57 protein-coding genes and 1 pseudogene are annotated in these 56402 nt (G+C 56.4%); 30 read left to right on the top strand and 28 right to left on the bottom strand.

All coding sequences use genetic code 11. The annotated features are described in order from the left end of the window. Nucleotides 1-390 precede the first annotated feature (390 nt). On the top strand, nucleotides 391-606 hold the full coding sequence (locus tag AACR14_RS12330; RefSeq protein ID WP_080764885.1) for a YodC family protein: 216 nt from the start codon (nucleotides 391-393) through the stop codon (nucleotides 604-606). Nucleotides 607-720: 114 nt separating this feature from the next. Here the strand turns inward: AACR14_RS12330 and AACR14_RS12325 are convergent, their stop codons facing one another. Then, complete coding sequence (locus AACR14_RS12325) at nucleotides 721-906, bottom strand: helix-turn-helix domain-containing transcriptional regulator (protein ID WP_019446394.1); 186 nt, start codon at nucleotides 904-906, stop codon at nucleotides 721-723. 115 nt (nucleotides 907-1021) lie between these two features. Between AACR14_RS12325 and AACR14_RS12320 the strand changes: the two genes are divergently transcribed. Next, nucleotides 1022-1372 carry a DUF3653 domain-containing protein gene (locus tag AACR14_RS12320; RefSeq protein ID WP_019446393.1) on the top strand — a complete coding sequence of 117 codons (351 nt, stop codon included), beginning with the start codon at nucleotides 1022-1024 and terminating at the stop codon, nucleotides 1370-1372. A gap of 22 nt (nucleotides 1373-1394) precedes the next feature. On the opposite strand, the gene AACR14_RS12315 is transcribed toward AACR14_RS12320, so the two are convergent. The 9 genes from AACR14_RS12315 to AACR14_RS12275 all read right to left on the bottom strand — a co-directional run bounded on the left by AACR14_RS12315 (nucleotide 1395) and on the right by AACR14_RS12275 (nucleotide 8599). Continuing rightward, on the bottom strand, nucleotides 1395-1727 hold the full coding sequence (locus tag AACR14_RS12315; RefSeq protein WP_156808826.1) for a hypothetical protein: 333 nt from the start codon (nucleotides 1725-1727) through the stop codon (nucleotides 1395-1397). 619 nt (nucleotides 1728-2346) lie between these two features. Then, nucleotides 2347-2745: a DUF6979 family protein gene (locus AACR14_RS12310; protein ID WP_156808825.1), complete on the bottom strand. Its 399-nt coding sequence runs from the start codon at nucleotides 2743-2745 to the stop codon at nucleotides 2347-2349. 124 nt (nucleotides 2746-2869) lie between these two features. Beyond that, nucleotides 2870-4072 (bottom strand): zonular occludens toxin family protein, encoded by a 1203-nt coding sequence (locus tag AACR14_RS12305; RefSeq protein WP_019446391.1) that lies wholly within the window; start codon nucleotides 4070-4072, stop codon nucleotides 2870-2872. After that, nucleotides 4073-4387 (bottom strand): DUF2523 family protein, encoded by a 315-nt coding sequence (locus tag AACR14_RS12300; RefSeq protein ID WP_019446390.1) that lies wholly within the window; start codon nucleotides 4385-4387, stop codon nucleotides 4073-4075. Nucleotides 4388-4393: 6 nt separating this feature from the next. Beyond that, the gene (locus AACR14_RS12295; protein WP_156808824.1) at nucleotides 4394-5839 is read right to left on the bottom strand and encodes a hypothetical protein; all 1446 of its coding nucleotides are present in this window, start codon (nucleotides 5837-5839) and stop codon (nucleotides 4394-4396) included. Nucleotides 5840-5950: 111 nt separating this feature from the next. Next, on the bottom strand, nucleotides 5951-6175 hold the full coding sequence (locus AACR14_RS12290; protein WP_019446388.1) for a hypothetical protein: 225 nt from the start codon (nucleotides 6173-6175) through the stop codon (nucleotides 5951-5953). Nucleotides 6176-6473: 298 nt separating this feature from the next. Continuing rightward, nucleotides 6474-6794, bottom strand: coding sequence for a hypothetical protein (locus AACR14_RS12285; RefSeq protein WP_023583768.1), 321 nt, complete (start codon nucleotides 6792-6794; stop codon nucleotides 6474-6476). A 34-nt stretch (nucleotides 6795-6828) separates the two neighbouring features. Next, entirely contained in the window at nucleotides 6829-8361 is a 1533-nt protein-coding gene (locus AACR14_RS12280) for a replication initiation factor domain-containing protein (RefSeq protein WP_026035069.1), read from the bottom strand. Next, complete coding sequence (locus AACR14_RS12275; protein ID WP_019446385.1) at nucleotides 8348-8599, bottom strand: hypothetical protein; 252 nt, start codon at nucleotides 8597-8599, stop codon at nucleotides 8348-8350. The genes AACR14_RS12280 and AACR14_RS12275 overlap by 14 nt, the downstream gene beginning before the upstream one ends. A gap of 124 nt (nucleotides 8600-8723) precedes the next feature. Between AACR14_RS12275 and AACR14_RS12270 the strand changes: the two genes are divergently transcribed. The 3 genes from AACR14_RS12270 (at nucleotide 8724) to fabA (ending at nucleotide 11780) form a co-directional block, all read left to right on the top strand. Beyond that, nucleotides 8724-9116: a helix-turn-helix domain-containing protein gene (locus tag AACR14_RS12270; RefSeq protein WP_026035068.1), complete on the top strand. Its 393-nt coding sequence runs from the start codon at nucleotides 8724-8726 to the stop codon at nucleotides 9114-9116. 49 nt (nucleotides 9117-9165) lie between these two features. After that, complete coding sequence (locus tag AACR14_RS12265; protein ID WP_019446384.1) at nucleotides 9166-11142, top strand: Lon protease family protein; 1977 nt, start codon at nucleotides 9166-9168, stop codon at nucleotides 11140-11142. Nucleotides 11143-11219: 77 nt separating this feature from the next. Next, on the top strand, nucleotides 11220-11780 hold the full coding sequence (fabA, locus tag AACR14_RS12260; RefSeq protein WP_005336586.1) for a 3-hydroxyacyl-[acyl-carrier-protein] dehydratase FabA: 561 nt from the start codon (nucleotides 11220-11222) through the stop codon (nucleotides 11778-11780). Nucleotides 11781-11864: 84 nt separating this feature from the next. Here the strand turns inward: fabA and rmf are convergent, their stop codons facing one another. The 6 genes from rmf to AACR14_RS12230 form a co-directional block, all read right to left on the bottom strand. Further along, on the bottom strand, nucleotides 11865-12044 hold the full coding sequence (gene rmf, locus AACR14_RS12255) for a ribosome modulation factor (RefSeq protein ID WP_005315693.1): 180 nt from the start codon (nucleotides 12042-12044) through the stop codon (nucleotides 11865-11867). A 158-nt stretch (nucleotides 12045-12202) separates the two neighbouring features. Then, nucleotides 12203-14116, bottom strand: a complete 1914-nt coding sequence (gene uup, locus AACR14_RS12250; RefSeq protein WP_019446383.1) for an ATP-binding cassette ATPase Uup — start codon at nucleotides 14114-14116, stop codon at nucleotides 12203-12205. Between the two features lie 74 nt (nucleotides 14117-14190). After that, entirely contained in the window at nucleotides 14191-14421 is a 231-nt protein-coding gene (locus AACR14_RS12245; protein WP_019446382.1) for a glutaredoxin family protein, read from the bottom strand. Then, nucleotides 14421-16616: a bifunctional 23S rRNA (guanine(2069)-N(7))-methyltransferase RlmK/23S rRNA (guanine(2445)-N(2))-methyltransferase RlmL gene (gene rlmKL / locus AACR14_RS12240; RefSeq protein ID WP_026035067.1), complete on the bottom strand. Its 2196-nt coding sequence runs from the start codon at nucleotides 16614-16616 to the stop codon at nucleotides 14421-14423. Before rlmKL ends, AACR14_RS12245 begins: the two co-directional genes overlap by 1 nt. Nucleotides 16617-16755: 139 nt before the next feature. Next, nucleotides 16756-16881: a type B 50S ribosomal protein L36 gene (ykgO, locus tag AACR14_RS12235; protein ID WP_005336596.1), complete on the bottom strand. Its 126-nt coding sequence runs from the start codon at nucleotides 16879-16881 to the stop codon at nucleotides 16756-16758. Further along, the gene (locus tag AACR14_RS12230; protein ID WP_005336598.1) at nucleotides 16882-17145 is read right to left on the bottom strand and encodes a type B 50S ribosomal protein L31; all 264 of its coding nucleotides are present in this window, start codon (nucleotides 17143-17145) and stop codon (nucleotides 16882-16884) included. It lies immediately after the preceding gene. A 72-nt stretch (nucleotides 17146-17217) separates the two neighbouring features. On the opposite strand from AACR14_RS12230, the gene AACR14_RS12225 reads away from it, so the two are divergent. Continuing rightward, nucleotides 17218-17538: a hypothetical protein gene (locus AACR14_RS12225; protein WP_019446380.1), complete on the top strand. Its 321-nt coding sequence runs from the start codon at nucleotides 17218-17220 to the stop codon at nucleotides 17536-17538. Here AACR14_RS12225 and AACR14_RS12220 read toward each other — a convergent pair. The 9 genes from AACR14_RS12220 to AACR14_RS12180 all read right to left on the bottom strand — a co-directional run bounded on the left by AACR14_RS12220 (nucleotide 17526) and on the right by AACR14_RS12180 (nucleotide 31198). Next, the gene (locus AACR14_RS12220) at nucleotides 17526-18062 is read right to left on the bottom strand and encodes a cell division protein ZapC (RefSeq protein ID WP_005351916.1); all 537 of its coding nucleotides are present in this window, start codon (nucleotides 18060-18062) and stop codon (nucleotides 17526-17528) included. The genes AACR14_RS12225 and AACR14_RS12220 overlap by 13 nt on opposite strands. 90 nt (nucleotides 18063-18152) lie before the next feature. Then, complete coding sequence (pyrD, locus tag AACR14_RS12215; protein WP_005351917.1) at nucleotides 18153-19163, bottom strand: quinone-dependent dihydroorotate dehydrogenase; 1011 nt, start codon at nucleotides 19161-19163, stop codon at nucleotides 18153-18155. 77 nt (nucleotides 19164-19240) lie between these two features. Then, on the bottom strand, nucleotides 19241-24079 hold the full coding sequence (locus AACR14_RS12210; RefSeq protein WP_019446379.1) for an NAD-glutamate dehydrogenase: 4839 nt from the start codon (nucleotides 24077-24079) through the stop codon (nucleotides 19241-19243). Nucleotides 24080-24357: 278 nt separating this feature from the next. Beyond that, nucleotides 24358-24579: a DUF2835 family protein gene (locus AACR14_RS12205; protein WP_005351919.1), complete on the bottom strand. Its 222-nt coding sequence runs from the start codon at nucleotides 24577-24579 to the stop codon at nucleotides 24358-24360. A 70-nt stretch (nucleotides 24580-24649) separates the two neighbouring features. Beyond that, nucleotides 24650-27274: an aminopeptidase N gene (gene pepN, locus AACR14_RS12200; RefSeq protein WP_019446378.1), complete on the bottom strand. Its 2625-nt coding sequence runs from the start codon at nucleotides 27272-27274 to the stop codon at nucleotides 24650-24652. Nucleotides 27275-27419: 145 nt separating this feature from the next. Beyond that, the gene (gene prc / locus AACR14_RS12195; protein WP_005351922.1) at nucleotides 27420-29435 is read right to left on the bottom strand and encodes a carboxy terminal-processing peptidase; all 2016 of its coding nucleotides are present in this window, start codon (nucleotides 29433-29435) and stop codon (nucleotides 27420-27422) included. A gap of 8 nt (nucleotides 29436-29443) precedes the next feature. Beyond that, the gene (gene proQ / locus AACR14_RS12190; protein WP_005351923.1) at nucleotides 29444-30082 is read right to left on the bottom strand and encodes an RNA chaperone ProQ; all 639 of its coding nucleotides are present in this window, start codon (nucleotides 30080-30082) and stop codon (nucleotides 29444-29446) included. Between the two features lie 102 nt (nucleotides 30083-30184). Beyond that, nucleotides 30185-30643 carry a GAF domain-containing protein gene (locus AACR14_RS12185; RefSeq protein ID WP_005336610.1) on the bottom strand — a complete coding sequence of 153 codons (459 nt, stop codon included), beginning with the start codon at nucleotides 30641-30643 and terminating at the stop codon, nucleotides 30185-30187. Nucleotides 30644-30736: 93 nt separating this feature from the next. After that, nucleotides 30737-31198 (bottom strand): hypothetical protein, encoded by a 462-nt coding sequence (locus AACR14_RS12180; RefSeq protein WP_005351925.1) that lies wholly within the window; start codon nucleotides 31196-31198, stop codon nucleotides 30737-30739. A gap of 281 nt (nucleotides 31199-31479) precedes the next feature. On the opposite strand from AACR14_RS12180, the gene ccoN reads away from it, so the two are divergent. The 11 genes from ccoN to ttcA all read left to right on the top strand — a co-directional run bounded on the left by ccoN (nucleotide 31480) and on the right by ttcA (nucleotide 41723). Continuing rightward, on the top strand, nucleotides 31480-32904 hold the full coding sequence (gene ccoN / locus AACR14_RS12175) for a cytochrome-c oxidase, cbb3-type subunit I (RefSeq protein WP_005336616.1): 1425 nt from the start codon (nucleotides 31480-31482) through the stop codon (nucleotides 32902-32904). A 16-nt stretch (nucleotides 32905-32920) separates the two neighbouring features. Further along, a complete protein-coding gene (gene ccoO, locus AACR14_RS12170; RefSeq protein WP_005336618.1) occupies nucleotides 32921-33535 on the top strand; it encodes a cytochrome-c oxidase, cbb3-type subunit II in 615 nt (204 codons plus the stop codon). Nucleotides 33536-33545: 10 nt separating this feature from the next. Beyond that, a complete protein-coding gene (locus tag AACR14_RS12165) occupies nucleotides 33546-33725 on the top strand; it encodes a CcoQ/FixQ family Cbb3-type cytochrome c oxidase assembly chaperone (RefSeq protein WP_005336620.1) in 180 nt (59 codons plus the stop codon). Next, the gene (ccoP, locus tag AACR14_RS12160) at nucleotides 33725-34708 is read left to right on the top strand and encodes a cytochrome-c oxidase, cbb3-type subunit III (RefSeq protein WP_019446377.1); all 984 of its coding nucleotides are present in this window, start codon (nucleotides 33725-33727) and stop codon (nucleotides 34706-34708) included. Before AACR14_RS12165 ends, ccoP begins: the two co-directional genes overlap by 1 nt. 140 nt (nucleotides 34709-34848) lie before the next feature. Beyond that, entirely contained in the window at nucleotides 34849-35349 is a 501-nt protein-coding gene (locus AACR14_RS12155; protein WP_005345427.1) for a FixH family protein, read from the top strand. An 86-nt stretch (nucleotides 35350-35435) separates the two neighbouring features. Beyond that, nucleotides 35436-37820, top strand: coding sequence for a heavy metal translocating P-type ATPase (locus AACR14_RS12150; protein ID WP_019446376.1), 2385 nt, complete (start codon nucleotides 35436-35438; stop codon nucleotides 37818-37820). A 138-nt stretch (nucleotides 37821-37958) separates the two neighbouring features. After that, nucleotides 37959-38147 carry a cbb3-type cytochrome oxidase assembly protein CcoS gene (ccoS, locus tag AACR14_RS12145; protein ID WP_005336630.1) on the top strand — a complete coding sequence of 63 codons (189 nt, stop codon included), beginning with the start codon at nucleotides 37959-37961 and terminating at the stop codon, nucleotides 38145-38147. After that, nucleotides 38131-38817, top strand: a complete 687-nt coding sequence (locus AACR14_RS12140) for a sulfite exporter TauE/SafE family protein (RefSeq protein WP_019446375.1) — start codon at nucleotides 38131-38133, stop codon at nucleotides 38815-38817. Before ccoS ends, AACR14_RS12140 begins: the two co-directional genes overlap by 17 nt. Before the next feature lie 68 nt (nucleotides 38818-38885). After that, the gene (locus AACR14_RS12135) at nucleotides 38886-39641 is read left to right on the top strand and encodes an FNR family transcription factor (RefSeq protein WP_005336632.1); all 756 of its coding nucleotides are present in this window, start codon (nucleotides 38886-38888) and stop codon (nucleotides 39639-39641) included. Nucleotides 39642-39792: 151 nt separating this feature from the next. Beyond that, complete coding sequence (gene uspE, locus AACR14_RS12130) at nucleotides 39793-40740, top strand: universal stress protein UspE (protein ID WP_019446374.1); 948 nt, start codon at nucleotides 39793-39795, stop codon at nucleotides 40738-40740. 74 nt (nucleotides 40741-40814) lie between these two features. Continuing rightward, nucleotides 40815-41723 carry a tRNA 2-thiocytidine(32) synthetase TtcA gene (gene ttcA, locus AACR14_RS12125; RefSeq protein WP_005336634.1) on the top strand — a complete coding sequence of 303 codons (909 nt, stop codon included), beginning with the start codon at nucleotides 40815-40817 and terminating at the stop codon, nucleotides 41721-41723. Nucleotides 41724-41825: 102 nt separating this feature from the next. On the opposite strand, the gene AACR14_RS12120 is transcribed toward ttcA, so the two are convergent. After that, entirely contained in the window at nucleotides 41826-42512 is a 687-nt protein-coding gene (locus AACR14_RS12120) for a DUF2987 domain-containing protein (RefSeq protein WP_019446373.1), read from the bottom strand. A 16-nt stretch (nucleotides 42513-42528) separates the two neighbouring features. Next, nucleotides 42529-43266, bottom strand: a complete 738-nt coding sequence (locus AACR14_RS12115) for a hypothetical protein (RefSeq protein WP_005351939.1) — start codon at nucleotides 43264-43266, stop codon at nucleotides 42529-42531. Between the two features lie 201 nt (nucleotides 43267-43467). On the opposite strand from AACR14_RS12115, the gene potA reads away from it, so the two are divergent. The 13 genes from potA to AACR14_RS12050 all read left to right on the top strand — a co-directional run bounded on the left by potA (nucleotide 43468) and on the right by AACR14_RS12050 (nucleotide 55791). Further along, nucleotides 43468-44571: a spermidine/putrescine ABC transporter ATP-binding protein PotA gene (gene potA / locus AACR14_RS12110; RefSeq protein WP_019446372.1), complete on the top strand. Its 1104-nt coding sequence runs from the start codon at nucleotides 43468-43470 to the stop codon at nucleotides 44569-44571. Then, nucleotides 44558-45445, top strand: a complete 888-nt coding sequence (gene potB / locus AACR14_RS12105; protein ID WP_019446371.1) for a spermidine/putrescine ABC transporter permease PotB — start codon at nucleotides 44558-44560, stop codon at nucleotides 45443-45445. Before potA ends, potB begins: the two co-directional genes overlap by 14 nt. Further along, nucleotides 45442-46212 (top strand): spermidine/putrescine ABC transporter permease PotC, encoded by a 771-nt coding sequence (potC, locus tag AACR14_RS12100; protein ID WP_005336644.1) that lies wholly within the window; start codon nucleotides 45442-45444, stop codon nucleotides 46210-46212. The genes potB and potC overlap by 4 nt, the downstream gene beginning before the upstream one ends. A gap of 81 nt (nucleotides 46213-46293) precedes the next feature. Further along, nucleotides 46294-47361 carry an extracellular solute-binding protein gene (locus AACR14_RS12095; protein ID WP_019446370.1) on the top strand — a complete coding sequence of 356 codons (1068 nt, stop codon included), beginning with the start codon at nucleotides 46294-46296 and terminating at the stop codon, nucleotides 47359-47361. Nucleotides 47362-47682: 321 nt separating this feature from the next. Then, entirely contained in the window at nucleotides 47683-48039 is a 357-nt protein-coding gene (locus tag AACR14_RS12090; protein WP_019446369.1) for a hypothetical protein, read from the top strand. A gap of 97 nt (nucleotides 48040-48136) precedes the next feature. Further along, nucleotides 48137-48865, top strand: a complete 729-nt coding sequence (locus AACR14_RS12085) for a hypothetical protein (RefSeq protein ID WP_026035065.1) — start codon at nucleotides 48137-48139, stop codon at nucleotides 48863-48865. A gap of 173 nt (nucleotides 48866-49038) precedes the next feature. Continuing rightward, nucleotides 49039-49656, top strand: a complete 618-nt coding sequence (locus tag AACR14_RS12080; protein WP_019446367.1) for a glutathione S-transferase family protein — start codon at nucleotides 49039-49041, stop codon at nucleotides 49654-49656. A gap of 233 nt (nucleotides 49657-49889) precedes the next feature. Next, nucleotides 49890-50309: a D-ribose pyranase gene (rbsD, locus tag AACR14_RS12075; RefSeq protein ID WP_019446366.1), complete on the top strand. Its 420-nt coding sequence runs from the start codon at nucleotides 49890-49892 to the stop codon at nucleotides 50307-50309. A gap of 36 nt (nucleotides 50310-50345) precedes the next feature. Then, nucleotides 50346-51875 (top strand): ribose ABC transporter ATP-binding protein RbsA, encoded by a 1530-nt coding sequence (gene rbsA / locus AACR14_RS12070; RefSeq protein ID WP_019446365.1) that lies wholly within the window; start codon nucleotides 50346-50348, stop codon nucleotides 51873-51875. Continuing rightward, complete coding sequence (gene rbsC / locus AACR14_RS12065; protein WP_005336670.1) at nucleotides 51872-52840, top strand: ribose ABC transporter permease; 969 nt, start codon at nucleotides 51872-51874, stop codon at nucleotides 52838-52840. Before rbsA ends, rbsC begins: the two co-directional genes overlap by 4 nt. 30 nt (nucleotides 52841-52870) lie before the next feature. After that, on the top strand, nucleotides 52871-53746 hold the full coding sequence (gene rbsB, locus AACR14_RS12060) for a ribose ABC transporter substrate-binding protein RbsB (RefSeq protein WP_005360585.1): 876 nt from the start codon (nucleotides 52871-52873) through the stop codon (nucleotides 53744-53746). 108 nt (nucleotides 53747-53854) lie between these two features. Then, entirely contained in the window at nucleotides 53855-54787 is a 933-nt protein-coding gene (rbsK, locus tag AACR14_RS12055; protein WP_019446364.1) for a ribokinase, read from the top strand. Next, nucleotides 54787-55791: a substrate-binding domain-containing protein gene (locus AACR14_RS12050; RefSeq protein WP_019446363.1), complete on the top strand. Its 1005-nt coding sequence runs from the start codon at nucleotides 54787-54789 to the stop codon at nucleotides 55789-55791. Before rbsK ends, AACR14_RS12050 begins: the two co-directional genes overlap by 1 nt. A gap of 86 nt (nucleotides 55792-55877) precedes the next feature. Here AACR14_RS12050 and AACR14_RS12045 read toward each other — a convergent pair. Next, nucleotides 55878-56402: pseudogene (locus AACR14_RS12045) on the bottom strand (GGDEF domain-containing protein); the annotation flags it as partial.

The raw sequence follows: 56402 nt of genomic DNA, 5'->3' as shown, positions 1-56402 counted from the left end.
TCTCAAAATGGGACATTTGTGGTTTCAGAATATCGACTAAGGGGAGGGGACATAGTTCCAAGAGATGTTAGGGTACAGCTAAATGAGCAGTTGGTTGAACTCGCCAATTCCTATTGCCAACACTATGGCTCCAAGCACGATGCATTGTCTGCTTTAGGTGAGGATCTTCTTCGTTTGGCAGATCAAGGTGTCCATGATGGTTCTTCGTCATGGATCGCATTAATACAGGAGTTGTGTCGCCGTAGTGGTTAAATCCACTCAACGTTATCTCTCACATAGATGCCGATAAATGGGGTTATCGGCATCTCCATGCTATTGATCACTTGAATCATTTTTTTTCCAGCTCCATCTTAACTTGGCCTATTTACTTCTTCATGGAGAAACTTCGAAATGACATACAGCATTGGCGATGTAGTTTATTTGAACAGTGGTGGCCCTTACATGACAGTCACCTATGTAGATGCTTTGGATAATGAACTGCGTTGTAAGTGGTTCTTTAATGGTCAAGAGAATCAGGGCATTTATCCATCTGCAGCAGTTAGCCTGCGACCTGAACCCAAGAACGAGCCGGCAAACGAAGCAGGTTCAGTCAAATTGTGGGATTGACCCACAAACGTATCGCCGAATACTGAAAAGATATTCTCAAATTTCCTTTCCGTAATCTGGACCCCAATCCATTTCACTAAGTGACGTGGCATTGGGGTCACACTGTGCCAGCAGTTATTCCAGTGTGTAGCGCGGTTGGCCACGCAGTTTGGCGCGAGCACGCTCCACATCATCAAACGCCGCAGTCAGCAGCGCCGGATCACCATCTTCAAGAGCTGCCTGCAGATAAGCAACCATATCGGCCTCGGTGGCCAGGCAGTCAACCGCATCAAAGCGGCTCCATTGTTCGGTTCTCTTCATTCCGTCCTCCCGCACCCTTCATTGCGCATAATGCGACGTTTTGTTAAATGCCCATCCGAAACCCGCCGATAAGCCAATCCACGCAATTTTGCTGGTTTATCAGGTATTTACTTGGATGGAACGAGAGTTGACCAAAAACTTCATTTTTCGATGGTTTGAGTGCGGTTTATCAATTGAAGAAACGGCCAATCTTTGTTTTGTTTCTGTGAGGCAGGTCACATATTGGGATAAAGGCAAAGAGATCCCACCTGTCTATAAACGGCTAATGCGTATGGCTTCAGGGAGAGAACTGCCCACAATTTGGAAAGACTGGGAAGGTTGGCGAATGATGAATGATTGCCTTGTATCACCAACAGGTGTGAGATTCGACAGACGCAGGATAGAGGCGATTGCCATCATCCAGGTGGAGCGATCCGAACGGCAAATGGCTGCTTTCTATTGGAGAAAGAAACTTGGCGTAATGTGAGCTTGGGGGCTACGGCCCCCATTTATTTATCATCCGCCGAAGCGCAATAAGCAATGCACTTCGTTGCTGCGTGACAGTGACGACATTGAATGAACCAAGACCCGCCCGATGCTCCATAAGCCTCCAAAAGATCTTCACCCTCTAACACCTTCGAACACTGATGCGCACCATCCACATCTTCATAACCAGAACACTTAACGGATAGAAAGGGTTTAAGAATCAATTTCTGCTCTACAGATAGACTATCAAAGCCAAACCGAATTGAACGATGAGCCAAGGCAACAACCATCGGGCTAGCATTCTTGAGAAGGTCAAAACTAAACAAATGACATAGTATTTTTAAGGTTGTATCCATAAGAATCCCTCTTGTTATCAATGGCTTTACCACAACCAGAAACTATACTGTCAACTGTGTCAATTATAATCAACAACTATCATTAAGATGGGTTGATAGAAAAAACATATGTCGGCGCGTAGCGCCGCAAAAGCTGGAGGCTGCGCCCCCCGCGCTTTAGTAAGAACGCCCCTGCACTAAACACTCGCCCGAGTAAGCCTTAGCCGAGTGGTTGCCCGTATGGCCCCACCATCGAGTGGTCAAGGGCAGAACGGGAAGGGGCGGGGGGTAGACGGTAGGGGTAGAGGGAAGGGGTAGTATTCCCCCCGTATTACTACACGGGGGGCCCAACCAAAGAGACAAAGACGGCGAAAGACCTTGAGAGCGGCTTGTCTACGACAGGAGGATAAGGCTGTCACCACCCGCGCCCTACAGCCTACAGGGTCTCGTCCTCGCTGCGCTCCTTCCTCAACCCTTACGACTGGTCGCTCTGACTGGGGCATTAAAGATCGGTTTGGCAGGGAAGGGGGTGATCCAGTCTCTCGGGTAGATGGGCGTGTTCCGCCGCGAGGCTTTTGGAGGTCAAATGGACAGCAGAGGGCGGCTTGTAGGGGCTACCGCCCCTATTCTCTGTTTACAATCACACTCTGCTAAAATCAATCAGCCGAGCATCCATAAGCGCCATCACAACATGCATCTGGCCATTATGTTTTTTTTCAGGATTATCAGTTTTTTGTACAACGGTATGCCAAAGCTTGTTTGCTTTATAATTAAAATTTGTATTCTTTAAAATACGAACGGCCTCTACTGCATAGCGGGCATTCTTTCCCAGCCCATCAGCGTCAAAAACAACCGGTTTAGATTTGCAAACATAACCCATATCACATAAACCAATAAATGCATTCCTTGGACAACCCTTGTCACGAGATGATGCACTTAGATCCTTAACTGCTGCATCCCAAGCCTCTCGCGGCATAGTACCACAACTCACCAAGCCAGCGGCCTCGACTGCAGCAATACCATATACTGTCTTATTCATTCCCATAACCCTCAGAGTTAGTAAATCTCAAAATTTTATAGTGCCCATATTGGCAAACCCATTCAAGATAAACCCAGCTGGAAACTTATTTAACATAAAAAATGCAGTGACGCAGTTATGTAATTTATGTCCGGTCATCACTTGGTTTGTTTTTGGTATCACCGCCAGCAAAGAGGGCAGCATTGTATTTACGGCGCAGGGCGTCACCTTCTGGATCACAATAAACGTCAACAGGCTTACCCTGATACTTCACCACAGCATGGCAAGCGCTCATAGCGTCCACGCTGGCCAGTTGATCCGGCCAGTCGTCACTGTAAACGGGTTGCACATCGTCACCCTTGCGCAGGGCAAAGCAATACTCGACCCGATATGATCCCCGTTCATCCTTTACCAACACATGGCAACTGATGATCAGCTTATGCCCTGCAAACGGCCCTACAGAAAGAACCCCGCTATCAGACGCAACAGGAGCGCCGCTAGGACGTACCCCAGCAGTGGGCGAAGCACCCACCGCCCCAGTAGTCGCAGCAGCGGTAGGAGAGGGCGCAGAGGCCTTACTAGGCTTATCAATAAATTCCGGCTTGATGAGGCCAAAATAGAGACAGAATCCAATAACACCCAGAAAAAACAGAATTTTAGGATCTCGCAGAATCGAGCTACCCGCGATTGTATCCGTGACTTGGCCTGTTGTAGTTGAGTCGTAGAGCTTGAAAACATAGTTGGGCACCTTGTTGAATGGCTTGGCCTGCAGAACATCGGACATGGATGCGCCGCTGTTGTCCGCCAGATGCAAGACCGTTTTATAGCGCTTCCCAAAGCCCAATATCTTCATGTTGGTGTGTCTGATCGCCGTCTCTGACGCGGCCCTGATCACGGCGTGAACCTTCTTGATGTTCGGGGTAGTAAAAACGAAATCCCAGTTGTGGTGACGGTGCATATCAAAGGCAACGTCTATGGTTTCCGGTCGCCCGTCAGCCTTGGCGACTTCTGGCCCACCCGGATAATCGAGTCGGTCTAAGTCGCTCTGACGCCATGCAGGCGGAAAGATCCGCTGCACTTCATCGACCAGAAAGAACACCCCCTTCGGTGCCCAGTGGTAGAAGCGGGCCAAGTGGTCGCGGCCCTCTTGGGCTTCCGTGTCGATGTAAGTCACCTTGAACTCATCGGGCACAGCCTTACCCAGTACCTCTTTGCAGCGTTCGGCGGTGAACCCGCGAACGTTGGTGATGATGTGGCGGCCTGCCTTGATGGCGGGGATCACATCGGTGTGGATAGCCCCTGATGATTTGTAAGAGCCTGGCGCGCCGTGGTGGATCTTGATGGACATTTACCACCCCATGATGTTCAGCAGGAAGCGGGTAACGAAGGCTTGCGTCAGGATGGCTAACCCCTTATCCAGATGGATAAAGAGCAGCATCGAGCGGAAGTCGGCGGGGAGGGCATTAAAGGATTGGGAGATCATTTCACTAAAGTGAACGTTCACCAAAATTTGCTTGGCAACGTCCCATGTGAAGGTGAGCATAAACAATTTAAACTCTACCCATTGCACCGCCATTCTGATTGCCAGCCATGCACCGAACTGCACAGCCAGTTGATATATATCGTTGAAGAACGAATTAAAGAACTCACCAAGCCATTCCATGACGTGTTACCTCTTAAATACAATTGCGAACGCAATGAAGTAGAAAATAAACATCATCAGCGCGGCGATGATGTTCCAATATTCTTTTGCAGGTGGACAAACCCGATAGTCTTTTCCGCCATAAGTGAAAAAGTCGAAGCACTCGATAACCCCAGCAGAGCCGGAAAGCTGAAAATCAAAAATATCCCTGACTTCATCGCCAATATCTTTGTATTTGTCAGAGATAGCCTTGTTTGCTTCATCCAGTTTCTTTTGAATGGCTGCCACATCAAAGAAACAGTCATTACCAGAACATGCAGAAGAATACTTAGCCTCTTTCACAGAAAGCGGGTTGTCCCCAGAGCCTGGCAGCTTGGAGTAATCAATACTGGAACCATCACCACCAGAGCCACCGCCAGCCTCGCCGGATGCCAGCTGACGCTGCAACTCATAGAAAGCCTGCAACAGATCACCAGAATTATTGGCAGTCGTGCCGCCAGTTCTGCTTATATTGTCGTTGATAGCCTCAAGCATATTGAACAGCTGTTCTTGATTGGGCGAACCAGTAGTGCCGCCAGTAGAACCACCGCCCGTTGAGCCACCACCAGAAGAACCTGACGACATTTGCTCCATCAGCTGACGTATGGCGTAAACATTACCGGCCATGCCATTACGACCTAAAGCACCTTCAATAGCAGCCAAATGGCCTTTAACATCGCTCATCTTGAAATCTATGTTATTCAAAGAGCCATAACGCATGGAATCCAAAGTGCCAAAAAGTTTGTCCTCGAATTCCTTTGATAAATTGCCACCTGTACCAGTCGCACCTGAAGCAGCCCCAGAGGAAGAATCAAGTTTACTGATCTTCTCTAAATAATCATTGGATGTATTAATACGCCCCATGATATCCATGAGAGTATTTTTTGAATAAAATGTTTCGTTAGCTGTTCGTTCAAGATGATAAAGCGCAGTTTTCATATCCCGAGAAAATGACTCGGCACTATGAGCAATAGAATTAAGATTGCCAGAATCCTGTTTAGAACCTTCAACAACCTGACGCAGAGCAACACCAAGGTTTTTATTTAGTTTGGCAACGGCCCCCGAAACAGATGTTCCGGTGGCATCACCAATCACAGGTTCAAAGTCAAGCCAACCAGAAATAGGCTTAGTGCCGGAAGCACCTTCATCTGGCGTATTGCCACTGCCATCTGAATCACCGTTGCCACTACCATTCTCGGTAATACTGCAAGCCGTTCCGGTAGTCTCTACTGGCCCCTTGGTATTTGCCAGCGGCAACTCTACACACACTCCATTACAAGCAACCAAACAGCCACCAAGCTGAGAGCCTTCAAATTTAAGACAAACAGGCAATGGAGTTGCCATCGTGACGTTACCCAATTGCACACCGACAGGACAACCCGCAATTGCAAATGCCGCCGATGGAAATAACAGTAAAAGCCAACCTAAGCGCACACAGCCCCCAATATAAAAAAGGCGACCGGAGCCGCCTTAAATAGAGAAGGATGTTCGCCATCCCTCGACAAAGAACAAAAACCAGAGTGTCCCGATAAGCAGGGACATGGTTTAGGCTTTACGGATCAGGGAAATAACGATACCTGTAGCGGTCACCAGTGCGACTACCAGCAACACCTTGGGAGAGGTGTTAGTGACGTCAGCTTGCGCGGCTTCCATTGCCTTGGCTGCGGCATCAGAGAGGCCAGTACCACCTTCGGCCATAGCAGCATTAGCAGACAGACCACACACAGCCGCAATGCAAGCATTACGGAACAAGCCTGATACTTTTTTCATTATTTTATCCTCGTTTTGCACCAACAATTACACGGGCAATTGCGCCCAATTTTACGCCCAAGACCCAGACAGCAAGGCCAGAGCCAAAGGCAATCCCCACAGTGGATATATCGAACTGGAACCAGTTTGATATATCCGTGAGTCTGGAATGCTCCTGAACAGTCAGGAGCACATATTTACAAGCATCCCCCTCGGATAATCGAGCATATCCCTCGGAGGTAATATCTAGACAAAGCATTATCGCGCCCTCGTCGTCGCTCGCTGCGCGCTCTCGCTCCTCCTCCTCGGTGCGCGGCGGTTATACCGGCTTTTTGTTAGGCTGGAAGCCAACAACCACATTTCGGGTCGGATTCTGGGGATCTGCTTCAAGCACAAGATCAATGGCGACCAGCTTGGGGCAGTCGGCCATTTCCTTGATAGTCGCCGCATCATTACGAAGGGCCAGTTGGCGAACTTCATAACCCCATGAGTGGATATTGCACTCGGGTTTGTTGACGTTATTTGCCGGAGCCAAATATTCCACTTGCGCGAAATCATAAGGGACAGGAGCGCCAGATTTACGGGACACACCATAACCATGAGTAACACGAGTTACCAAAACACCAGTGAGCAGGGACATAATATTTACCTCGTTGAAGAACCTGATTTATAGGTCAAACTAAACAATGCTCACCCGATATAAACTCGGGTGGTAGCGGCATTCTTAACCGCGCTGGAATATCATCCTCTTTAAGATGCGCTGTTAATTGGTGAACAATCGTTTCAGGGGCGAGCCCCTCAACACTTGCTAACCAATTAACAAGGCGGCCCGCCATCCGAGACATATGGAAAACTGCATTGTCCCGACTGGTCTTGAACTTGTTTTTAAAAGTGGTCACACGTACCGGAACAGATTCCGACTGCTTAATAGCATCAAGCCATTTGGCAAATTGCGGATACATCCCAGCAAAATAAGGGTCAGGGTTAATCAGCACATCGAGCGGTATTATCCGGTCTTTATTGTGTAACTCGCCTTCGGCGCGTACCCAATTTGGGTTCTCTGCCGATTGCATTTGTTTACCCTTTTCGTATACCCGAGCACATTTACCGTTGATCCGGCTGCCCACATAAAAAGAGCAACCTTTTGTCGGTGCCATGCCAAACCGCTTTACGATGCCCTTGGCAATCTCGGATATAACGAACTCACCGGATTCGATTTTCATCCACGCCGGAGCACGGCCCCGCTCTGGGTGAAACTCGCCAGCCTGAGCGCCATCAATGGCCCCTTGATAACTGATCACCTCACCGCTGTAGTCATCGAGCGCCAAATCCACCCGAGTGATGCGAACCGATGGAATGTGAGAGATAACAGAGTGCAAAGCCTGCATATCGAGGGCGGCACAACCCACGCCGGAAAAACTCACCATGCAACCGTGGTTGGCAGCACCCCAACCAATCAGGCCACAGGGGAGGCCATCACACAGCAGGTCGGCCGAGTTGGCGTAACCATGCAGACCGGAGCGGCGAGGGCGCATAGTGAAACGAGGCTCAGGGATAGGCACCCCGATCTTGGTGTTCAGTTCTTCCAGCCACAGCTCGATCTCGGAACAGCAGAGGGCATCGAGAAATTGCACCCCGTAGCAGTCGATCAAATCGTTGTAGGCTTCCCAATACTTGGCACCCTCGACCACCTCGAACTGGGAGAACTTGAGCAGGGATGCGCAGACAGCTTTCAGCTCTTTGCGCATGTCGGCCCGAGAACGGTAGTTAGAGTGCAAGGCCCGCTCCATCATTTCGGTCATGGAAGGGGTAAAGACGGGGGCAGGGGACTTGACCACACCCTTTAGGCTCAACCGCTCGGTGGCCTTGTCGTACACACGGGCCGCAGTAGGGGCAGGGGTTGCGCCCAACCGCTGCGCCTTATCACAGAGCCGCTCTGACACCTTGTCGAAGTGGGTGAGGGGAGCGAAACCAACCGGACGCTTCCACAGGTAACGCAAACCCTCGACAGCAGGCTCAGAGAACGCCGCTTGCAGGGCTTTTACCTTGGTGTCAAAGCGCGGGATAGCCTTCAAGAGCGCACCTTGTTTGGCAAGCTCGGTCATCTGGCGCAACTCGGTCGGCGCCCAGGTGAAGGACAGATAATCGATCAGGGTTTTGGTGCCGATAACGCTATTTATCGGCATCACGGAATTATGACCAGTCATCGAAAAAGACTCCCTGATCATAGAAACCTTGCCATGTGTCCTCGGTCACTTCGACCAGCTCGAACACGGTATCGGGGTACGTCATGGACAGATAGACCCGCAGCTCATGCAGATCCCGAAACATCTCAACCTGACCCGCGACACAGGCGGAGAGATCGCCGGTCGGTTCAGCCTGCCAATAGACCTTGCGCTCTATGAGCGCAGGCAGATCTTGGTTTTGTGGGCTAGAGTAGGTCATAGATCAATCACTTGATTAGGTTGGCAAGTGGCATTTGATCAATTTCGCAAGTAAGTTTCAACGGGCTTTTTTAGGCCAAAAATGGTTATGATACGGCCATTGATAAAGTGAGGAGTTAAGAAAAATGGACTCTAAATCGTTGATCGAGGCTTACATGAGAGCCAAAAAATTCACCCAGTTTCAGGAAGTCGCCGCTGACTTGGGTTTCACGCAATCTCACATATCACGCTTCACCAGAGGCAAAGCGCAACTCACTGATGCAACAGCAAAAAAGATTGCCGAGGCTGTCGGCCTTGATGTCAAAGAAGTAATGCTAAGTCTCGCAGCAGCCAGAGAAGAAGATCCCGAGCTAAAACGCGCTTGGTATGACATTTTAGCGAAGTACACAAAAGGTACAGGCACGGCTGTAGCCCTTGCGGTTGCTATGTTCCTGACCCCCAGCCACGGGCCAGACAACACTGCGCATAATGTATATTATGTTAAATGGAATATCTTGTTTCCTGTCACCACTTATTGAACTGTGTATAATGGCAACAATTGATCCTATCTTCGACCGGATGTCTTAAGTGGCTGAATTAACATCAGAACAATTAAAACCCGCTTTTGCGATTGAACAGTTCCCCAAGCTCAGCGAGCTTGAACCTATCCCCTTTGCTGCGCTGCAACCCAGAGCCATTTCCGGCATCAAACGTCTTGCCAGTTTTGATGGTGACTGTCCGGTCATGCTGCTCAACGGGTTCCCCGGCGCAGATTACGAAGGCGTTTGCCAAACGTTGATTGCCGACTCCAATGGCAAGGATGGTGACCTGTTTGATCTCTGCTACACCGAGAATCTGAACAACCCCTACAAGCCTATCTGGCTGCGCCTGCAACCGGGCACCGGCGTCGAGTTTTGCGAAATGGTTGGCGAGCTGCTCAAGCTGTTGAGCCACCATCTCGATGCCGAACGCATCGTGACCCGCATCATGCGCAAGCAGAACAATGATCCGAAAATCGATGATTTCCTCTCCGATCTGGCGGCTCACGTGGCATTGGGTCTGGAGTTCCAGCACCCCATTCTGATCAACCTGCTGATCCACCACGAAGCGCAGGAAGCGCCGGTGATTTATGGCCGTGATCTCAACTGGGATACCCTGTTTGGCTCCATCAATTACCAGACAGAGCAAGGCTCTGTCTATGCCAACCAGCATCTTTTGGAGCCTGGCTTGCTGCGCGAAGCCAACGGCGGTTACCTCATTTTGCAACTGGATGAGCTGCTGGATCAGCCGCATCTCTGGTTCAAACTGAAAAATGCCATGCAAAAAGGCGAGCTGGACTGGAACGCCTATCAGGAAGGGAAAACCCTGACCCCCTTCTTCGCGCCTGAAGCAACCCCTATCAAGCTCAAGCTGATCCTGGTCGGTGACCGACTGGACGTGGCCGAGTTCCAGATGCTGGATCGGGATATGTCCGAACGCATCTTCCTGCGCGCGGATCTGGTGTCAGAGGTGAATATTGAAGAGGATCTGCAGGAATTTCTGCAGTACCTGGCCTGGCTGCGCCAGCGCTGGAGCCTGCTGGACTTCACGCCAGCCGCCCTCGCCGCCCTTTGTCGTCATGCCAGCCGCCTCTGTGACCATCAGGAGTGGTTGTCGCTCTCCGAAGTGCAACTCTCTGCCATCATGCGGATGGCTGACAGTCTGGCCCGGGAGCTGGGATCCGATGTGGTCACCGACGAGCATATCCGTGGCGCCTTGGAGGAGCAGGATTACCGCCTCAACTATCTGGTTGAGCAGTCCGACCAAGGGGTTATCGACGGCCAGATCCTGCTGCAAACCGATGGCGAAGAGATTGGGCAGATCAACGGCCTGTCTGTCATTCAGGTCTCCGGTCACCCTTATGACTTCGGCGAGCCGGTGCGCCTCACCGCTACCGTACACCTTGGTGATGGCGATGTGGCGGATATCGAGCGCAAAGCGGAGCTGGCCGGTCATATCCACGCCAAGGCGATGATGATTATCCACGGCTATCTCTCCAACAAATTTGGTGCAGAGAACCCCTCCCCCCTGTCGGCGAATCTGGTGTTCGAGCAGTCTTACCACGAAATTGATGGCGACAGTGCCTCACTGACCGGCTTGTGTGCCCTGCTCTCTGCCCTCGCCCGCCAGCCTATCTATCAGCACTTCGCCGTGACCGGTGCGGTCGATCAGTTTGGCAATGTGCAGGCCGTTGGTGGCGTTAACGAGAAGATTGAAGGCTTCTTCCGGGTGTGCAAAATCCACGGCATCACCGGCAAGCAAGGGATCATTTTGCCGGGCACCAACATCCAGCAGCTGAACCTCTCTGACGAGGTGATTACAGCGGTTGAAGCAGGCCAGTTCCACATCCACCCGGTGGATCATGTGGAAGAGGCCATCGAGTTGCTGACTGGCTGTGTCGCCGGTGAGCCTGATATGCCCGATACCCTGTTTGGCCGTATTCAGGAGCGGTTGGACGAGTTGAACGGCTCCACTGCCAAAGTCGGACTGCTGCGATCCCTGCTGGGGCGCCTGTTTGGCCGCTGATGAAGTGATCGGAGTTGTTTAGCGAACAACTGTAAGCTAAATTGGCCCAGCTTTGACCCATTTGAAGGAAATACCGCGTGACCGTAGACAATACCACCATGGAAGCCCGCCTTTCCCTGTGCGAACAGGGCAAGAACTCTTTTACCCGTGAAGAGCTGCTGGCTTGCAGCCGTGGCGAACTGTTTGGTGAGGGTAACAGTCAGCTGCCTGCCCCCAACATGTTGATGATGGACCGCATCGTCAAGATCAATGACAACGGCGGCGAACACGGCAAGGGCGAGATCCTGGCTGAGCTCGACATTACTCCGGATCTCTGGTTCTTCGATTGCCACTTCCCGGGTGATCCTGTGATGCCTGGCTGTCTCGGTCTGGACGCCATGTGGCAGCTGGTTGGCTTCTTCCTTGGCTGGAAAGGCGGCCCGGGCAAGGGTCGTGCTCTGGGCGTAGGTGAAGTGAAATTCACCGGCCAGATCCTGCCGACTGCCAAGAAAGTGACCTACAAGATCACCTTCAAGCGCGTCATCAATCGCAAGCTGGTGATGGGGATTGCTGATGGAGTGGTCGAAGTCGACGGCCGTCCGATCTACAGCGCCACCGACCTGAAAGTGGGCCTGTTCAAAGATACCACCGCATTCTGATCTCTCTGATTGGTGGTAAAACAGCATTAACGCAAAGGGGCCACAACGGCCCCTTTCCTTTTGTAATGAGTGATGAAGTAGCGGCTACTTCATGAAGAGGCCTGAGCCCCGCCCTTCCATGGCGTCACGCCAACCACCAAGCCAATGCCCTCGGGCATCCAGGCATTGATACGGACACGCTTCTTTCTGTTTGCCGACCACGCCAGCCTGATAACCACGAGCACGAGCTCTTTCCAGACGGTCCCGCTTCTGTCTCTTCATCATCTACGACCCTCTTCGTGGAACAAAAAAAGCGACCAATTCTGCATCGGTCGCTTTCATCTTTACTCCTGCGAACGCACTCGGTCAAACAAAAACTTCCACCCTAACCGGGCTATGTGACACAAGGCACTGAACTGGATTAAGTTTTAATTACAGGGAACTTACTCCTGATTTTTGAGTCCTTCCAGCTCTTCCCAGCGAGCAAATGCCTGCTCCAGCGCGGCTTCAGCGGCATTGAGCGCATCCAGTTTCGGCTGGGTTTTATCTGCCGGCAGCGAGAAGAACCCAGGCTGGTTGATCTCGCTTTGCAGCGCATCCAGCTCGGCTTCCAGCTGCTCAAGACGAGCAGGCAACCCTTCCAGTTCAAGCTGCAGCTTGTAGGAGAGCTTCTTGCTTTTCTTCGGCGCTTCTGGCGCGGCGGCAACGACCGGCTCGGGCGCCTTGACCGGTGCACTCCTGGCCTGTTGCTGGGCATTCTGCTGTTCGCGGGTCGCCATCATATCGGCGTAACCACCCACGTAATCGCTGATGCGGCCATCCCCCTCAAACAGCCAGCAGCCGGTCACTGTGTTGTCGATGAAGCGACGATCGTGACTGACCAGCAGCAGGGTGCCGGGGTAGTCGGAAAGCAGCTCTTCCAGCAGCTCCAGAGTCTCGACGTCGAGGTCGTTGGTCGGTTCATCGAGGATCAGCAGGTTGCTGGGCTTGAGGAACAGCTTGGCCAGCAGCAGACGGTTTTTCTCGCCACCGGAGAGAGCCTTGACCGGTGTACGGGCCCGCTTGGGCTCGAACAGGAAGTCCTGCAGGTAGCCGAGGATGTGGCGGGAGCGACCGCGCACCATCACCTCCTGCTTGCCCTCCCCGACGTTGTCCACCACCGTCTGCTCGGGATCGAGCTGTTCGCGGTACTGATCGAAGTAGGCCACCTCCAGATTGGTGCCCCCCTTGACGGTGCCACGGGTCGGCTCAAGCTGCCCCAGCAACAGCTTGATCAGGGTCGATTTGCCGCAGCCATTGGGGCCGACCAGCGCAATCTTGTCGCCGCGCAGCACTTGCAGATCGAGCCCCTTGAACAGGGTGCGATCGCCAAAGTCCAACCCCAGCCCTTCGGTCTCGAACACCAGCTTGCCGGAGCGATTGACCTCGTCCAGTTGCAGCTTGGCCTTGCCCTGCAGCTCGCGGCGCTGGCTGCGCTCCATGCGCATTGCCTCAAGGGCGCGCACCCGACCTTCGTTACGGGTACGGCGAGCCTTGATCCCCTGACGCACCCACACCTCTTCCTGGGCCAGTTTGCGGTCGAACTCGGCATTTTTCAGCTCTTCGACCCGCAGCCACTCCTCTTTTCCCTGCAGATACTCGTCGTAGTTACCCGGCCAGGAGGTGATGGCGCCGCGATCGAGATCGATGATCCGGGTCGCCAGCTTGTGGATGAACTCCCGATCGTGAGAGATAAAGACGATGGCGCCGCGAAAATCCTTAAGGAAATCTTCCAGCCAGTTGATGGCTTCGATATCCAGGTGGTTGGTCGGCTCATCGAGCAGCAGCAAGTCGGGATCGCAAGCCAGCGCGCGAGCCAGCGCCACTTTGCGCAGCCAGCCACCGGAGAGGCTGTCGAGGGTCACGTCAGGATCCAGCCCCAGCAGGGTCAACACCTGACTGATGCGGGTCTCGAACTGCCAGCCGTTCTGATAGTCGAGCTGCTCTTGCAACTCGCTCATCTTGCGAATGTTGGCATCTGACGGATCATGCGCCAGTTCCATGGAGATATGGTGGTACTGCTTGAGCAGTTCCCCCACCCCCGCCAGCCCTTCGGCGGCATAGTCAAATACCGTCAGCTCGCTGGAAGCAGGCGGATCCTGCTCAAGGCGGGTCACTTTCAAATCTTGCTGCAGCACCAGGCGGCCGTCGTCCAGCGGCAATTCGCTGGCAATGACCTTCATCAGGGTGGACTTGCCCGCCCCGTTGCGGCCAACCAGACAGAGGCGCTCACCTCGCTCGATGGTCAGTTCGGCATTGTCGAGCAGCGGGAAATCACTGAACGACAGACATGCGCCGTGCAATGTTAAAAGAGCCATGTGTGTTCCTTATTTCATATGAAAAAAAACGGGCAGCAGACTGGGTCTGCCCCCGTTTTATCGTCAAATCACTCTCACCCCTGACGGGCGGCCCAGCTTTTGAGCTCGGCCAGTGTGAAGGGCCAACCGAGCTCGCGGCCTGCTTCGTCACGCAGCACCGGTATGCGCACCCGATAGGCGGCAAGCCACTTCTCATCATCCATGATGTCGCACTGGCGGGTGGTAGCGACAAGGCCTGCCTCCTCCACCAGCGCCCAGGCCTGCTCGCACAGGTGGCAACCGTCGGTATGAAACAGGGTCAGCATCACGCCTCGCCTTGCTCCGGCGCATGGGTGATGATCCAGCAGTTGTGGATGTGCTGGTTACGTTCGAAATCCTTCGGTCGCGTCTTCTGGGTGATGTTCTGGGCCTTGAGACCAGTGGCCTCTAGACCGGCCAGATCCATCTTGAAGTGACGCTTGTTGTTGGAGAAGACCAGAGTGCCGTCCGCCGCCAGCAGGCGCTTCAGGTGCTGCATCAGCAACAGGTGATCGCGCTGCACGTCGAAGCTCTCATCCATCCGCTTGGAGTTGGAGAAGGTGGGCGGATCGATGAAGATGAGGTCGTACTGTTCATCGGCTTCAGACAACCACTTCAGGCAATCAGCCTGGACAAACTTGTGCTGACGGCCCACCAGCGAGTTGAGACGCATGTTGTCCTGCGCCCAGTTCAGGTAGGTGTGAGACATGTCGACTGTGGTGGTTTCGCTGGCACCGCCAAGACCTGCGTGCACGGTGGCACTGCCGGTGTAGGCAAACAGGTTCAGGAAGCGCTTGCCCTTTGCCATCTGACCCAGCATGCGGCGAGTCTGACGGTGGTCGAGGAACAGGCCGGTATCGAGATAGTCGTAGAGGTTGACCCACAGACGGGCACCGTACTCCTGCACTTCCATCCGGTGCTGCTCTTCAGAGAGCTTCTGATACTGCTGTTTGCCTTCCTGACGCTCGCGCACCTTCAGGATCACCTTCTCGCCATCCATGCCGGTCACCTTGATGGCGGCCTGCACCATGTCGAGCAGACGCTGACGGGTCTTCTGGGCGGGGATATCCTTGGGCGCCGCGTACTCCTGCACCACCAAGTAGTCCTGATAGCGGTCGATGGCGGCGTTGTACTCAGGCAGATCGGCGTCGTAGAGACGGTAGCAGTCGAGATTCTCTTTCTTGGCCCACTTCTCGAGCGCTTTCAGATTCTTGCGCAGACGGTTGGCAAAGTCCTGCGCCACCTCTTTTTGCGAGGCGACGGCATCGAGCGCGATCTGGTAGTTGCGCAGCTGACACTCGAGAGCGCCGTTGAACAGGCGATATTGCTTGTCGGCGCGCAGGCGCAGACAGCTGAGCAGCTCGGGTGATGCGGACAGAATGGAGACTCTCCACCCCTGGAAGCTGCGACGCAGAGCATCGCCCAGCGCCTGATGCACTTCCAACAGCGCCGGGAACTCGCCAAGACGCTCCCCATAAGGCGGGTTGGAGATAAGCATGCCGACCTGGCGGGCCTCCCCTTGACCTTCTTCCCCTTCAACAGGGGCAGGCATCGGCAGCGGGTTTTCCAGCTTGGTGACATCGGCCTGCTTGAAGGTGATGAGATGGGCCACACCGGCCGCTTTGGCATTGTCGCGAGCTTTGAGCAGCACGCGCTGGTCGGCATCACAGCCAAACAGCTTCACTTCGCAACGTTGCATGCCGCGTTTGGCACGCACTTGCGCTTCCATCATCAGGCTCTGCCACAGTTCGCTATCGTGCTGCAGCCAGCGATCGAAACCGAAGCGCTCGCGGCGCAGCGCAGGCGCCATGTCGGCGGCAATAAAGGCCGCTTCAATCAGCAAGGTACCGGAACCGCACATCGGGTCCATCATGGGCTCACCGGCCCAGCCACTACGGGCAATCATGGCGCAGGCCAGGTTCTCTTTGAGGGGGGCTTCACCGGTGCCTTGACGATAGAAACGCTGGTGCAACGCCGGGCCTGACAAGTCCAGCGTGATATTGGCCTTGCCCTTGCCCAGGTGCGCCATGATACGGATATCCGGCGACTTCTTGTCCACGTCCGGACGCACGTGACCGCGCTTGGTGAAGCGGTCGACGATGGCATCCTTGATCTTCAGCGCGCCATATTGGGTATTGCGAATGGCAGGGTTGGTACCGGTAAAGTCCACCGCGATGGTAGAGGTACCGGAGAAGTGCTCTTCCCAGGGAATGGTGTGGGCGCCCAGATAGAGATCCAGATCGTCGTTCATCTGGAATTCGGAGAGCACCAGCACGATACGGGAGGCAAAACGGCTCCACAGGCAGGCCTTGTAGCCAATCGCCAGTTCGCCTTTGAAATGGACGCCAGCCACGGTCTCACGGACCTGCTCTGCGCCAAGATTGGTCAGCTCATCGGCCAACAGGTTTTCCAGCCCCTTGGGGCAGGTTGCAAAAAATTCTTTCATCACGCTCACGGGGAACCCATAAAAATAGTGCCGTATTATACCTCATCAGGCGGGCTGGAGCATGCAAAAGTCGGCGCAAACAGCAGGATGGAAACAGATTGATAGGTGGCGAAAAGGTAAAAGGCCCCATGACTACCCGATGGCGAGATCATGGGGCCAAACATCATTTAGCGCATCACTTCATACGAGCCTTGAAACGGGGATTGCTTTTGCAAATCACGAACAATTTGCCCCGGCGGCGCACCAACTGACAATCAGGATGACGTGCCCGTGCGGATTTGAGTGAACAGACGACCTGCATTCAGGACTCCTTCTTGCTTGAAAATGCGCCAAAGCGCTTGTTGAAACGGGCCACACTCCCCTCGCTCGATACCTGCTTCTGCTTGCCGGTATAGAACGAGTGCGACTGGCTGGAAACATCGAGCGACACATAGGGATACTCCTTCCCGTCTTGCCACGTGTAGCGGCGGTCGCTCTTGATGGTTGAACCGACCAGGAAAAAGGCATCTGCTGCCGTGTCATGGAACAGCACCAAACGATAATCCGGGTGAATATGAGGCTTCATGGCAACTCCATTTTGTTATGTTATAACAAAATGTAAGTGAGAATAGCTCTCGTTTCAAGCATAAAATGTCGTATGAAGAAAATCGCTGCAGTGAGTGATGTGTTGATGCTGAGGTGGAGGCACTACACAAGCAGAACGAAACAAGAGGGAGACACCATGCTTGCTGCGCGGAAGACCAAGATACTGCGTGGGTTAGAACACAAGGTGCAAGTGAGTGTAACAAGCCTCAGGAGAGGCTGGATCACAACCATGAAGATCAATCAGAATGGGCAAGATGTTCGCGGATCAATGAAGTATCAGAAACGAGGCGCGATTGAGGTGACAACAGTAAAAACAAGCAGCAGTGTAATCACAGAGATAAAAAGATTGATGAAAATATATCAACTGACCTGACGATATTGCTCGGTCACGGTAATACGCGGTTTCATCCGGTTATTCATCACTTTGATCACCCCGAAACGCGGCAAGTTTTTACTGGTGGTCAATACCAGATCGGCAGTGAGGTTCAAACAGACGCTAGCCTGATCCCCTGCCTCAATGACCATAAATTCGCCGTTGCCATGGGGTGTATTCATCAGGACCAGATCACCGTTTTGCGGGATCACTTGCGGATGCTGTTCACTAAAAAACCAGCTTTGCGGCATCAAAGGTTTATAAAAGCGACTGACCGCGATGGCATTCAGCACCAACTGAACCTGATGCGGAATACTCCACTCAAGTTCGGCTGCTTTATCCATCAACTGATAATAGAGGGCGGCATCATCGACACAAAAAGGTTGGGTCGCAAACGAGCTGGGCACCAATTGCCGCCCTTTATACTCGGTCGCAAATAACATGTTATCAGACAGGTCCAACATCAGACGGTCACTCTGGGCATCATAGTGCCATTGCCAGCTATCGGTCGGTTGGATAAACATGTTGGAGCCCTTACTTGATAATTACCAGTTGACTTTATTCCATATGCAGAAAATCAGCAACGTCAAATAAAGGGCTCCGCCATCTATTTCTTAAATATTGGTCACAATCTCTTTGACCAACCCCGGCCCTTTATAAATAAAGCCGCTATAAATTTGTACCAGACTGGCACCGGCGGCCAATTTTTCACGGGCGGCCATGGCACTATCAATACCACCTACACCGATAATTGGCAGAACACCATTGAGCGCCTTGGCCAGATGACGGATCACCTCGGTACTCTTGTGCTGCAGCGGACGACCACTCAGGCCACCCGCTTCACCGGCGTGGGGCATGTCATAAATCATCTCGCGCTCGAGGGTGGTATTGGTGGCGATAACCCCATCAATACCATTCCGTACCAGCGAAGCGGCCACCTGATCTATTTCTTCAAGGCTTAAATCCGGGGCAATTTTAACCGCCAGCGGCACATACTTTTTATATTGGGCGGCCAGCTCTTGCTGACGCACCTTGAGGGCGGCCAGCAATTCATCCAGCGCCTCGCCATATTGCAGTGAACGCAAACCCGGGGTGTTGGGGGAAGAGATATTGACGGCAATATAACCGGCATGATCATAAACCTTGTCCATGCAGATCAGGTAATCATCCTTGCCCTGTTCGATGGGAGTGTCTTTGTTTTTGCCGATATTAATGCCGATGACTCCCTGATATTTGGCCTCTTTTACCTTGGCCACCAGATGATCCACCCCCTTGTTGTTGAATCCCATCCGGTTGATGATCCCCTCTGCCGGAATAACCCGGAACAGGCGCGGCTTGTCATTACCGCTTTGGGGTCTGGGGGTGACGGTACCGACTTCGATAAAACCAAATCCCATGGCGCCCAGCGCGTCAATGCACTCACCATCTTTATCCAGACCGGCCGCCAATCCCACCGGATTGGCAAAAGAAAGCCCCATGACAGTGACGGGGCGTTTCGGCAAATTCTGGCGGAAGAAACAATCGAGTGGCGTACCGAGAAGGCGGGGCAAATATTTCATGGAGAGATCGTGAGCCTGTTCCGGATTGAGTTTGAACAGGAAATGCCTGGCGATGGGGTACAACATCTTTGCTCCTTAAAGAAAGCCCCGGCAACTGGCCGGGGCTTTGGGTGTAATGTCGGTGTCATGCCTTAATCTGGCAATTAAAGTGCCCGACAATTCAACTGGAGCAGGTTCAACTCTCGCAAGGCCACCGAGAACTTGGCGAACTCGTGGGTACTGGTGGTCTTGAAGTCGGCCAACATGTGGGTCCAACGGGACAAGAGTTGCTCATGCTCCGAAATCCAGTCGGCCAGTATGGTAGCGCATTCTCCCTGATCTTTGCACCCTTCCAGTACCACAGAAGTGAGACTGCGTTGCTGCCAGTCCAGATCTTCGCGGAAGGAGGCTCGCGCCATCGCCTGCCAGTGGTTGCCGACCGGCTGATGGTTGATCTGGTCGAGGAACCAGTGCAGATCCAGTTTGGCTCCGAGGCGATAGTAAACGTTGGCGGCACGCAGGATATCGGTCTTGTGCTCCGCGGCAATCTGCGCCAGATCCAGGCTGGAGAAGAGGCTGCTCATATGGGCGACCTGACGGGCAATGGCCTCCGGCACCTGTTTCTCCATCCACTTGGCAACAGCCTGACGATGCTCGGCCACTTCGCTCTCATCCATCACCTCGTAGAGGTGCTTCCCTAAGGTCTCGAACGCCGGACGGAAGAAGGCGATGTTCTCGCTAATGCTCCAGCTGCGATTGCGGGCACGCAGGAACCAGCGGGTGGCACGGCGCACAATGCGGCGGCTGTAGAACATCAGCTCGAGCTGAGTCTGGGCATCCACCAGGTTGTCGCACCCTTCGATATCGCGCCACAGCTGGTTCATACCAAACACTTCGCGGGCCATGGCGAAGCAGCAAGCCACTTCGGCGACCGAGGCACCGGTTTCGTCCTTCATCCGACTGGCGAAGTTGAGCCCCATGTCGTTAACCAGCATGTTGGCCACCCGGGTAGCGATTATCTCGCCGCGTAGCGGGTGATCGGCCAGCTGGGCACCAAACTGCTGCTGTACTTTGGCCGGGAAGCTGGTGACCAGCATGTTGGCGAGGAAGGGCTCGTCGGTCACTTCCGGGCAGTTGAGCTGCTCTTTCAGTACCATCTTGCCGTACGCCACCAACACCGCCAGTTCGGGGCGGGTCAGTCCCTGCCCTGCCGCCATCCGCTCGGAGAGATCCTCATCGGATGGCAGGAACTCCAACGCACGGTCCAGCTTGCCTTCCCGCTCCAGCCCCTGAATAAAGCGCTGCTGCTCTTTCAGTTGTTCAGAACCGCGGAAGCTGGTGACCGAGATGGACTGGGACTGGCGATAGGCGTTGGTGATCACGATCTGCGCCACGTCGTCGGTCATCTCATAGAGCATCTGGTTACGTTGCTTGAGAGTCAGATCCCCTGCCGCAACCAATTGGTTGAGCAGGATCTTGATGTTCACCTCGTTGTCGGAGCAATCCACACCGCCGACGTTGTCGGTAAAATCGGTGTTGATGCGACCGCCCTGACTGGCGTACTCCACCCGACCGAGCTGGGTAAAGCCGAGGTTGCCCCCCTCACCCACGATACGGGCCCGTAGATCGCGGCCATTGACCCGCAGTGCGTCATTGCTGCGATCGCCCACTTCCCCATCGCTCTCGCGAGCGCTCTTCACGTAGGTGCCGATGCCGCCGTTCCACAGCAGATCGACATTGAGGCAGAGCAGCGCCTTGATCAGCTCGTTTGGGGCCATGCTGGTCTTGTCGGTACCTAGCAGGGTCTGCATCTCGGGGCTCAGCTTGATGGATTTGGCCGAGCGCAGGAAGATGCCGCCCCCTTGTGATATCAGCTCGCGGTTGTAGTCATCCCAGCTGGAACCCGGCAGATCGAACAGGCGCTGGCGTTCGACAAAGCTCTTTGCCGCATCCGGAGTGGGGTCAACGAAGATGTGCATGTGGTTGAACGCGCCCACCAGCCGGGTGTGCTCGGAGAGCAGCATGCCGTTGCCGAACACGTCGCCGGCCATGTCCCCAATCCCCACGCAAGTGAAGTCGGTGGTCTGGCAGTTGACGCCAATTTCACGGAAGTGGCGCTTGACCGACTCCCAGGCACCACGGGCAGTGATGCCCATCTTCTTGTGGTCGTAACCGACCGAGCCGCCGGAGGCGAATGCATCGCCGAGCCAGTGACCGTATTCGAGGCTGATCTCGTTGGCAATATCCGAGAAGGTGGCTGTGCCCTTGTCTGCGGCGACTACCAGGTAGTAGTCATCCTCATCGTGACGCACCACGGATTTGGGCGGGATCACCTCGCCGCCGATGATGTTGTCAGTCACATCGAGCAGACCTCGAATAAACAGACGATAACAGGCCTTGCCCTCCTCCTGGATGACGGCACGGGGCGCCCCCACCGGCATCTGTTTGCAGTAGAAGCCGCCCTTGGCCCCCACCGGCACAATGACGGTGTTCTTCACCTGCTGGGCTTTCACCAGACCCAGCACTTCGGTGCGGAAGTCCTCTTTGCGATCGGACCAGCGCAGACCGCCACGAGCCACTTTACCCCATCGCAAATGTACCCCTTCCACCCGCGGCGAGTAGACGAAGATCTCGAATTTCGGCAGCGGCAGCGGCATGTCGGTGATGCTGGAGGGAGCTAGTTTGAAGGAGATGTAGGGCTTGATATTGCCCGCCTTGTCCAGCTGGTAGTAGTTGGTGCGCAGGGTAGCATCGATCATCTCCACATAGCGGCGAATGATGCGATCGTCGTCCAGGTTGGCCACCTGATCCAGCTTGGCGGCAAGCTCCTCGTGCAACTTGGCTTCTGCTTTGGCATCCTGCTTGCCAGCCGGGTCGAGGCGCTGCTCAAACAGGGTAAACAGCAGTTGGGCGATATCCGGGTAGCGGGTCAGAGTCTCTTCGATATAGGACTGGCTGAAGGAGACACCGGTCTGGCGCATGTATTTGGCATAGGCGCGCAGCACCGAGACCTGACGGCCGGTGAGACCCGCCCCCAGCACCAGCCGGTTGAAGCCGTCATCTTCCAGCTGCTTGTTCCAGATGGCAGCAAAAGCCTGCTGGAAGCGCTGCTGGCTCTGGGCCAGATCAAAGGGCTGCTCGCCGTGCAGCAACATGGAGAAGTCGAGGATCCAGAACAGATCGCCACCTGGAGTGCGTACCTGATACGGGGTCTCACCTATCACCCGCAGTCCCATGTTCTCCAGCATCGGCAGCACATCGGAGAGGTGAATGGGCTCGGTGCGGTGGAACAGCTTGAGCCGTACCCGACGGTCGTTCTCCTCCTCCTGCGCGCGGTAGAACAGCATACCGAGCGGCTCGGCTTCGCTCAGGTTATCGAGCGCCATGATGTCGGCCACAGCAGAGCCCGGCAGCACATCTTCCTTGTAAGCACGGGGGAAGGCGGTGCTGAAACGGCGGCGCAGCTCGTTACCACGGGCCTCGCCATAATGGGAAAGCAGCACGGAGTCGAGTCTGTCGTCCCAGCTGCGGGCCGCTTCAATCAGGTTGTTCTGTACTTCGTTCACATCCACATCCACGTTGTTGTTGTTGACCCGCACTATGTAGTGGGTCCGCGCCAGCACGCCCTCGGTGAAGTAGACGTTGAACTCCACCTCTTCGTTGCTGCCAAAATATTTCTGCAATATTTGCTGGGTCTTGATCCGCAGCGCCGTGTTGTAGCGCTCCTTGGTGACATAGACCATGCAGGAGAAGAAACGGCCGTACACATCGCGGCGCACGAACAGCCGCAGCATGTCACGCTCCTGCATCTCCAGCACCCCAAGACCGGTGGCCAGCAGCTCCTCTTCACGGGCCTGGATCAGCTCATCGCGAGGATAGGTTTCCAATACGTTGAGCAGCGCCTTGTAGGCGTGGGAGCCCTTCTCATGACCGGAGGCGGCCATGATGCGCTCGAGACGATGGCTGATGAGCGGGATCTGGGTCGCGCTGGTGTTGTAGATGGAAGAGGCATAGAGACCGATGAAGCGATCTTCCCCGATCACCTTGCCATGCTCGTCAAAGCGCTTGATGCCGATGTAATCCACATAAGCCGGACGGTGCACCCGGGACTTGCTGTTGGATTTGGTGAGGATCAGCAGGTCAGAACTCAGAGCGGCATGACGGGCGCTGGCAGGCATGTTGCCAAGGCGCTGGCCCACCTCCTTGATGGAGTTCTTCATCAGCCCCAGACTGGAGCTCGCCTGCGGCAGGATCTCGTGATCCCCCTCCACTGCCTTGACGTCGTAACGGCGATACCCCATCAGGGTGAAGTTGTGGGCAGCCACCCATTTGAGGAAGGCAACGCAGGAGGCCACCTCCTCCTTGCTGACCGGGTGCTTGCGCTTGGGCAGTTCGTCGATGATCTCATTGAGCTTGGCCAGCATCGGCTGCCAGTCGCCGACTGCAAGCGCCACTTCACCAGCCACCGAGTTGAGCTCGGCAGCCAGCGCGGCCATCTGCTCCTCGCTGGTGAGGTGATCGATCTCGATAAGGAATGCCGTTTCAACCGAGGTCTGCCCGTCGGTGTTGTCGAGCTCCAGAATGGCGTCAATCTTGCCATCCGAACCGCGAATGAGGTGCAGCGGTTGGTGCAGCATCATGTGGGCGGTGATATTGAGCCGTTTGAGCGCCATCCGGATGGAGTCCACCAGGAAGGGCGAGTCCTGCAGGATCACCTCGACGATGGTATGGGGCGATTGCCAGCCGTGACGGGTCAGCTCGGGGTTGTAGACCCGGATGTAGGGATCGGTACCGCTGCGCTGATTGAGGGCATTCCACAGGCTCAGGGCCGCACCGTAGAGATCGCTGTCATTGCGATCGTGCAGATCGGAGCTCGCCATGTTGCCGTAGAACTTGGCAACGAAGCGCTCGACCAGAGAGGCACTGTTTTTGGGCAACTTCTGATGGATCAGGCTGAGAACGTTTTCGAGCAGAACTGAGGTAGGGGCGTCTTTCAATGCCATTTCTATATTCCTTATCGGACGACATTAACCACCGACGCAGAGGCAACCACCCTGGTTACCCGCTGGTGCAGAGTTGTTGCGAAGTGTAATGGCTTGGCTAAGGGAAGGCGAGGAAAGGTGCTAACGAGATGTTAAAAACAAGGTGCAGATCACGGCTTAAACTGTGAGAAATTTTGCAAACAACCAAAAACACAGAAATTCCCACTACTTTTGTGCCATTTTACCGGATAGATAGTGACGCAAAGCAGATAAACAGTCGTTAATCTGTTCGATTTTTGTTAATTTATGCGTTCGAGACTGATAAAGCGGTAATCGTCCTGGGTTTTGAGCCGAAAATAGCCATGCACACCATTGATGGCGACAAAGGGGCGTATTTTTTCTATGCCAAGTTCCAGGGTCAATCCCTGTTCGCTGCGCACCACCAGCCGTCTGGCATGGCCCTGATACATCAGCATCACCTCATCGCTATTCAATGAGAGCCGAAAAGTAAACTGCTTCACGCTTGCTCCTGATCACACGATAAATCACACAATAGAGGCAGGCGCATTCACGCCCCTGCCCCGTCGACACTTACTGCTGCAGCGCCTTGCTGACCTTCTCGAACAGATCCCGCGCCAGCCCCTCAAGGTTGGCAAGACGAGTCAGCTCGGCGCGGATCAGGGCCTTGCGCGCCTCATCCAGTCGCTTGAACTGGATAAGCGGCGTGATGAGGCGGGAGGCCACCTGTGGATTGACCTCGTTGAGCTCGATCAGCAGATCGGTCAGGAAGCGGTAACCGCTGCCATCCACCGCATGGAACTGCACCTGATTGCTCATGGCGAAACTGCCGATCAGCGCCCGCAGCCGGTTCGGGTTGCGAATGCTGAAAGTGGGGTGATTCATCGCCTGTTTCACTTCGCTAAGCACATCGGCAGCCGGTTTGCTGCCAATCAGTCGCAGCCAGTTGTCCAGCACCAGTCCATCCTTGGCCCACTTGCCTTCAAAATCGGCCAGCAGCGCAGCGCGGCATGGCAACAGATAGCCGTTGGCCACCTGCAGCGCCGCCAGGGTGTCGGTCATGTTGTCGGCAGTGGCATACTGCTCGCGCACCAGCGCGTCGGCATGCTCCGCATCCAGCGCAGCCAGATAGCCGAGCACTACCCCTTTGAGGGCCCGTTTAGCCATGTCGGCATGCACCACCTGATAGCCGCTCAGACGCAGGCTCTGATAGGTAGTCGCCAAGCGCGCACCAAAGGCCTCGGCAAGACGGGTGTGGATCGCGTTGCGCACCTGATGGATGGCATCGATATCGGCCACCTCGAACAGCTCGGCCAGGGTCGCCTCACCGGGCAGCGCCAGGATCTCCGCTTTGAGGGCCAAATCCAGTTCACTGTCGTCCAGAATGGCGGCGAAGGCGGCCAGCAGGGTTTGGGAGAGCTCAACCCCCTGCCCGTGCTGGACCCGCGCCACCCCATCGATGACCGCTTTGTTGATCAGCATCTGGGCCGCATCCCAGCGGGCAAACTCGTTGCGGGCAAAGCGCATCAGGAAGGCGAGCGCTTCGTCGCTGTAGTCATAGTGCAGCTTGACCGGCGCTGAGAAGTCCCGCAGCAGAGAGGGAACCGGCTTGACCGGCACCCGATCGAATTCGAAGGTCTGCTCCGCTTCCAGCACATCGAGCACGTTGCCGATGGCCTTGCCCTGATACTGCAGAGCAATGACGGCACCCTGCTCGTCATAGAGCTCGATATCGAGGGGGATATGCAGCGGCAGCTTTTGCGGTTGATCCTGAGTCGGCGGGGTATGCTGGCTTACATGAAGGCGATAGATACCGCTGGCGGCATCATACTCGTCGGTCACGGTCAGCTCGGGGGTGCCGGACTGGCTGTACCAGCGGCGGAAACGACCGAGATCGATACCGGACGCATCCTCCATCGCTTGCACGAAATCATCACAAGTAGCGGCCGAGCCGTCGTGACGCTCGAAGTAGAGACGCATACCAGCCTGGAAGGCATCTTCCCCCAGCAGGGTGTGCATCATGCGGATCACTTCCGACCCCTTCTCGTAGACGGTGAGGGTGTAGAAGTTGTTCATCTCGATCACCACATCCGGGCGGATCGGGTGTGCCATGGGGCCAGCATCTTCCGCAAACTGCGGGCCGCGGACGGTACGCACGTTGTTGATGCGGTTGACGCCACGGGAGCCTAGGTCGGAGGAGAACTCCTGATCCCGGAACACTGTCAGCCCCTCTTTCAGGCTGAGTTGAAACCAGTCACGACAGGTGACGCGGTTGCCGGTCCAGTTGTGGAAATATTCGTGGCCGATCACCCGTTCGATACCGTGGTAGTCGCTGTCGGTGGCGGTGGCCGGATTGGCCAGCACGAACTTGGAGTTGAAGATGTTGAGCCCCTTGTTCTCCATGGCGCCCATGTTGAAGAAGTCCACCGCAACGATCATGTAGATGTCGAGATCATACTCGAGGCCAAAACGCTGTTCGTCCCAGCGCATGGAGTTGATGAGGCTCTCCATGGCAAAACCGGCGCGATCGAGGTTGCCCTTGTCGACGAAGATCTCGAGGGCCACTTTGCGACCGCTCTTGGTGGTGTAGTGGCTGCGCTCCACATCGAAATCACCGGCCACCAGCGCAAACAGATAGCTCGGTTTGGGGAAAGGATCCTGCCACTGCACGAAATGGCGTCCGCCATCCAGATCACCGCTGTCGACCTTGTTGCCGTTGGAGAGCAGGAAGGGGAACTGGGCTTTGTCGGCGGTAATGCGGGTGCTGTAGCGCGCCAGAATGTCGGGGCGGTCCAGATAATAGGTTATGCGGCGAAAGCCTTCCGCTTCACACTGGGTGCAGTAGGCATCGCCTGACTTGTAAAGCCCTTCCAGGGCGGTGTTGGCGGCCGGATCCAGCAGGGTGACAATGGTCAGCACACATTCGGCCGGCAGGTTGAACAGGGTCAGACTGCTCTCGCCTTGCTCGTAATGGTCACAGGGAATGCCATCGATGGCAACGCTCTTGAGGGTCAGCTGTTCACCATCGAGGACGAGCGGCGCATTGTGCTCGCCGTTGCGACGAATGCGGGTGATGGCGGTGACCTGGGTCAGCGGCTCCTGCAGTTGGAAATCGAGGTCGATGGTGTCGATCCAGTAGAGCGGCGCCTGATAATCCTGGCGATATTTGGCCGTCATGGCCTGGGAGTGATCGGTCATTATTGTCTGCTTCCACGCTTGTTAAAGGCGAGAAAGAGGCTGTCACAACCAACTGGCGGGGTCAAACAATTTGGCATTACGTCAGATACGCCAGACAAAAAGAAAGGGCGACCGCAGTCGCCCTTGTGCATTGGAGGTCGCCTTGTCAGCTGCGTTTGCTGACCTTGGCCAGATCCGCCGTGATATTGGCCGCTTCGATGAGATACTCATCGGGCGCTTCAAAATCAGCGGGCAGTTCATCCAGACTCTTCACCGCCGGCTTGCCAAGACGTGCCAGACGTTCGTTGGTACGTTTGAGCGCTTTCTCATCCTGTTTCGCCTGCTCTGCAACACGCTCCGCCTCGTTGAGGGAGACCGACTTCTTGTCTTTCTCCTCCTTGTAGTCGGCGATGTCCTGCATCACATAGGCAAACTCAGGATCCTTGGCGATCCGGGCATCGTGCGCCGCCTGCAACTTGGGCAGTACGCTGGCGAAGTTGCCGAGTTTCTCGTAGTTGGCGGAGGCAATCTTGTCCCACGGCAACGCATTGAACTCACGGCTTTCGCCCGTCTCTTCCGGAGCAACCGGTGTCGGGAAGCTGATATCCGGCGCAACGCCCTTGTTCTGGGTGCTGCCACCGTCGATCCGGTAGAACTTGGCGATGGTGTACTGCACGTGACCGAGCGGCTGCTCGTAGAAGTCATAGACCTTGGCGAGACTGCGATGCTGCTGCACCGTCCCCTTGCCGAACGAGTTTTCACCCAGAATCAACGCGCGGCCATAATCCTGCATGGCGGCAGCGAAGATCTCGGAGGCCGAGGCACTGTAGCGGTCGATCATCACCGACATGGGCCCACCGTAGTAGACGTTGCCATCGTCATCGCCATTGACCGTGATACGGCCCATATGATCACGAATTTGCACCACGGGACCGCTGGCAAAGAAGAGACCGCTCAGGGCGGAAGCTTCGGTCAGGGCGCCGCCGCCGTTACCGCGCAGATCGATGATCAAGCCATCGATCTTCTTCTTGTTCAGGCTGGAAAGCTCCTTGATCACGTCATCGTGCAGATTGACGTAGAAACTCGGGATCTCGATAACGCCAATCTTCTTGCCTTCGGCGTTAATCACCTTGGACTTGGCAGCCCGGTCTTCAAGGCGCACCTTATCGCGGGTCAGCTCGATCTGCTCGGTCTTGGCGGTTGCACCCTTGCCGCGCTGGATCTCCAGCTTGACCTTGCTCCCCTTGGGCCCCTTGATGAGCTCGACCACGTCATCAAGACGCCAGCCGATCACATCGACAATCTTGCCATCTTCCTGCCCCACCCCGGTGATCTTGTCATCGGGTTTGAGGTGGTTGGATTTGGCAGCCGGGCCACCGGGCACCAGAGAACGGATGACGGTAAAGTCATCTTCCGCCTGCAACACGGCACCAATCCCCTCCAGCGAGAGGTTCATCTCGGTGTTGAAACGATCGGCACTGCGTGGTGAGAGGTAACTGGTGTGCGGTTCGATGGCGCGAGCGAAGGAGTTCATGAAGAGCTGGAAGACATCCTCGCTCTCGGTCTGGGACATCCGCTTGATAGCGTTGTTGTAACGCTTGCCAAGCAGCTCCTTGATCTCGGGCCACTCCTTGCCACTGAGCTTGAGACTCAGGGCATCGAACTTGACCCGCTGACGCCATAGCTCGTTGAGCTCTGCTTCATCTTTGGGCCAAGCCGCCCCTTCCCGATCAAACACATAGTTGTCGGTCTGGGTAAAATCGAAAGGAGTATCAAGCAGTTTGAGGGCGTATTCGAACCGCTCATAACGCCGCTGCTGACTCAGGTTGAACATCTCGTAGGCGGGAGCCAGACGGCCTCTTTCGAGGTCGGTGTCAAAACCGTTACGGTACTTTTCAAAACGGCTGATATCAGAGGCCAAAAACAGGTTGCGGCTGTAGTCCAGATTCTCCAGATATTTATCAAAAATCACGGAGGAAAAGGCATCGTCCAGCTTGAACTGTTTGTAGTGCGAGCGGGTAAACAAATTGGTAATTCGCTTGCTGGCCGTAGCATGTTGGCTCTCTTGAGCCAACACAGGCAAATCACTCTCCTTGAGCACCGGCTCGATGGCCTGTGCAAGCCCGGCAAGCGCCAGGCTACAGGCAACGAGGGAAAAACGAATTACGCCATGCTTCAACATTTGTCTCCTTAGAGAACCAAGTGCTCTGATTTGACCCGCACCATCATGCCGGTCTGCAGTTGGACCTGTACATCGTCCTTGGTTACTTCCTTGATGGTTGCCGGAACCGGGAATTTACCCATAACGACGCGCACATCCTGGCCCACTTTCAGCGTAGCGGCATCCACTTTAACCAGCGGAGCGTCAGCGACCGGTGCCTTGGCGGCAGCTTTCGGCTTGGCAGCTACATCAGCTTTCTCGGTTTTGCGCACAGCAGGACGACGGGGCTTCTTGGCCTTCTCATCCTTCTCTTTGGTATTGGTACGACGGCTGGCGAATACGCGCTCTTTGCTCTCTTTCAGAGCTTGCTTGGCGTGCTCGATGTGCTCTTCGGTCAGCAGTTCGCCCGGGTTGCCATCCAGATCAACGCGAGCCTGGCCAGCTTTGAGACCGTGCAGGTAGCGCCAGCTGGAGGTGTATTGACGCAGTGCGGAACGCAGCATGGTCTTGGAGACTCTGGCATCGTCAGCAAGACGCTCGGCCAAATCCTGGAAGATGCCAATCTTGAGCGGCTTGGCCTCTCCTTCAGCAACGAAGCAGGCCGGGAATTTCTCGACCAGGTAGGCAACGATCTCTTTACTGTTCTTCAGCTTCTCAGTGTTTTCCATGTATAACCTTGGCTTTCATATAAACGCACGGGCACGTCCCGAGCACAACAAAGGCCCCATTATAGAGAGCTTGGGGCCTTTTGCGAACCATCTAGCAATGACTTAGAGCATGCTTTCCAAAATTTGCACCGTTTCTTCGAGGCCAATCCGGTCTTGCTGGTCGAAACGGTTAAAAATCGGACTGTCGATATCGAGCACCCCGATGATCTCGCCACCACGACGCACCGGGATCACGATTTCCGAGTTGCTCGCGCCATCGCAAGCGATGTGACCGTCGAACTGGTGGACATCGTCAATGAGCTGGGTTCTCCCCTCTGCCACTGCCGTACCACACACCCCGCGGCCGACCGGGATCCGTACGCAGGCCGGTTTGCCCTGAAATGGCCCCAATACCAGGGTCTCACCCTGCAACAGATAAAAACCGACCCAGTTGATCTCCTCCAGCTCCTGATTCAGCAGCGCGGAGAGGTTGGCCAGATTGGCAATAAGATCGGTTTCCCCCTCCAGCAGCGCCTTGGCCTGCTGGTTGAGGGTGCGATAAAATGGTTGTTTTTCAATCATGATTAAATGAACTTCACTCCCTGATGGTTTGGGGAAGGTAACGCCTGGCCGGGAAATTTCAAATATTTTTTCCACTCCCCACCTCTTGCGCCGTTATTCCCGGGCAACGGAAAGCGCCAATTGCTGGCGTTGACCATTACTCCACTCGATATTTAACAACCAGATCATGACGGGTGATGTACAGCTCCCCACCTGGGTCACCCCCTGCCACTGTCCGTCTATTTCTTCAAAGCTCACCGGAATGGTGCCCATAAACATATCTTTGCCTTCGAGTGTCGCTTTCACCGGTTTGATGGCCGGATCGCCGCCGGTAATAGCGATGGCAAAGTCATGTTCAGCGCGCAGCGGTAATTCCTTGATGGCGACCGTCAGTGGCTTGTCACCAATCAGCGCGCTGCAAGGGGTGTGGGAAAGATCACAAATCTGATCTTTTTTCTGGTCAGCAGAGACGCTGTTATCGGCCGAAAACCAGGTGCGATAGGCCATCAGCGCCAATAACAGCGCCAATACAAGTACGAGGTGCAAAACTTTACGTGCGGTAAGTCTCTCTTTCATCAAAAACAGTCCGATTAAGATGCAATTAAAATAGTTTTTTGTGATCTCGAACAAGGTAAAAAACTGCCATATCGAGACCGGACGGAGCCAAATATATCACTGTTTATACTGTTATTTTACCTGTCACTTCAGTATCATTCCCATGCAGTTTTCATTTAGCCATCTTTTGCTTTTCCTTTCGTTAACAGATGTTAACAACTGGTCGGCGGTGGCTGATGAAGCCAGTCCGGTTCTCCGGATACAAAACCAAACAACAGCAGCATCGGAAGCGGAATATAACGATGAGCCATACAACTAACCATCCTGAGTACAACTACACCGTTGTTCGCCAGTTTACCGTCATGACGATTGTCTGGGGAATTGTCGGCATGTCGGTTGGCGTACTGATCGCAGCCCAGTTGATCTGGCCTGCCCTCAACTTCGAGACCCCGTGGCTGACTTACAGTCGTCTGCGGCCCCTCCATACCAACGCAGTGATCTTCGCCTTCGGCGTCAGTGCACTGATGGCCACCTCGTTTTACGTGGTGCAGCGCACCTGTCAAACCAGACTGTTTGGTGGCCCGCTGGCAACCTTCGTCTTCTGGGGCTGGCAAGCAATCATCCTCTCTGCCGCCATCTCTCTGCCGCTGGGTTACACCTCCGCCAAAGAGTATGCCGAGCTGGAGTGGCCGATTGATATCGCCATCACTGTGGTATGGGTCGCCTATGCCATCGTCTTCTTCGGCACCCTGATGAAGCGCACCACCTCCCACATCTATGTGGCCAACTGGTTCTTCGGCGCCTTCATCATCACCGTTGCGGTGCTGCACATTGTCAACAACATGGAAGTGCCGCTCTCCGGCATGAAGTCCTACTCCATGTACTCCGGCGCCATGGACGCCATGGTGCAGTGGTGGTATGGCCACAACGCGGTAGGCTTCCTGCTGACCGCTGGCTTCCTGGGGATGATGTACTACTTCGTGCCCAAGCAGGCCGGTCGCCCGGTTTACTCCTATCGCCTCTCCATCGTCCACTTCTGGGCGCTGATCTCCCTCTATATCTGGGCCGGTCCGCATCACCTGCACTACACCGCACTGCCTGACTGGGCTCAGTCACTGGGCATGGTGATGTCCCTGATCCTGTTCGTACCCTCTTGGGGCGGCATGATCAACGGCATCATGACCCTCTCCGGTGCCTGGCACAAACTGCGTTATGACCCCATCCTGCGCTTCCTGATCGTCTCCCTCTCTTTCTACGGCATGTCGACCTTCGAAGGCCCGATGATGGCGATCAAAACCGTCAACGCCCTCTCCCACTACACCGACTGGACCGTTGGTCACGTGCACTCCGGTGCGCTGGGCTGGGTTGCCATGGTCTCCATCGGTGCCGTCTATCACCTGATCCCGAACCTGTTCGGTCAGGGCCGGATGTACAGCGTCAAACTGATCAACGTTCACTTCTGGCTGGCGACCGTGGGCACCGTGCTCTACATCGTCGCCATGTGGATTTCCGGCGTGATGCAGGGCCTGATGTGGCGTGCAGTCAACGAAGACGGCACCCTGACCTACAGCTTCGTTGAAGCGCTGCAGGCATCCTATCCCTTCTATTTCGTGCGCTTCCTGGGAGGCTGCTTCTTCGTCACCGGCATGTTGCTGATGGCTTACAACGCCTATCGCACCATCACTGCGCCCAAAGGTTCTCTGGAACCTGTCGCCCAGCCAGCATGATTGAAGAGGTCAACCCATGAGCAACAATAACCGTCACGAAATATTTGAAAAAAGCGTTCCCATGCTGGTGGTCGGCATCATCTTCGCCATCAGTCTGGGGGGCCTGGTTGAAATCACTCCGCTGTTCTTCCAGAAGCAAACCACCGAGCCGGTGGAGGGCCTCAAGCCCTACACCGCTCTGCAGATGGAAGGACGCGACATCTTCATTCGCGAAGGCTGCACCAACTGCCACAGCCAGATGATCCGTCCGTTCCGTGCCGAAACCGAGCGCTACGGTCACTACTCGGTCGCCGGTGAGAGCGTCTGGGAGCACCCCTTCCTGTGGGGCTCCAAGCGTACTGGTCCGGATCTGGCCCGTGTCGGTGGCCGCTACTCCGACGAGTGGCACAAGGTTCACCTGATCAACCCGCGCGATGTGGTACCGGAATCCAACATGCCCGCCTACCCCTGGCTTGATACCAATGTGCTGACCGGTGAGATGACGGCCAAGAAGCTGGCGCTGTTCCGCGATCACTTCGGTGTGCCCTATACCGATGCCGATATTCAGGGTGCGGGCGAAGCCGTCAAGGGCAAAACCGAGCTGGATGCGCTGGTGGCCTATCTGCAATCACTGGGTCATGCCCTGAAATAAGGAGGCGAAGATGGACTACGGCACATTTCGCGGTCTGTATACCCTGCTGTTGATGGCCATCATGATTGGCATCATCGTCTGGGCCTACAGCAAACGCCGCAAGACCTCTTTCGACGAGGCTGCCAATCTGGTTTTTGCCGATGATGAGCAACCCGGTGCTGATAAAAAGAACGCAGGAGCGAAACAATAATGAGCACTCTGTTTAGCATTTTTGTGACTGTCATCAGTCTGGGAACCATCCTCGGCTGCTTCTTGCTGCTGATGTGGTGCCGCAAGGACAAGATGGGTGTTGAAGAAGGCAAATCGATGGGACACTCCTTCGATGGCATCGAGGAGATCAACAACCCGCTGCCGAAGTGGTGGACTTACATGTTCCTCTTCTTCATCGTCACCGGTCTGGTCTATCTGATCGCCTTCCCGGGGCTTGGCAACTTCAAAGGCCTGCTGGGCTGGCAAAGTTCCAACCAGGACGTGCGCTCGCTGGCCGAGTCCAAGGCTGCAACCGAATCGGCCAAGGCTGAAGGTCGCGCGGTGGAGTATGACCGTGAGGTCGCCAAGGCTGACGAGATCTACGGCGCCAAGTTCCGTGAACTCACCTATGAAGCGGATGGCAAAACCTATCGTGCCATTACCGAAATCGCCAAGGATCCGGAAGCCCTGAAAGTGGGTCAGCGTCTGTTCCTGCAGAACTGCTCCCAGTGCCACGGATCCGATGCCCGCGGTGGCCGCGGCTTCCCGAACCTGACCGACAGCGAATGGCAATGGGGCGGCCAGCCAGATCAAATCAAGACCACCATCATGGGCGGTCGTCAGGGGATCATGGCTGCCTGGGGTGAAATCCTCGGCAAAGATGGCGTTCAGGAAGTGGCCTCCTATGTGCTGAGCCTCTCCGGTCGCAAGGTCGACTTGGTGGAAGCGAAGAAAGGTGAAGCACGCTTTGCCATCTGCGCTGCCTGCCACGGGGCTGATGCCAAGGGCGGTGTTGCCGTCGGAGCGCCAGATCTGACCAACAACACCTGGCTCTACGGTGGCTCCCGCGAAGTGGTGGTACAAACCATCACCCACGGTCGTCACGGTGTGATGCCAGCCTGGAAAGACATTCTGGGTGAGGACAAGGTTCACCTGCTGGCCTCCTACGTTTACAGCCTGTCTCATCAACAGTCTGCCAAATAAGGTTCGCCCGTAACGTTGTAACATGTGATAAACACGTGATTACACAGCAAAAAGCCTCGACTCCTCGAGGCTTTTTGTTATCTTGTGTTGCGTAAAAACCATCTTCCACGTTAATCATTCGTTTCATGGCAGTAGCAATCATGACCCAACCTCTATCCAAACCGTGGTATCGCCAATTCTGGCCCTGGTTTATCATCGCCCTCCCCACTGCCGCTGTTGTCGGCAGCATCGCCACCGCCATCATCGCCAGCAAGGATGGGGTCAATCTGGTGGCCGAGGACTATTACAAACAAGGGAAAGAGATCAATCAGGACTTGAGCAAGTTTGACCGCTCCGAAGCCCTCAATATCCGCTTTGGGCTGGAGGTTGACGGCAACGAACTGACCCTCAAACCCATCAGCGGTGACATTCCTGCCGGGCAAGCTCTCTATCTCTCATTGTTTCACCCGACCTTGGCCGGTCAGGACAGCGAACACATGATCACCGCCGATGCGAGCGGCACCTATCGCCTCCATTTCGACAAGCCGCTGGTCGGCAAGTGGCACATTCGGGTCGATGCCTTTGATCACCAGTGGCGATTGCAAGAGACCGTCCAGCTGCCTACCCTGGCCCCTGTCGAACTCGACCCGAAAGGACGCTAAGCCATGACCGGCTGTTCTCACTGTGGCGAGCCGGTGCTCGCCACCGCCCCTGCTGCTTGCATTCTGCATTCAGGGAGGCATAACGCATGACCCCCTGCTTTCACTGTGGCGAGCCGGTACCCGCCAATAGTGGCTATGCCCTCGAGATAAAGGGGATTGTTCGCCCCATGTGCTGCCCCGGTTGTCAGGCTGTGGCTGAAACCATCATGGAGTGCGGCCTCGCCAGTTACTACGATCACCGCACCGCCCCCGGTACCAAGGGGGATCTGGTACCCGAGGAGCTGGCCGCCCTCACCCACTACGATCTGGCAGAAGTGCAACAGGATTTTGTCACCGACAGCGGTACCCTTCGCGAAATCCAGCTGACAGTAGAAGGGCTCACCTGCGCCGCCTGTGCCTGGTTGATCGAACGCCACCTGATGACCCTGACGGGCCTGCGCTACATCAACGTCAACACCACCACCCATCGGGCCCGCATCAAGTGGGATCCGGACCAGCTTTCCCTGAGTGACATTCTCAAGGGATTCGCCCAGATCGGCTATCGCGCCTACCCGTTCCAGACCCATCAACAGGAGGCGCTCTACGCCAAAGAGGTGCGCAGCTATATGTTCCGGCTGGCACTGGCGGGGCTGGGCTCGATGCAGGTGATGATGTGCGCCGTGGCCCTCTACATGGATCTCTTCATCAGCGTTGAAGATGAGTTCATGGTCTACTTCAAGTGGATAAGCCTGCTGCTCTCAACCCCCATCATGATCTACTCGGCCCAGCCCTTTTACGTGGGTGCCTGGCGCAGCCTGAAACAGGGTCACCTGTCGATGGATGTGTCGGTGTCGCTGGCGCTGATTGGTGCCTTTGTCGCCTCCATGTGGGCCACCGTGTTCAATACCGGTGAGGTCTATTACGACTCCATCACCATGTTCGTCTTCTTCCTGCTGCTGGGGCGCTTTCTCGAGTTGCGGGCCCGGCGCAAGGCGTCGGAATCGAGCTCCAACCTAGCGCGACTGGTGCCCATCATGGCGACCCGCATCGATGATGAAGGGGAACATGAGGTAGCGGCCAAGACCTTGCAGGTCGGCGATCGGGTACGGGTGCTTGCTGGCGCCACCTTGCCGGCGGACGGCATCATTGTCGAAGGGCAAGCCAGCCTCAACGAATCCATGCTGACCGGTGAACAGCTGCCCCTGCTCAAACAGCCAAGCGATCAGGTCTATGCCGGCACCATCAACACGGATGCTCCGCTGCAGATCCGGGTCAGCCACCGTATCGAAGAGTCTCGGATCGCCCAGATCATGCGGCTGCAGGATCACGCCCTCGATGACAAACCGGCCATCGCCCAGATGGCGGATCAGCTGTCGCGCCACTTTATTCTGGTGTTGCTGATCATTGCCGCTGCGGTCTGGACCTTCTGGCACTTCCATCAACCGGATCAGGCGTTCTGGGTCACCCTCGCCGTGCTGGTTGCCACTTGCCCCTGTGCCCTGTCGCTGGCCACCCCGACGGCGCTAACCTCGGCCACCGCCAATCTGACCCGCAACGGCATTCTGCTGCGCCGTGGTCATGTGCTGGACGTGCTGACCAAGGCCAACCGGATCGTGATGGACAAGACTGGCACCCTGACCACAGGTGAGATCAGTCTGACCGGCACCACCACCTTGGCAGAGATGGACGAGACGCAATGCCTCGCCATCGCCCGGGCCATGGAGGCGCAATCCGAGCACCCCATAGCTCGCGCCTTCCGGCTACCTGCCGACAGTATCAGTGTGCTGCCATCCGCCCGCGAGATCACCCCGGTCATCGGTCACGGCATCACAGCGCTGGTGGATGGCGTACGCTACCGCATCGGCAGTGCCCGCTGGCTTGGGCTGGATCCGGCGCAAGAGCGCGGCCGCGGTCTGGCTATCTATCTGGCCGACGAGCAGCAGGTCTTGGCCCGCTTCAATCTGGAAGATACCCTGCGCCCCGATGCCAGGGCGCTGATCGCGGCATTCAAGGCAGCAGGTCTGCAAACTACCGTACTGACTGGCGACAGCTCTTTGCAGGCAGACGAGATTGCCCGCGAGCTGGGCGTGGATGAGCTGGTCAAGGGGGTCTCACCCGATGGCAAGCTGGCCTACCTCAAGGCCCGGGAAGCCCAAGGGGATATCAGCATCATGGTGGGCGATGGCATCAACGACGCGCCGGTACTGGCTGGCGCTCACGCCTCGTTTGCCATGGCTGGTGGCACCGATCTGGCGAAAAACAGCGCCGATGCCATCCTGCTGGCCGATGACCTGAGCCGACTGCTCGAGGCCAGAGTGCTGGCAATGCGTACCCGCAAGATCATCATCGAGAACTTCGCCTGGTCCATCGGTTACAACCTGCTGGTGTTGCCGCTGGCGGCCTGCGGCTGGCTGCCCCCCTATCTGGCAGCGGCGGGCATGTCGCTCAGCTCACTCATCGTGGTAACCAACTCCATGCGCCTCAACCGATGAGGCTGGTGGCGGAAAATAGCTGAAAATGTGGCCTGCCTCCGATGCAGGCCACATTTCTCACTGATAGCGGCTGGCCCCCTGCCCGAACAGGGTTACCATAGGGGACGCTTGCCAAGGATGAACGCCAAGGTACCTCTCATGAATATAATTTTTGTCCTGATCCCCATCGCCATCCTGTTTGTGATCATCGCCGGGGTCGTCTTCTTCTGGGCCATTCGCTCCGAGCAGTTTGAAGATCTCGACCGGCAGGGTTCCAACATCCTGTTTGACGAAGAGCAACCTGCCCACAAACCGGTAAAGCCTGCTGACCATGACCCACAACCTTGATCTGGCCGGCGCCCTGCTGGTCGGACTGGCAGGCTCTGCCCACTGTATCGGCATGTGCGGGGGTGTCTCCGCCGCGCTCTCCATGGCAATCCCAGCCAACAAGCAACACTTCTGGGGGCGGCTTGCCTATCTGCTCAACTACAACCTCGGCCGGATCCTGAGCTATGTCATTGCAGGTGCACTGGTGGGCGGCCTGCTCGCCACCACCAGCGAGCTGGGGGCTGGCAAACACGCCATCGCCGGATTGCGCCTGGTGGCTGCGCTATTGATGATTGCGCTTGGCCTTTATCTGGCGGGCTGGTGGCAAGGGATCTTGCTGCTGGAGCGGCTCGGCGCAAGACTTTGGCCCCGTATCAAACCGCTGGCGGGCAAATTTCTCCCCTTCACCTCGCCTGTGCAGGCACTGCCCTTTGGCATGGTGTGGGGTTGGCTGCCTTGCGGGCTGGTCTACTCCATGCTGACCTGGAGCGCGGCGGCGGGTTCGGCCAGTGGCGGGGCGCTCATCATGCTCTTTTTTGGCCTCGGCACCCTGCCCACCCTGTTCGCGTTGGGCGGGCTTGCCGATCGCCTGAGATACTGGCTCACCCTGCGCAGTTTGCGCCTTGGCGGTGCCCTGCTGCTCATTTTGTTCGGGGTACATACCTTCTGGATTGGCATTGCTTCCTTTTGAAACCCTATCCAAAACGGATGAGTTGATGGTAAACTTGTTTGATATAAATCAATTATTCGTATGAGCCTATGATCCCGGAAAAGAAACCTGGCAGACGTATCCAGAGCGGTGGCTGTGCAATTCATTGCCAGGATTGCAGCATCAGTCAGCTCTGTATTCCCTTCACTCTGAACGACAACGAGCTTGATCAGCTGGACAGCATCATCGAGCGCAAGAAGCCGATCCAGAAGGGTGAAGAGCTGTTCAAGGCTGGCGATGAGTTCAAATCGCTCTATGCCATCCGTTCCGGGACCATCAAGTCTTACACCATCACCGAGCAAGGGGATGAGCAGATCACCGCGTTCCACCTCGCTGGCGATCTGGTCGGTTTTGATGCCATCCACAAACAAGCACACCCCTCCTTCGCCCAGGCGCTGGAAACCGCCATGGTGTGCGAGATCCCCTTTGAAGTGCTCGACGATCTCTCCGGCAAGATGCCCAAGCTGCGCCAGCAGATCATGCGTCTGATGAGCAACGAAATCATGGGCGATCAGGAGATGATCCTGCTGCTCTCCAAGAAGAATGCCGAAGAGCGCCTCGCCGCCTTCCTGCACAATCTGTCGGTACGCTTCTCCGAGCGCGGTTTCTCCGCCAAGGAGTTCCGTCTCTCCATGACCCGTGGTGACATTGGCAACTATCTGGGGCTGACTGTCGAGACCATCAGTCGTCTGCTCGGCCGCTTCCAGAAGTCCGGTCTCATCAGCGTCAAAGGCAAATACATTACCGTGCTGGATCAGGTCGCGCTGGGCATGATGGCCGGTGCCACTCGCCCGCCCTGCGGCTGATTTTTCCGCTTACCCTCTCGCTTTTCTCCTGCTTTCCCTGCCGGATCCTTTCCTCTGGAATGTGATCCGGTACGTTCCCCATACCCTCCTCCTGCGCTAAGCTGTAATGGCTAAGATTCTGCTGTCATTGGACTTTTCCAAGGAGGAGAAGATGGTCAAATATCAGAATATTCTGGTGGTTATCAATCCAGAAGAGGAGCGTCAAATCGCCCTCGAACGGGCAGTCAAAGTCGCCGAGCTGGACGAAAACGCCCATCTGACCCTGCTGCTCACCATCTATGACTTCTCGTATGAAATGACCGCCATGCTCTCGGTGGACGAGCGGCAAGAGATGCGTGATGGCGTCATTTCACAGCGACGTGAGTGGCTGGACGAGATCCTGACCCCCTATCGGGCACAGGGGATAGAGTGTGAAGTGAAGGTGGTCTGGCACAATCGTCCCTTCGAGTGTGTCATTCAGGAAGTGCTGGAGCAGCGCCACGATCTGGTGGTCAAAGCCACTCACCATCACAGCTTCCTGCAAACCTTCATCTTTACTCCCACCGACTGGCATCTGCTGCGCAAATGCCCCTGTCCGGTGCTGCTGGTCAAGGAAGGTCACTGGCAACGGGGCGGCAACATCATCGCCGCCATCAACTGCTCAAGCGACGATCCGGATCAGAAATTGCTCAACGAACGGATCACCCAAGAGGGAAGCGACATCGCCGAGCTGCTGGGCTCCAACCTCTATCTGGTTAACACCTACCCGGGCACCCCGGTCAACGTGGCCATCGAGCTACCGGAGTTTGACCCCAACGCCTACAACGAGGCGATCCGCAAGCACCACGAAAGCCTGCTGCTCAGCCATGCCGACAAGTTCGGGATCGGTCATCTCTGGACCCGGGTAGCAGAGGGACTACCGGAAGAGGTGTTGCCGGATATGGCCGAAGAGCTCAAGGCGACCCTGATGATCATGGGCTGCGTCGGCCGTACCGGGCTTTCTGCAGCTTTGCTCGGCAATACTGCCGAACATGTGATTGACCGCCTCTCCTGCGACCTGCTGATCCTCAAACCGGCCGACTACAGCTGCCCGGTCGACAGTCGTCGCAATCAATCATAAGGTGCCTGGCACCTTGCCCTCCCCCGGGACATGGCTATAATAACGCGCTTATTTGTGTCCCGGGTTTTACGAGCATGCTAGAAGAGCTGAACGCCAAAGAAAAATACAGTTTCAACAAACTGCAAAAGCGCCTGCGGCGCAACGTAGGTCAGGCCATTGCCGACTTCAACATGATTGAAGAGGGCGACAAGGTCATGGTCTGCCTCTCAGGCGGCAAGGACAGCTTCGGTATGCTCGACATACTGATGAGCCTCAAAGCCAGCGCCCCCATCCATTTCGATCTGGTTGCCGTCAACCTGGATCAGAAGCAGCCCGGTTTCCCCGAGCATGTGCTGCCCGAGTATCTGGATTCCCTCGGCATCGAGTACAAGATTGTCGAAGAGGATACCTACTCCATCGTCAAAGAGAAGGTACCGGAAGGCAAAACCACCTGCTCCCTCTGCTCACGGCTGCGCCGCGGTATTCTCTACCGCACCGCCCAGGAGCTGGGTTGCACCAAGATTGCCCTTGGCCACCACCGCGACGACATCCTCGAGACCCTGTTCCTCAACATGTTCTACGGTGGCAAGCTCAAGTCCATGCCGCCCAAGCTGGTGAGCGACGATGGCAAGAACGTGGTGATCCGCCCGCTGGCCTACTGCAAAGAGAAGGATCTGATCCGCTACGCTGACGTCAAAGCCTTCCCCATCATTCCGTGCAACCTGTGCGGCTCACAGGAGAACCTGCAGCGTCAGGCCATCAAGCAGATGATGCAGGATTGGGATCGCCGCTTCCCCGGTCGTATCGAGACCATGTTCACCGCCATTCAGGACGTGATCCCGAGCCACCTGCTCGACCACAAGCTGTTTGACTTCAAGAGCATCAACCGCGACTCCGGCATCATAGATGGCGGTGACAAGGCTTTTGATCCGCCCGAGATGCCAAAGGCGCCGCTGCTGGATATCGACGAGATGGACATGCTGGATGTGATTGAAGTGCGCTAAGCCGCGCTCACAGGGCAAACGCCACGCAAAAAAAAGGAGCGATAATCGCTCCTTTTTTGCTTTCTTGACCTGCCTGTTACCAACGTAACAGCACCATCGGCATCAGCCCTTGTGCAACCAGGGGGTCAGTCGCAACACGTCACCCTGCAGGCGCAGTTGCCCGGCAGCGAACGCGGCCAGTTGCTCATTGCTCAGCAGCAGGTGGCCTTCCTCCCAGGGCTGCGCCTCCTGACGGGCGCCATCAATCAGATAAGCAGTGCCGCTCTGCTGCACCAGGGTAATGCGCACCCCTTCCATCTTCGGCAGGAAGTGCTTGCCGACCATGCCCGCCATCTTGTCGAGCAGCGACTGCATCTGTTGCTGACGGGCCGCCAGCTCGGCCAAGGGCAGCTCGGGCCCGTTCGGCGCATCGGCCATCACCTGTACCGTCATATCGCATGTGGCGTGCTCTTCTTTCAGGCCAACGGTCACGATCCCCTTGTCGAGGTTGAGATCCTCATCAAAAGGCAGGCGTAGTTCGCTATCGACCGTTACCTCGCCCGCGACCTCCTTGCTGTCGGTTGCAACCCGGGCAAAGGTGAGGCCACAGCGCTGGCCATTTTGCGGATCGGTCAGATAAAACCCCAGTCTGGCGTGACCAAACTCCCCTTTGGCAAAGGTCTTCATCTGGCTGTAGAAGGTGCTGTATTGCAGATCCAGCACCGGCTCAGCCAGCGCCAGCCCTGGCAGCAAGAGCGTGGCCAGCAGACTCTGGCGCACAGCCTTGGTCACTCCATATCGACGGGTCATTCAACATCCTTTTGCATCATGCATTGAAATGGTTGGGGCCTTCTGTCACCTCGTTAACCTCTACCCCCACCCCGCAGAGATCCCGATAGAGGATCCCCTTGCAGTTGAAATAGAGCGGTGCCACCCAGATAAGCCCCAACCCCATGGGGATCAGAGCCAGGAAGAAGAGCGCGGTCATCACGCCGTGGAACAGCACAATGCTGGGCCAGCCGCGCGCAAAGAGCTTGAGAGAGACCAGAATGGCCTGGGGCGGCGTCAGACCGCGCTCCAGCACCAGCGGGACAGTAAAGAGCAGCCCCATGCCGATCAGGGCCGAGGGAATGAATGAGAGTACGGCAGGCAATCCCAGCAGATCGAATAGCGGGCCAAACAGGCTGGTGAGCAGACTGCCAAGCAGGCTCAACATGCCGAGGCGTACAAAGTGGCGGAAGAAGTCGAACACCTGGTTGGCCCGGGCGCGCACCCCGACCGACTGCTGCAACCCCAGCATATCGAGGGAGCTGGTCATGGGGGCCATCACCACCGTCATCAGCAGGCTCAGCACCATGGCCACATTCATCTGGCTGTCATCCCCCAGATAGGGCAACAGCAGCACATTGCTTAGCAGGATCCAGATCGCCGTCACCCCGACAATCGCCAGCAGCAGGCCAAATCCGGTACGGCGGGTCTGTTGCCATCCCTCCTGGATGACCCCTTTCAGGTCAAGGCGGTAGCCTTGGTTCAGAGACTGCTCAAGGGAGCCGCCAATACGCATTTTATTACTCAATTGACTATCCAATATCGAAAACGACCAAATCAGGTGGCACATTATAGCGATTTGGTCTGCTATTCGTAGCCGTTTTTCCTGCGCACTTGCGGCTAATTCGGGCCAAAAAGCCTTTAATTTCATGTGTCGGCTGCATAGAATGCGGCCCTCTTTCAACACGATGGCCACTGGCTGGGGTGAGACTGGCGGATGATGAACAATCCACAGGTAATTGTCGCGCTGAACAAGATCAGCAAAAAATACGATGGCAAGGTGATCCTGAGTGACCTTGACCTTGAAATCTATGACGGTGAATTTCTTACCCTGCTGGGCCCCTCCGGCTGTGGCAAGACCACCTTGCTGCGCCTCTTGGCCGGGCTCGAATCGGTCGATGGTGGCACCATCCATCTGGCCGGTGACGAGATCACCCATATCCCCGCCGAACACAGGCACATCAACACCGTGTTCCAGAGCTATGCGCTCTTCCCCCATATGACGGTGTTTGAAAACGTCGCTTTTGGCCTCGAGATGCAGAAGGTACCAGCCAGCGAGATCCGCCAGCGGGTCGAGGAAACCCTTGCCATGGTGCAGCTCACCGAGTTGGCCAACCGCCGCCCGGATCAGCTCTCCGGCGGCCAGCAACAACGGGTCGCCATCGCCCGCGCGGTAGTCAATAAGCCCCGTCTGCTGCTGCTCGACGAATCCCTCTCGGCACTCGACTACAAGCTGCGCAAGCAGATGCAGAGCGAGCTCAAGGCGCTGCAGCGTCGCCTTGGCATCACCTTTGTCTTCGTTACCCATGATCAGGAAGAGGCACTCACCATGTCTGATCGCATCCTGGTGATGGAGGGCGGCAAGATCATCCAGCGCGGCACTCCGCGCGATATCTACGAATCGCCAGCCAATCTGTTCGTGGCCCGCTTTATCGGCGAGATCAACGTGATGGATGGCAAGCTGATCAGCCAGCGCGAGCCCGGTATCTGGCAAGCGGAGGTAGAGGGGCGCGAATGCCTGCTCCATACCACCTTGCCGTTCCAGCCAGACGACAAGGTACTGGTGCTGCTGCGCCCGGAAGATCTGCGCATTCTCGATCAGGATGACGATCAGATCGGTGCGCTGCGGGGCAATATCCGCGAGCGCAACTATAAGGGGGCGACGCTGGATTCGGTGATCGAGCTCGAAAGTGGCAAACAGCTGCTTATCTCCGAGTTCTTCGACGAGGATGACCCCGACTTTGACTATCGCCTGGGTCAGGAGGTGGCGATCCACTGGGTTGACAGCTGGGAGGTGGTGTTGCCCTATGAGCCTCACTAATCTGCGGGTAGCGCACAGCTTTGCCCACAACGGCTTTCGCAACGGGGCCATCGCGCTGATCCTCGGCTGGCTGACGCTGTTTGTCTTCCTGCCCAACCTGATGATCATCGGCGTCAGCTTCCTGACCCGTGACGAGTCCGAGCTTATCGCACCGCTCTTTACCCTGAGCAACTATGGCCGCCTGCTGGACCCCCTCTATTTCGAGGTGCTGCTCCACTCCCTCTGGCTGGCGCTGCTCGCCACCGCCATCTGCCTGCTGGTGGGCTACCCCTTTGCCTGGCTGCTGGCTCATCTGCCAGCGCGTATCCGCCCGCTGCTGCTGTTTCTGGTGGTGGTGCCGTTCTGGACCAACTCCCTGATCCGCACCTATGCGCTGAAAGTGCTGCTCGGCACCCGGGGGCTGATCAATGGCTGGCTGCTGGATCTGGGGCTTATCGAACGACCGCTGCAGATGATGTATACCGAGGTGGCTGTCATCATCGGGCTGGTCTATGTACTGCTCCCCTTTATGGTGCTGCCGCTCTACTCCAGCATCGAGAAGCTGGATGGCCGTTTGCTGGAGGCGGCGCGAGATCTTGGCGCCAATGGCTGGCAGCGGCTGGTGCGGATCATTTTGCCCCTCACTCTGCCCGGCATCATCGCCGGTTGTCTGCTGGTGTTCCTGCCCGCCATGGGGATGTTCTACGTCTCCGACTTGCTGGGGGGCGCCAAGCACCTGCTGATCGGCAACCTGATCAAGACCCAGTTCCTCAACAGCCGAGACTGGCCCTTTGGCGCCGCCATCAGCGTGATGCTGACGGTGCTGATGGCGCTGTTGGTCTACTGCTACTGGCGAGCGGGCAAGCTATTGAGCAAGAAGGGGGAGCTGGCATGATGCGCGCACTGAAAGCCCTCTTTCTGCTACTGGTGTTTGGCTATCTCTATGTGCCCATCGGGGTGTTGATCGCCAACTCCTTCAACCTGTCGAAATATGGCATCGACTGGCGCGGCTTTACCCTGGGCTGGTATGAGAAGCTGTTTGCCAGCGCCAGTCTGATGCAGGCGGCCCAGCACTCCCTGACCATCGCCGCCCTCACCGCCACCGCAGCCACCCTGATCGGCACCCTCACCGCAGTGGCGCTGTTTCGCTATCGCTTTCGCGGCAAACAGTACGTGAGCGGCATGCTGTTCGTGGTGATGATGTCCCCCGATATCGTGATGGCCATTTCGCTGCTGACCCTGTTTGTAGTGACCGGCATTGCGCTCGGCTTCTGGTCGCTGCTGATCGCCCACATCACCTTCTGTCTGCCGTTTGTGGTGATCACCGTCTACTCGCGGCTGTGTGGCTTCGATGTGCGGATGCTGGAGGCGGCGCGGGATCTGGGGGCTGGCGAGTGGATCATCCTGCGCCGCATCATACTGCCGCTGGCCCTGCCGGCGGTGATGGCGGGCTGGCTGCTCTCCTTTACCCTGTCGCTGGACGACGTGGTGGTGAGCTCCTTTGTTACCGGCCCGGCCTACGAGATCCTGCCGCTCAAGATCTACTCCATGGTCAAGGTGGGGGTCTCCCCCGAGGTCAACGCCCTGGCCACCCTGATGCTGGTCGCCTCCCTCGGGATGGTGCTGCTGGCGCAACTGTTACTGCGTAAACGGCAGGGTTGACCCTGCCCGTTTCGTCCCCGCCATCTTTGGCGAACTCTGTCACGGTGGGCCGCAAGGCCCCATAACCCCAAGGAGTTGTTGATGACAATCCAACACAAGGCCGGCGCCCTGCTGGCAGCCGCCCTCACCCTCACCACCCCGCTGCTGAGCCAGAGCGCTCACGCGGCCGATGACAAGGTGGTCTACTTCTACAACTGGTCGGAATATGTGCCGGATGGCCTGCTGGAGCAGTTCCAGCAAGAGACCGGTATCAAGGTGATCTACTCCACCTACGAATCCAACGAGACCCTCTACGCCAAGCTGAAAACCCATGGCGACGGCTATGACGTGGTGGTGCCCAGCACCTACTTCATCTCGAAAATGGCCAAAGAGGGAATGCTGCAGCCGCTGGATCGCGCCCAACTGCCCAACTTCAAGCACCTCGACCCAACCCTGCTCAACCACGAGTACGACCCGGACAACCGCTACTCCATCCCCTATATCTGGGGCGCAACCGGGATCGGCACCAACACCGACATCATCGAGCAGCCGGTCACCAGCTGGAAGCAGCTCTGGGCGCCGGAGTGGAAAGAGAGCCTGCTGCTGATGGACGATGCCCGCGAGGTGTTCCATATCGCGCTGGTGCAGCTGGGTTACAGCCCCAACACTCAAGACAAGGCGCAGATCGCCGAAGCGTTTGAATACCTGAAAAAGCTGATGCCCAACGTCAAGGCGTTCAACTCCGACAACCCGGCCGACCCCTTTATCGCCGGTGAGGTCAATATCGGCATGCTGTGGAACGGCTCGGCCTACGGCGCCCAGCGTGAATATCCCTCCATCCAGATGACCTACCCCGAAGAAGGCGCCGTGCTCTGGATGGACAACCTCGCCATCCCGGCCAAGGCCAAGCATGCGAAAGAGGCCCACGCCCTGATCAACTTCCTGATGCGCCCCGATGTGGCCGCCAAGGTGGCCGAGGCGATTGGCTACCCCACCCCGGTCAAGGATGCCATTCCCCTGCTCACCCCGGCGTTTCGCAACAACCCCATGGTCTTCCCGAGCGACGAGATCAAACGCAAGGGCGAGTTCCAGTCCGATGTGGGTGATTCCTCCCGCCTCTACGAGCAGTACTTTCTGCAGCTGAAAGCCATGGTGGCCAAGGCCGGTTAAGTCGGCGGTTAATCGATCCTGACGGGGTTAATGGATAAAGGGGGCAATATTTGCCCCCTTCTCTTTTTAACAACCAGCGCAACACTCTGAACGGAAAAGTATATGGGCAGCCATATTGTTGCTGTGACGTTTGTCACAGTAACAATAATAGGTCACAGATAATATATCTAGACAACTCTCAGCAATAATATGATTTAAAATCTATTTCTTCTTGAACCATCAGGGGCAAAACTCGATGTCATATGAAATGGTCTATTAACAACACAAACACTATCTTTCATCAAATCACAGTATAGCCTAATACACACGAAGGGGAATTAAATGGGACCTGAATATATAGCTGGAATTATTGGCGGACTTCTCGGTGGTATTGTTGGAACTGCTGGAGCTTGGATATCTGGGTACTGGGGGCCACGCAAGCTCGAAATGGAGCGAGCGGCCCAAGAAGAAGAAAGAATCTGGGGCCCTAGAAAAAAATTGATTAAAGAACTACTTGACAAGGCTGTCACTGAAAAAGGTAGAAGTTTCAATACTCTCAGACGTGTAACAGGTACACCCGATGATGATCTCCGGCGACTACTTGTAGAGCTCGGTGCTCGTGGCTTTACCCGTGACAACGGAGAAGAAGCTTGGATATACCAAGAAAAACGCCAACTGGAGTTCCAACAAGACTCTTAACATCGTTCTCTTAGCTGACTGGGCTCGCAAAAACTTCACTTTTGCTCGCGTGTTAGTTTAATGATTGCATTTCAAATTTTAATTAAGAGAGCAATAAATGATTGAAACTATTAGCTACAGTAGTATTTTAGAAACTGTACGAGCAGAGCAGAATCGTTTTACTGGTAAAGTTGTAATGATGGATTCTGTCGATCCTGTTACTGCAAGTCTGATGGCTGAAATAAATTCAAAGGTAGTACGGCATAGTTTGATAGCAGTATTTTTCTGTAATCCTAACACACCTTTTGCTAGAGATGAAATTATCCCGTTTCTGAACTACTTCCATAAAAGATCAAAACAATATATCAATATTTTTTGTTGTGGGTTTGGTGCTGTTAGCTCTAACTCTGATTATCCAGACATGCAGAAAGTAGGTAGTGTTAACGGTATGGAGTGGTATTATAGTGACGAAGCATTTGTAAATGTCGTAGATGCGTTTGAAGAGAGAACAAAATGGAAATATAGTGGTGAAAATGAGTTGCTTCTTCTTGATATAATTAAGAGCAACAAGCCTGAAGATTTAACGATTAAACACGCAATTGTTTGTAACTTAGAACAGATGTATAAAGATAAAGCTTTTACATCCGTTCGCAGCTTAGTCGAAAAATTGATCTATTATGCCAAAAGTGACGAAGCTGCAAATGCTTGGAAATTTAGTGATAAGCAAGGACTTCAAGTAACAATGAATGTATTGAAAGATATGGTGCTTAACTTACTGCCAAGTGATATTCGAAATTTATATCAGCAATCTGAGAGCTATGCAGTTAAGCAAATAGGGGCGCTTTAGCGCCCAGTAAAAGCAAAGGTCGATTAATTCTGCGCTTTTTCATCCCTCCTTAGGGGTGTAGATTGGTTGGGGGGCAAACGTTGCCCCCTCTCTTTTTTCATGACTGCCCGTGGTGCTACGCGAAGCAATCTTTCGCCGATATCGCGGGTGGCCTGAGCCAATCAGGAGTATTCATGTCCGATCTGACACTCTATTTCGCTCCCGGCACCTGTGCCATGGCCGTGCAGATTGCCCTGCTGGAAGCAAATGCCCCGTTCCAACCCCGTCTCGTCAACCTCGCCGCTGGTGAGCAGCGTGATCCTGCGTATCTTGCCATCAACCCCAAAGGGCGGGTGCCAGCCCTTGTCACCGAGCAGGGCACCCTGACCGAGACCCCGGCACTGCTGCTCTATGTGGCACAGCGCTTCCCCGATGCCAAGCTGGCGCCGCTGGACAACCCGTTCCTGCTGGCCCGCATGCAGGAGGTCAACAGCTTCCTCGCCTCCACCGTGCATGTCTCCCACGCCCACGGTCGCCGTGGCAGCCGCTGGGCCGATGACGAGCAGGCCATTGCCGCCATGCAGCAGAAAGTCGCCAGCAATATGCGCGATGGCTTTGCCCAGATTGAGCAGCACTATCTGGCAGGCCCCTGGGTACTCGGCGAGCAGTTCAGCGTGGCGGATATCTATCTGTTCGTGGTCGCAGGCTGGCTGAAAAGCGATGGGGTCGAGATCAGTGAATTCCCCAAGGTTGCCGGTCATTATCAGCGCATGCTGAGCCGTCCGGCGGTAGCCAAGGCACTGGCCAACTAACCATAAAAGCAATAGCTCGATGAATAACAAGGGTGTCAGGGCTCTGCTGGCACCCTTCCTGCCGCCTCCCCTGCACTTCTTCTCCCGCCTTTGAGATCGTTTTCACATTTCCGTGGTTTTGCCGTGGCCCTTCCTTAGTAAAAAGCCTATCTTTGTGCCATGACGCAACCGGTTGCGTAACCGGTTGCCTAGCGGTTCACAGATTGACGGGCCAAGGCCTGATGAGGTGCTGTATGAAACGAGGCGTATTGCTCAATGCTCCCCTGAGTGCTCTGGTGGCACAGATGGGCCACACCGACGAGATCACCGTCTGCGATGCAGGCTTGCCCATTCCGGCAGGGCCGGAGCGGATCGATCTGGCGCTGATGGCGGGGACGCCTAGCCTTGAAACCGTACTGACCGCCCTGCTCACCGATCTGGTGGTGGAGAAAGCGATCATGGCAAGCGAGATCAAGCAGATCAGCCCCGCCGCCCATCAGGCACTGGTCGATCAGCTTGAGGCCCACGCAGCCGCCCAGGGCAAACCCATCGCCATCGAATACTGCCTGCACGAGGAGTTCAAAACCCGCTCCCATCAGAGCAAGGCGATCGTGCGCAGCGGCGAGGTGACTCCCTACGCCAACCTGATCCTCTGCGCCGGTGTGGCGTTCTGACATTCTTCAAAGAAGGCCTCTTCAAGGAAGCTGCAAATGAGCACAACCTCCCCCCTCTCACCCATTCTGGAGCTGACCGGGATCGTCAAGACCTTCCCCGGTGTGCGCGCCCTCGACGAAGCGGGTCTGCGGGTCTATCCGGGCCAGGTGATGGCCCTGCTCGGTGAAAATGGCGCCGGCAAATCCACCCTGATGAAGGTGCTGACCGGTATCTATCAGGCCGACGCGGGCATCGTCAGCTACCGCGGTCAGTCGGTCCACTTCAAGGGCCCCCGCGACTCTCAGGATCAGGGGATCAGCATCATCCACCAGGAGCTGAACCTGCTGCCGGAGTTGTCGATTGCAGCCAACATCTTCCTGGGTCGCGAACCCCGTACCCGTTTTGGCAGCATCGACCACAAACAACTGCGCGAGCGGGCAAGCGGCCTGCTGGCACGACTTGGCGTCAAACACGGGCCGGATACCCGACTCGGGGATCTCTCCATCGGCGAACAGCAGATGGTGGAGATCGCCAAGGCGCTGTCGTTCGATGCCAGCGTCATCATCATGGATGAACCCACCGATGCGCTGACCGATACCGAAACCGAGCAGCTGTTCAAGGTTATCCGCGAGCTGCGCGAACAAGGTTGCGGCATCGTCTATATCTCCCACCGCCTCAAAGAGATCTTCGAGATCTGCGATCGGGTCACTGTGCTGCGCGATGGCAAGTGGATTGGCGAGAAGGCGGTGAGCGATCTGGATGAAGACAAGATCATCGAGATGATGGTGGGCCGCCGACTGGAAGAGCAGTACCCGCGTCTTGAGCGCGAGCTTGGCCCCGTCAGCCTGCAGGTGAAAGATCTGGCCGGTCCCGGCGTGCGCGGGGTGAGCTTCTCCCTGCGTCAGGGGGAAATTCTGGGCTTTAGCGGCCTGATGGGCTCCGGCCGTACCGAGCTGATGAAGCTCATCTACGGCGCCAGCCCCATCAGTGCCGGTGAAGTACAAGTTGACGGTCATGCGCTGGTGCCCAAAAGCCCGGCGGATGGTCTGGCCGCAGGCATTGCCTATATCTCCGAGGATCGCAAGGGGGATGGGCTGGTGCTGGAGCTGTCGGTGCGCGAAAACATGAGTCTGTGCGCCCTCGATGAGTTCATCAGCAACGGCAAGATCGATGGCAAGGCCGAACGGCAGGCGGTGAGCGACTATGTGCGCCTGTTCAACATCAAGACCCCGAGTCAAGATCAGCTGATAAAGCTGCTCTCAGGCGGCAACCAGCAGAAGGTGGCCATCGCCAAAGGGCTGCTGACAAGGCCCAAGGTGCTGATCCTCGACGAGCCGACCCGCGGCGTCGACGTGGGGGCGAAAAAGGAAATTTATCAGCTGATCAACCAGTTCAAGAAGGAGGGGATGAGCATCATTCTGGTCTCCTCCGAGATGCCGGAAGTGCTCGGCATGAGTGATCGCATCATGGTGATGCACGAAGGGCGCATCAGCGCAGAGTTCAACACCCGCGATGCCAATCAGGAGAAGCTGATGGCGGCGGCAGTCGGTAAACAGTGGCAAGCAGAGCAAGAGGCATCCCAATGACAACCCAAACCCTTTCCCGCCGTGGCGTCATGAGCAAGGCGTGGTGGATCGAGAACAAATCCCTGGTCGCGCTGCTGGTCCTGATTGGTGTGGTCTCCTTTCTGAGCCCCAACTTCTTCACCGCCGACAACCTCCTCAACATCCTGCGCCAGACCTCGGTCAACGCCATCATGGCGGTCGGTATGACGCTGGTTATCCTCACCGCCGGTATCGATCTGTCGGTCGGCTCGGTACTGGCCCTGTGCGGTGCGCTGGCGGCGACCATGGTCGCCATGGAGCTACCGATCTGGCTGGTGGTGCCCCTCACTCTGGGTGCCGGTGCCCTGCTGGGCGGCGTCAGCGGCCTCATCATTGCCAAGGGCAAGGTGCAGGCATTTATCGCTACCCTGGTCACCATGACTGCCCTGCGCGGTATCACCATGGTCTATACCGAGGGTCGCCCCATCTCCACCGGTTTCAGTGACGGCGCCGATCACTTCGCTTGGCTCGGTACCGGTTACCTGTTCGGTCTGCCGGTGCCCATCTGGCTGATGGCCATCGTCTTCCTGCTCGCCTGGTTCATGCTCAACCACACCCGTCTCGGTCGCTACATCTACGCGCTGGGTGGCAACGAATCGGCTACCCGCCTCTCCGGTATCAATGTGGATCGGGTGAAGCTGGCGGTGTATGGTCTGTGCGGCGCGCTCTCGGCGCTGGCAGGGCTTATCGTTACCTCTCGTCTCTCCTCTGCCCAGCCGACGGCGGGCATGGGTTACGAGCTGGATGCCATCGCCGCAGTGGTGCTGGGTGGTACCAGCCTGATGGGCGGCAAGGGCCGCATCATGGGGACCCTGATCGGTGCCTTGATCATCGGCTTCCTCAACAACGCCCTCAACCTGCTCGACGTATCCTCCTATTACCAGATGATCGCCAAGGCCAGCGTGATCTTGCTTGCCGTGATGATCGATAACAAAAGCAATCGTTGATAAGACAAGCCACACACAAGGAATGAAATGATGAAAAAGCTCAATACCCTGCTCGCTGCCGCCATCATGTCCGTGCTGGGCACCGCCCAGGCCGCCGATCAAACCCTGGCCATGGTGGTCTCCACCCTCAATAACCCCTTCTTCGTCACCATGAAAGAGGGTGCCGAAGCCAAAGCCAAGGAGCTTGGCTACGAGCTGGTGGTACTGGACTCCCAGAATGACCCGGCCAAAGAGCTCTCCAACATGGAAGATCTCACCGTGCGCAAGGTCGGCGCCATCCTGATCAACCCCACCGACTCCGAAGCTGTCGGCAACGCCATTCGTCTGGCCAACCGCGCCAGTATTCCGGTGCTGACCTTGGACCGCGGCGCTGCGCAGGGTGAGGTCAAGGCCCACATTGCCTCCGACAACGTGGCGGGCGGCAAGCTGGCCGGTGACTTCATCACCGAAAAACTGGGTACCGGTGCCAAGGTGATCCAGCTCGAAGGGATTGCCGGTACCTCTGCCGCCCGCGACCGTGGCGAAGGTTTTGCCCTGGCCGTGGCGGCCAACAAGCTGCAAGTGCTGGCTTCCCAGCCTGCCGACTTTGACCGCACCAAGGGTCTGAACGTCATGGAAAACCTGCTGGCGGCCCACCCGACCGTTCAAGCAGTCTTTGCCCAGAACGACGAGATGGCGCTGGGTGCCATCCGCGCCGTGCAGGCTGCCGGTAAAGAGGTAATGATCGTCGGCTTCGACGGTACTGACGATGGTAAAGCCGCCGTAGCCAAGGGTAAACTGGCCGCCACCGTGGCCCAGCAGCCTGCGCTGATCGGTGCCATCGGCGTCGAGACTGCCGACAAGGTGCTGAAAGGTCAGCCGGTCGAGAAATCCATTCCGGTACCGCTGCAAGTGGTCAGCAAGTAAGTTCTCGAGGGGAGGTTCGCCTCCCCTTTTCCCTCTCGTTCAGGTGCCTCTCGGCTTGAACTCACTCAGTCATCGTGTTCAAGCCAAGATGCATCAGGAGTAGTCAACATGAATCGTCTCGTCGTTCTGGGCAGTGTCAATGCAGACCATGTGCTGCGCGTTCCCCACTTTCCTCGCCCGGGTGAAACCCTGACCGGCCACAGCTATCAGGTGGTCCCCGGTGGCAAGGGGGCCAATCAGGCTGTCGCTGCCGCCCGCCTTGGTGCCCCCGTCTCCTTTATCGCCCGCATCGGTGATGACGCCATCGGCCACCAGATGAAGAGCGGTTTTGCCAAAGATGGCATCGACGTCAGCGCCGTCGAACTCGATCCCAAGCTCCCGACCGGTATCGCCATCATCTATGTGAGCGATGAGGGGGAGAACAGTATCGGCATCTCAGCCGAAGCGAACGGTGCCATCACCCCTGCCGTGGTGAAAAACCACGAAGCGATGATCGCCGACGCCCACACCCTGCTGTTGCAACTGGAAGTGCCGCTGGAAAGCGTTCATGAAGCTGCACGGCTGGCCCGCACCCACGGCACCCGGGTGGTACTCAACCCCGCCCCCGCCCGTCCGCTCTCCGCTGAGCTGTTGGCGCTGGTGGATCTCATCACCCCCAACCAGACCGAAGCCGAGCTGTTGACCGGCGTCAAAGTCACCGACGAAAAGAGCGCCCAAGAGGCGGCAGCCCGCTTCCACCAGATGGGCATTGCGGATGTGATGATCACCCTGGGCTCCCAGGGGGTCTATTGCAGCAACGCACAGCAGCAACAGCTGATCCCGGGCTTTCGGGTCAAGGCGGTGGATACCACAGCAGCGGGCGATACCTTCAATGGCGCCCTGCTGGCGGCGGAACTGGCGGGTGCCGATTTCCACAGCGCGGTGCGCTTTGCCCACGGGGCGGCGGCACTCTCCGTCACCCGGTTCGGAGCCCAGAGCTCCATCCCGAGCAAGCAGGAGGTCGACACCTTCCTGCTTGAGCAGACTGCACAGGGGCACTGATGGCAAATATCAAGGAGGTGGCGGCGCTGGCGGGGGTCTCGACCACCACCGTCTCCCACGTCATCAACGAAACCCGTTTCGTGGCCGAGGAGACCCGCGAGCGGGTCTTTGCGGCCATGCGCGACCTCAACTATGCCCCGAGTCTGGTGGCCCGCAGCCTCAAGGTGAAGGAGACCAACAGTATCGGCATGCTGGTCACCACCTCCAGCAACCCCTTCTTTGCCGAGGTGGTACGCGGGGTGGAGCGCTACTGCTTCGAGCAGGGCTACAACCTGATGCTGGGCAACACCGAGGGTCAGGCCGAGACCGCCCTCTCCTACCTCAAGATGATGCTGCGCAAGCGGGTTGATGGCCTGCTGATCATGTGTAGCGAAGGCCAGCAAGAGGTGTTCAACCAGCTCGACTGGCTCAAGAGCCTGCCGGTGGTGGTGATGGATTGGGGGCTGGTCAGCGAAGATGTGGATCTTATCGCCGACAACTCCTTCCACGGTGGTTATCTCGCGACCCGCCATCTGATTGAGCTGGGCCATACCGCCATCGGTTGCATCACAGGGCCCCACAGCCGCGCCCCCGCCAACCAGCGCCAAGCCGGCTTCGAGCAGGCGTTGCAGGAGGCAGGTCTCACGCTCAATCCTGACTGGATTCAGGAGGGGGACTTTGACTGCGCCAGCGGCCATCAGGCGATGACCCGTCTGCTGGCATTGCCCGAGCGTCCCACCGCCCTCTTTGTCTGCAACGATATGATGGCGATGGGGGCCATCAGTGCCGCCCATCAGGCGGGGCTGGTGATCCCGCGGGATATCTCCATCGTTGGCTATGACAATGTGGCACTGGCAGAATTTATGTCGCCGCCGCTCACCACCGTCAACCAGCCCAAAGAGGAGCTGGGGCGCCTCGCCGTCACCCGCCTGCTGGCCCGCATCAACGGCGAAGCGGTGGAGAACCACCTGATCACCGTCGACCCGGACCTGGTGATCAGACAATCCTGCGCCCCTCGCCCCTGATTTTCAGGGGCAATAAAAGAACAAGGCGACCCCGAGGTCGCCTTGTTTCATTTTGTCTCTTGCCGATGCAATACCGCTTTTTGCCCTCAGGCCAGCGACCGGGTCTCCCTGGCCGCCAGCACTTGCAGTTGCACCAGCCCCAATCGTCTGGCCAGAGGTTGCAACAACTCGCCATCTTCATCACCCTGCGGCAACCAGTAGCGGACAGGCCAGCCGCCGGCTGCCAGCTGCGCCGCGGTGGTACTGCCAATCTCTCTGAGCGCTAGAGTACAACCCTGCTGGCGCAATCCCGCCATCAAGACACCATCCGGCTGCAGCATCGGCACCAGCAACACCAGAGGCGTACGGGAAGCCCCCGGCAGATAGGCCAGTAGATGGGTCAGCTGGGCCTGGTTGTCGAGCGGGACCAGCAGTGCCCGACCATCGGCATACTGCGCCTCGTGCGCTTGCAGCACCCGGGCCAACACGGGCCCCAGCACACCGCACTCCTGCAGCCAGCGCATATGGCAGGGCACTCCCTGCTCACGCCACTCAAGCGCCAATTGCCACATCTCGCTGCCCTGTCCGTCCGTCAGCGCCTGCAACGCCACTCGCAGCGGTGCAGGCTCGCG

This window comes from Aeromonas sp. 159, assembly GCF_963862045.1.
Taxonomy (GTDB): domain Bacteria; phylum Pseudomonadota; class Gammaproteobacteria; order Enterobacterales; family Aeromonadaceae; genus Aeromonas; species Aeromonas veronii.
This window is presented reverse-complemented; position numbering and strand designations above follow the sequence as displayed.

Bases quoted from the DNA above. Each gene is read 5' to 3' on its own strand.
- ttcA (WP_005336634.1), top strand. From the start codon at position 40,815: ATGCTAGAAGAGCTGAACGCCAAAGAAAAATACAGTTTCAACAAACTG.
- AACR14_RS12300 (WP_019446390.1), bottom strand. From the start codon at position 4,387: ATGGAATGGCTTGGTGAGTTCTTTAATTCGTTCTTCAACGATATATAT.
- AACR14_RS12280 (WP_026035069.1), bottom strand. From the start codon at position 8,361: ATGACTGGTCATAATTCCGTGATGCCGATAAATAGCGTTATCGGCACC.
- AACR14_RS12285 (WP_023583768.1), bottom strand. From the start codon at position 6,794: ATGTCCCTGCTCACTGGTGTTTTGGTAACTCGTGTTACTCATGGTTAT.
- AACR14_RS12320 (WP_019446393.1), top strand. From the start codon at position 1,022: ATGGAACGAGAGTTGACCAAAAACTTCATTTTTCGATGGTTTGAGTGC.
- AACR14_RS12150 (WP_019446376.1), top strand. From the start codon at position 35,436: ATGACCCCCTGCTTTCACTGTGGCGAGCCGGTACCCGCCAATAGTGGC.
- AACR14_RS12080 (WP_019446367.1), top strand. From the start codon at position 49,039: ATGTCCGATCTGACACTCTATTTCGCTCCCGGCACCTGTGCCATGGCC.
- pepN (WP_019446378.1), bottom strand. From the start codon at position 27,274: ATGACCGATCACTCCCAGGCCATGACGGCCAAATATCGCCAGGATTAT.
- AACR14_RS12155 (WP_005345427.1), top strand. From the start codon at position 34,849: ATGACCCAACCTCTATCCAAACCGTGGTATCGCCAATTCTGGCCCTGG.
- AACR14_RS12230 (WP_005336598.1), bottom strand. From the start codon at position 17,145: ATGAAGCCTCATATTCACCCGGATTATCGTTTGGTGCTGTTCCATGAC.
- AACR14_RS12165 (WP_005336620.1), top strand. From the start codon at position 33,546: ATGGACTACGGCACATTTCGCGGTCTGTATACCCTGCTGTTGATGGCC.
- ykgO (WP_005336596.1), bottom strand. From the start codon at position 16,881: ATGCAGGTCGTCTGTTCACTCAAATCCGCACGGGCACGTCATCCTGAT.
- AACR14_RS12305 (WP_019446391.1), bottom strand. From the start codon at position 4,072: ATGTCCATCAAGATCCACCACGGCGCGCCAGGCTCTTACAAATCATCA.
- AACR14_RS12275 (WP_019446385.1), bottom strand. From the start codon at position 8,599: ATGACCTACTCTAGCCCACAAAACCAAGATCTGCCTGCGCTCATAGAG.
- pyrD (WP_005351917.1), bottom strand. From the start codon at position 19,163: ATGTTGTACCCCATCGCCAGGCATTTCCTGTTCAAACTCAATCCGGAA.
- ccoN (WP_005336616.1), top strand. From the start codon at position 31,480: ATGAGCCATACAACTAACCATCCTGAGTACAACTACACCGTTGTTCGC.
- AACR14_RS12325 (WP_019446394.1), bottom strand. From the start codon at position 906: ATGAAGAGAACCGAACAATGGAGCCGCTTTGATGCGGTTGACTGCCTG.
- AACR14_RS12185 (WP_005336610.1), bottom strand. From the start codon at position 30,643: ATGATTGAAAAACAACCATTTTATCGCACCCTCAACCAGCAGGCCAAG.
- AACR14_RS12245 (WP_019446382.1), bottom strand. From the start codon at position 14,421: ATGCTGACCCTGTTTCATACCGACGGTTGCCACCTGTGCGAGCAGGCC.
- rbsB (WP_005360585.1), top strand. From the start codon at position 52,871: ATGAAAAAGCTCAATACCCTGCTCGCTGCCGCCATCATGTCCGTGCTG.
- AACR14_RS12085 (WP_026035065.1), top strand. From the start codon at position 48,137: ATGATTGAAACTATTAGCTACAGTAGTATTTTAGAAACTGTACGAGCA.
- AACR14_RS12310 (WP_156808825.1), bottom strand. From the start codon at position 2,745: ATGAATAAGACAGTATATGGTATTGCTGCAGTCGAGGCCGCTGGCTTG.
- AACR14_RS12315 (WP_156808826.1), bottom strand. From the start codon at position 1,727: ATGGATACAACCTTAAAAATACTATGTCATTTGTTTAGTTTTGACCTT.
- prc (WP_005351922.1), bottom strand. From the start codon at position 29,435: ATGTTGAAGCATGGCGTAATTCGTTTTTCCCTCGTTGCCTGTAGCCTG.
- ccoO (WP_005336618.1), top strand. From the start codon at position 32,921: ATGAGCAACAATAACCGTCACGAAATATTTGAAAAAAGCGTTCCCATG.
- AACR14_RS12095 (WP_019446370.1), top strand. From the start codon at position 46,294: ATGACAATCCAACACAAGGCCGGCGCCCTGCTGGCAGCCGCCCTCACC.
- AACR14_RS12210 (WP_019446379.1), bottom strand. From the start codon at position 24,079: ATGGCATTGAAAGACGCCCCTACCTCAGTTCTGCTCGAAAACGTTCTC.
- AACR14_RS12135 (WP_005336632.1), top strand. From the start codon at position 38,886: ATGATCCCGGAAAAGAAACCTGGCAGACGTATCCAGAGCGGTGGCTGT.
- AACR14_RS12115 (WP_005351939.1), bottom strand. From the start codon at position 43,266: ATGCGTATTGGCGGCTCCCTTGAGCAGTCTCTGAACCAAGGCTACCGC.
- rbsC (WP_005336670.1), top strand. From the start codon at position 51,872: ATGACAACCCAAACCCTTTCCCGCCGTGGCGTCATGAGCAAGGCGTGG.
- AACR14_RS12220 (WP_005351916.1), bottom strand. From the start codon at position 18,062: ATGTTTATCCAACCGACCGATAGCTGGCAATGGCACTATGATGCCCAG.
- uspE (WP_019446374.1), top strand. From the start codon at position 39,793: ATGGTCAAATATCAGAATATTCTGGTGGTTATCAATCCAGAAGAGGAG.
- AACR14_RS12140 (WP_019446375.1), top strand. From the start codon at position 38,131: ATGACCCACAACCTTGATCTGGCCGGCGCCCTGCTGGTCGGACTGGCA.
- proQ (WP_005351923.1), bottom strand. From the start codon at position 30,082: ATGGAAAACACTGAGAAGCTGAAGAACAGTAAAGAGATCGTTGCCTAC.
- uup (WP_019446383.1), bottom strand. From the start codon at position 14,116: ATGGCTCTTTTAACATTGCACGGCGCATGTCTGTCGTTCAGTGATTTC.
- AACR14_RS12270 (WP_026035068.1), top strand. From the start codon at position 8,724: ATGGACTCTAAATCGTTGATCGAGGCTTACATGAGAGCCAAAAAATTC.
- ccoS (WP_005336630.1), top strand. From the start codon at position 37,959: ATGAATATAATTTTTGTCCTGATCCCCATCGCCATCCTGTTTGTGATC.
- AACR14_RS12090 (WP_019446369.1), top strand. From the start codon at position 47,683: ATGGGACCTGAATATATAGCTGGAATTATTGGCGGACTTCTCGGTGGT.
- ccoP (WP_019446377.1), top strand. From the start codon at position 33,725: ATGAGCACTCTGTTTAGCATTTTTGTGACTGTCATCAGTCTGGGAACC.
- potA (WP_019446372.1), top strand. From the start codon at position 43,468: ATGATGAACAATCCACAGGTAATTGTCGCGCTGAACAAGATCAGCAAA.
- AACR14_RS12180 (WP_005351925.1), bottom strand. From the start codon at position 31,198: ATGAAAGAGAGACTTACCGCACGTAAAGTTTTGCACCTCGTACTTGTA.
- AACR14_RS12330 (WP_080764885.1), top strand. From the start codon at position 391: ATGACATACAGCATTGGCGATGTAGTTTATTTGAACAGTGGTGGCCCT.
- potC (WP_005336644.1), top strand. From the start codon at position 45,442: ATGATGCGCGCACTGAAAGCCCTCTTTCTGCTACTGGTGTTTGGCTAT.
- rmf (WP_005315693.1), bottom strand. From the start codon at position 12,044: ATGATGAAGAGACAGAAGCGGGACCGTCTGGAAAGAGCTCGTGCTCGT.
- AACR14_RS12120 (WP_019446373.1), bottom strand. From the start codon at position 42,512: ATGACCCGTCGATATGGAGTGACCAAGGCTGTGCGCCAGAGTCTGCTG.
- AACR14_RS12290 (WP_019446388.1), bottom strand. From the start codon at position 6,175: ATGAAAAAAGTATCAGGCTTGTTCCGTAATGCTTGCATTGCGGCTGTG.
- rbsK (WP_019446364.1), top strand. From the start codon at position 53,855: ATGAATCGTCTCGTCGTTCTGGGCAGTGTCAATGCAGACCATGTGCTG.
- AACR14_RS12225 (WP_019446380.1), top strand. From the start codon at position 17,218: ATGAAGAAAATCGCTGCAGTGAGTGATGTGTTGATGCTGAGGTGGAGG.
- AACR14_RS12050 (WP_019446363.1), top strand. From the start codon at position 54,787: ATGGCAAATATCAAGGAGGTGGCGGCGCTGGCGGGGGTCTCGACCACC.
- rbsA (WP_019446365.1), top strand. From the start codon at position 50,346: ATGAGCACAACCTCCCCCCTCTCACCCATTCTGGAGCTGACCGGGATC.
- rbsD (WP_019446366.1), top strand. From the start codon at position 49,890: ATGAAACGAGGCGTATTGCTCAATGCTCCCCTGAGTGCTCTGGTGGCA.
- potB (WP_019446371.1), top strand. From the start codon at position 44,558: ATGAGCCTCACTAATCTGCGGGTAGCGCACAGCTTTGCCCACAACGGC.